General features: G+C 70.3%; 59 protein-coding genes (1 of these 59 only partly in view). 40 read left to right on the top strand and 19 right to left on the bottom strand.

Annotated elements, in window-relative coordinates:
* Positions 1-116: the 5' end (the start) of a hypothetical protein gene (locus ACLD7X_RS04245; RefSeq protein ID WP_411422238.1), read on the bottom strand. Its footprint begins 406 nt before the window's first position; 116 of the gene's 522 nt are visible here — the first part of the coding sequence; it begins with the start codon at positions 114-116; its stop codon lies beyond the left edge, outside the window.
* A gap of 123 nt (positions 117-239) precedes the next feature.
* Here ACLD7X_RS04245 and ACLD7X_RS04240 point away from each other — a divergent pair, with 123 nt between their 5' ends.
* Together ACLD7X_RS04240 and ACLD7X_RS04235 are read left to right on the top strand one after the other, a co-directional pair.
* Entirely contained in the window at positions 240-1,775 is a 1,536-nt protein-coding gene (locus ACLD7X_RS04240) for a peptide ligase PGM1-related protein (RefSeq protein WP_411422237.1), read from the top strand.
* A 70-nt stretch (positions 1,776-1,845) separates the two neighbouring features.
* Entirely contained in the window at positions 1,846-2,466 is a 621-nt protein-coding gene (locus ACLD7X_RS04235; protein ID WP_412006725.1) for a hypothetical protein, read from the top strand.
* 4 nt (positions 2,467-2,470) lie between these two features.
* Here ACLD7X_RS04235 and galE read toward each other — a convergent pair whose 3' ends face one another.
* Both galE and ACLD7X_RS04225 read right to left on the bottom strand, forming a co-directional pair.
* Positions 2,471-3,496, bottom strand: coding sequence for a UDP-glucose 4-epimerase GalE (gene galE / locus ACLD7X_RS04230; RefSeq protein WP_411422235.1), 1,026 nt, complete (start codon positions 3,494-3,496; stop codon positions 2,471-2,473).
* Complete coding sequence (locus tag ACLD7X_RS04225; RefSeq protein ID WP_411422234.1) at positions 3,493-3,792, bottom strand: DUF6165 family protein; 300 nt, start codon at positions 3,790-3,792, stop codon at positions 3,493-3,495. Before ACLD7X_RS04225 ends, galE begins: the two co-directional genes overlap by 4 nt.
* A 175-nt stretch (positions 3,793-3,967) precedes the next feature.
* On the opposite strand from ACLD7X_RS04225, the gene gmd reads away from it, so the two are divergent.
* The 4 genes from gmd (at position 3,968) to ACLD7X_RS04205 (ending at position 7,256) form a co-directional block, all read left to right on the top strand.
* Positions 3,968-5,107 carry a GDP-mannose 4,6-dehydratase gene (gmd, locus tag ACLD7X_RS04220; protein ID WP_411422232.1) on the top strand — a complete coding sequence of 380 codons (1,140 nt, stop codon included), beginning with the start codon at positions 3,968-3,970 and terminating at the stop codon, positions 5,105-5,107.
* 100 nt (positions 5,108-5,207) lie between these two features.
* Positions 5,208-5,513 carry a nucleotidyltransferase domain-containing protein gene (locus ACLD7X_RS04215; protein WP_412006726.1) on the top strand — a complete coding sequence of 102 codons (306 nt, stop codon included), beginning with the start codon at positions 5,208-5,210 and terminating at the stop codon, positions 5,511-5,513.
* Positions 5,510-6,535 carry a GDP-L-fucose synthase family protein gene (locus ACLD7X_RS04210; RefSeq protein WP_411422230.1) on the top strand — a complete coding sequence of 342 codons (1,026 nt, stop codon included), beginning with the start codon at positions 5,510-5,512 and terminating at the stop codon, positions 6,533-6,535. Before ACLD7X_RS04215 ends, ACLD7X_RS04210 begins: the two co-directional genes overlap by 4 nt.
* Before the next feature lie 316 nt (positions 6,536-6,851).
* Complete coding sequence (locus tag ACLD7X_RS04205) at positions 6,852-7,256, top strand: hypothetical protein (RefSeq protein WP_425625090.1); 405 nt, start codon at positions 6,852-6,854, stop codon at positions 7,254-7,256.
* 27 nt (positions 7,257-7,283) lie between these two features.
* Here ACLD7X_RS04205 and ACLD7X_RS04200 read toward each other — a convergent pair whose 3' ends face one another.
* The 3 genes from ACLD7X_RS04200 to ACLD7X_RS04190 form a co-directional block, all read right to left on the bottom strand.
* Positions 7,284-8,048, bottom strand: a complete 765-nt coding sequence (locus ACLD7X_RS04200; RefSeq protein WP_411422258.1) for a carbohydrate ABC transporter permease — start codon at positions 8,046-8,048, stop codon at positions 7,284-7,286.
* A gap of 90 nt (positions 8,049-8,138) precedes the next feature.
* Positions 8,139-9,782, bottom strand: coding sequence for a 2-isopropylmalate synthase (locus tag ACLD7X_RS04195; RefSeq protein ID WP_411422228.1), 1,644 nt, complete (start codon positions 9,780-9,782; stop codon positions 8,139-8,141).
* A 97-nt stretch (positions 9,783-9,879) separates the two neighbouring features.
* Positions 9,880-10,455 carry a LabA-like NYN domain-containing protein gene (locus tag ACLD7X_RS04190; RefSeq protein ID WP_411422227.1) on the bottom strand — a complete coding sequence of 192 codons (576 nt, stop codon included), beginning with the start codon at positions 10,453-10,455 and terminating at the stop codon, positions 9,880-9,882.
* A gap of 71 nt (positions 10,456-10,526) precedes the next feature.
* Between ACLD7X_RS04190 and ACLD7X_RS04185 the strand changes: the two genes are divergently transcribed.
* Positions 10,527-12,119: a glycoside hydrolase family 57 protein gene (locus tag ACLD7X_RS04185; protein ID WP_411422226.1), complete on the top strand. Its 1,593-nt coding sequence runs from the start codon at positions 10,527-10,529 to the stop codon at positions 12,117-12,119.
* Between the two features lie 67 nt (positions 12,120-12,186).
* Here ACLD7X_RS04185 and crtL read toward each other — a convergent pair whose 3' ends face one another.
* Both crtL and gyrA read right to left on the bottom strand, forming a co-directional pair.
* Positions 12,187-13,482: a lycopene beta cyclase gene (crtL, locus tag ACLD7X_RS04180; RefSeq protein WP_412006727.1), complete on the bottom strand. Its 1,296-nt coding sequence runs from the start codon at positions 13,480-13,482 to the stop codon at positions 12,187-12,189.
* 55 nt (positions 13,483-13,537) lie between these two features.
* Entirely contained in the window at positions 13,538-16,237 is a 2,700-nt protein-coding gene (gyrA, locus tag ACLD7X_RS04175; RefSeq protein WP_411422224.1) for a DNA gyrase subunit A, read from the bottom strand.
* A 69-nt stretch (positions 16,238-16,306) separates the two neighbouring features.
* On the opposite strand from gyrA, the gene ACLD7X_RS04170 reads away from it, so the two are divergent.
* The 7 genes from ACLD7X_RS04170 to rsmD all read left to right on the top strand — a co-directional run bounded on the left by ACLD7X_RS04170 (position 16,307) and on the right by rsmD (position 22,261).
* Entirely contained in the window at positions 16,307-17,461 is a 1,155-nt protein-coding gene (locus tag ACLD7X_RS04170) for a homocysteine biosynthesis protein (RefSeq protein ID WP_411422223.1), read from the top strand.
* A 63-nt stretch (positions 17,462-17,524) separates the two neighbouring features.
* Positions 17,525-18,196 carry a CAAD domain-containing protein gene (locus ACLD7X_RS04165; RefSeq protein WP_412006728.1) on the top strand — a complete coding sequence of 224 codons (672 nt, stop codon included), beginning with the start codon at positions 17,525-17,527 and terminating at the stop codon, positions 18,194-18,196.
* A gap of 44 nt (positions 18,197-18,240) precedes the next feature.
* Positions 18,241-19,404 carry a GuaB3 family IMP dehydrogenase-related protein gene (locus ACLD7X_RS04160; protein ID WP_411422221.1) on the top strand — a complete coding sequence of 388 codons (1,164 nt, stop codon included), beginning with the start codon at positions 18,241-18,243 and terminating at the stop codon, positions 19,402-19,404.
* A 180-nt stretch (positions 19,405-19,584) separates the two neighbouring features.
* Positions 19,585-19,908 carry a thioredoxin gene (gene trxA, locus ACLD7X_RS04155; RefSeq protein ID WP_006909712.1) on the top strand — a complete coding sequence of 108 codons (324 nt, stop codon included), beginning with the start codon at positions 19,585-19,587 and terminating at the stop codon, positions 19,906-19,908.
* 76 nt (positions 19,909-19,984) lie between these two features.
* Positions 19,985-21,031 carry an LOG family protein gene (locus tag ACLD7X_RS04150; protein ID WP_411422220.1) on the top strand — a complete coding sequence of 349 codons (1,047 nt, stop codon included), beginning with the start codon at positions 19,985-19,987 and terminating at the stop codon, positions 21,029-21,031.
* Positions 21,032-21,047: 16 nt separating this feature from the next.
* Positions 21,048-21,686, top strand: coding sequence for an imidazole glycerol phosphate synthase subunit HisH (hisH, locus tag ACLD7X_RS04145; RefSeq protein ID WP_411422219.1), 639 nt, complete (start codon positions 21,048-21,050; stop codon positions 21,684-21,686).
* Positions 21,683-22,261, top strand: a complete 579-nt coding sequence (gene rsmD / locus ACLD7X_RS04140) for a 16S rRNA (guanine(966)-N(2))-methyltransferase RsmD (RefSeq protein WP_411422218.1) — start codon at positions 21,683-21,685, stop codon at positions 22,259-22,261. Before hisH ends, rsmD begins: the two co-directional genes overlap by 4 nt.
* A gap of 5 nt (positions 22,262-22,266) precedes the next feature.
* On the opposite strand, the gene petG is transcribed toward rsmD, so the two are convergent.
* Complete coding sequence (gene petG, locus ACLD7X_RS04135; protein WP_411422257.1) at positions 22,267-22,380, bottom strand: cytochrome b6-f complex subunit V; 114 nt, start codon at positions 22,378-22,380, stop codon at positions 22,267-22,269.
* A 126-nt stretch (positions 22,381-22,506) separates the two neighbouring features.
* On the opposite strand from petG, the gene ACLD7X_RS04130 reads away from it, so the two are divergent.
* From ACLD7X_RS04130 to ACLD7X_RS04080, 11 genes are all read left to right on the top strand, one after another.
* The gene (locus ACLD7X_RS04130; RefSeq protein ID WP_411422217.1) at positions 22,507-22,896 is read left to right on the top strand and encodes a c-type cytochrome; all 390 of its coding nucleotides are present in this window, start codon (positions 22,507-22,509) and stop codon (positions 22,894-22,896) included.
* On the top strand, positions 22,893-23,654 hold the full coding sequence (locus ACLD7X_RS04125) for an RNA methyltransferase (protein ID WP_411422216.1): 762 nt from the start codon (positions 22,893-22,895) through the stop codon (positions 23,652-23,654). The genes ACLD7X_RS04130 and ACLD7X_RS04125 overlap by 4 nt, the downstream gene beginning before the upstream one ends.
* Positions 23,655-23,682: 28 nt before the next feature.
* A complete protein-coding gene (locus ACLD7X_RS04120; RefSeq protein WP_411422215.1) occupies positions 23,683-24,741 on the top strand; it encodes a serine hydrolase in 1,059 nt (352 codons plus the stop codon).
* On the top strand, positions 24,738-26,147 hold the full coding sequence (locus tag ACLD7X_RS04115; protein ID WP_411422214.1) for a DUF3370 domain-containing protein: 1,410 nt from the start codon (positions 24,738-24,740) through the stop codon (positions 26,145-26,147). Before ACLD7X_RS04120 ends, ACLD7X_RS04115 begins: the two co-directional genes overlap by 4 nt.
* Positions 26,144-27,232, top strand: a complete 1,089-nt coding sequence (gene bchI / locus ACLD7X_RS04110) for a magnesium chelatase ATPase subunit I (RefSeq protein ID WP_411422213.1) — start codon at positions 26,144-26,146, stop codon at positions 27,230-27,232. The genes ACLD7X_RS04115 and bchI overlap by 4 nt, the downstream gene beginning before the upstream one ends.
* Before the next feature lie 15 nt (positions 27,233-27,247).
* Positions 27,248-27,730 (top strand): crossover junction endodeoxyribonuclease RuvC, encoded by a 483-nt coding sequence (ruvC, locus tag ACLD7X_RS04105; protein ID WP_411422212.1) that lies wholly within the window; start codon positions 27,248-27,250, stop codon positions 27,728-27,730.
* A gap of 4 nt (positions 27,731-27,734) precedes the next feature.
* A complete protein-coding gene (locus ACLD7X_RS04100; RefSeq protein ID WP_411422211.1) occupies positions 27,735-28,367 on the top strand; it encodes a 5-formyltetrahydrofolate cyclo-ligase in 633 nt (210 codons plus the stop codon).
* A gap of 29 nt (positions 28,368-28,396) precedes the next feature.
* Positions 28,397-28,636: a hypothetical protein gene (locus ACLD7X_RS04095; protein ID WP_425625086.1), complete on the top strand. Its 240-nt coding sequence runs from the start codon at positions 28,397-28,399 to the stop codon at positions 28,634-28,636.
* Positions 28,637-28,712: 76 nt separating this feature from the next.
* Positions 28,713-29,219 carry a hypothetical protein gene (locus ACLD7X_RS04090; RefSeq protein ID WP_425625085.1) on the top strand — a complete coding sequence of 169 codons (507 nt, stop codon included), beginning with the start codon at positions 28,713-28,715 and terminating at the stop codon, positions 29,217-29,219.
* The gene (locus ACLD7X_RS04085; RefSeq protein ID WP_411422208.1) at positions 29,220-29,654 is read left to right on the top strand and encodes a SufE family protein; all 435 of its coding nucleotides are present in this window, start codon (positions 29,220-29,222) and stop codon (positions 29,652-29,654) included.
* 34 nt (positions 29,655-29,688) lie between these two features.
* Positions 29,689-31,020, top strand: a complete 1,332-nt coding sequence (locus ACLD7X_RS04080; protein WP_411422207.1) for a homoserine dehydrogenase — start codon at positions 29,689-29,691, stop codon at positions 31,018-31,020.
* Positions 31,021-31,134: 114 nt separating this feature from the next.
* On the opposite strand, the gene ACLD7X_RS04075 is transcribed toward ACLD7X_RS04080, so the two are convergent.
* Positions 31,135-31,311, bottom strand: a complete 177-nt coding sequence (locus ACLD7X_RS04075; RefSeq protein ID WP_411422206.1) for a hypothetical protein — start codon at positions 31,309-31,311, stop codon at positions 31,135-31,137.
* Here ACLD7X_RS04075 and ACLD7X_RS04070 point away from each other — a divergent pair.
* The 3 genes from ACLD7X_RS04070 to ACLD7X_RS04060 are packed head-to-tail and all read left to right on the top strand — an operon-like array spanning position 31,301 to position 34,225.
* Positions 31,301-31,519, top strand: coding sequence for a hypothetical protein (locus ACLD7X_RS04070; protein WP_411422205.1), 219 nt, complete (start codon positions 31,301-31,303; stop codon positions 31,517-31,519). The genes ACLD7X_RS04075 and ACLD7X_RS04070 overlap by 11 nt on opposite strands.
* A 28-nt stretch (positions 31,520-31,547) precedes the next feature.
* Positions 31,548-33,197, top strand: coding sequence for an ABC transporter substrate-binding protein (locus ACLD7X_RS04065; protein WP_411422204.1), 1,650 nt, complete (start codon positions 31,548-31,550; stop codon positions 33,195-33,197).
* Positions 33,194-34,225: an ABC transporter permease gene (locus ACLD7X_RS04060; protein WP_411422203.1), complete on the top strand. Its 1,032-nt coding sequence runs from the start codon at positions 33,194-33,196 to the stop codon at positions 34,223-34,225. The genes ACLD7X_RS04065 and ACLD7X_RS04060 overlap by 4 nt, the downstream gene beginning before the upstream one ends.
* Positions 34,226-34,239: 14 nt before the next feature.
* Here the strand turns inward: ACLD7X_RS04060 and ACLD7X_RS04055 are convergent, their stop codons facing one another.
* Positions 34,240-35,820 (bottom strand): alpha/beta hydrolase, encoded by a 1,581-nt coding sequence (locus ACLD7X_RS04055; protein WP_411422202.1) that lies wholly within the window; start codon positions 35,818-35,820, stop codon positions 34,240-34,242.
* 26 nt (positions 35,821-35,846) lie between these two features.
* On the opposite strand from ACLD7X_RS04055, the gene ACLD7X_RS04050 reads away from it, so the two are divergent.
* Positions 35,847-37,094 carry an MFS transporter gene (locus ACLD7X_RS04050; protein WP_411422201.1) on the top strand — a complete coding sequence of 416 codons (1,248 nt, stop codon included), beginning with the start codon at positions 35,847-35,849 and terminating at the stop codon, positions 37,092-37,094.
* On the opposite strand, the gene ACLD7X_RS04045 is transcribed toward ACLD7X_RS04050, so the two are convergent.
* Positions 37,069-37,254, bottom strand: a complete 186-nt coding sequence (locus ACLD7X_RS04045; RefSeq protein ID WP_412006731.1) for a hypothetical protein — start codon at positions 37,252-37,254, stop codon at positions 37,069-37,071. The genes ACLD7X_RS04050 and ACLD7X_RS04045 overlap by 26 nt on opposite strands.
* Before the next feature lie 272 nt (positions 37,255-37,526).
* Between ACLD7X_RS04045 and ACLD7X_RS04040 the strand changes: the two genes are divergently transcribed.
* The gene (locus ACLD7X_RS04040) at positions 37,527-40,001 is read left to right on the top strand and encodes a putative bifunctional diguanylate cyclase/phosphodiesterase (protein WP_411422199.1); all 2,475 of its coding nucleotides are present in this window, start codon (positions 37,527-37,529) and stop codon (positions 39,999-40,001) included.
* A gap of 94 nt (positions 40,002-40,095) precedes the next feature.
* On the opposite strand, the gene ychF is transcribed toward ACLD7X_RS04040, so the two are convergent.
* Positions 40,096-41,187 (bottom strand): redox-regulated ATPase YchF, encoded by a 1,092-nt coding sequence (ychF, locus tag ACLD7X_RS04035; RefSeq protein WP_411422198.1) that lies wholly within the window; start codon positions 41,185-41,187, stop codon positions 40,096-40,098.
* 134 nt (positions 41,188-41,321) lie between these two features.
* Between ychF and ACLD7X_RS04030 the strand changes: the two genes are divergently transcribed.
* Complete coding sequence (locus tag ACLD7X_RS04030) at positions 41,322-42,443, top strand: efflux RND transporter periplasmic adaptor subunit (RefSeq protein WP_412006732.1); 1,122 nt, start codon at positions 41,322-41,324, stop codon at positions 42,441-42,443.
* A 7-nt stretch (positions 42,444-42,450) separates the two neighbouring features.
* Here ACLD7X_RS04030 and wecB read toward each other — a convergent pair whose 3' ends face one another.
* Positions 42,451-43,569 (bottom strand): non-hydrolyzing UDP-N-acetylglucosamine 2-epimerase, encoded by a 1,119-nt coding sequence (wecB, locus tag ACLD7X_RS04025; RefSeq protein WP_411422195.1) that lies wholly within the window; start codon positions 43,567-43,569, stop codon positions 42,451-42,453.
* Between the two features lie 94 nt (positions 43,570-43,663).
* On the opposite strand from wecB, the gene ACLD7X_RS04020 reads away from it, so the two are divergent.
* A complete protein-coding gene (locus ACLD7X_RS04020; RefSeq protein WP_411422194.1) occupies positions 43,664-44,908 on the top strand; it encodes a type IV pilus twitching motility protein PilT in 1,245 nt (414 codons plus the stop codon).
* Between the two features lie 13 nt (positions 44,909-44,921).
* On the opposite strand, the gene ACLD7X_RS04015 is transcribed toward ACLD7X_RS04020, so the two are convergent.
* Positions 44,922-45,107, bottom strand: a complete 186-nt coding sequence (locus ACLD7X_RS04015) for a high light inducible protein (RefSeq protein ID WP_411422193.1) — start codon at positions 45,105-45,107, stop codon at positions 44,922-44,924.
* A gap of 35 nt (positions 45,108-45,142) precedes the next feature.
* Entirely contained in the window at positions 45,143-46,198 is a 1,056-nt protein-coding gene (gene tsaD, locus ACLD7X_RS04010; protein WP_411422192.1) for a tRNA (adenosine(37)-N6)-threonylcarbamoyltransferase complex transferase subunit TsaD, read from the bottom strand.
* Positions 46,199-46,306: 108 nt separating this feature from the next.
* Between tsaD and ACLD7X_RS04005 the strand changes: the two genes are divergently transcribed.
* Together ACLD7X_RS04005 and psaJ are read left to right on the top strand one after the other, a co-directional pair.
* Entirely contained in the window at positions 46,307-46,804 is a 498-nt protein-coding gene (locus ACLD7X_RS04005; protein ID WP_411422256.1) for a Photosystem I reaction center subunit III, read from the top strand.
* Between the two features lie 95 nt (positions 46,805-46,899).
* Positions 46,900-47,016 (top strand): photosystem I reaction center subunit IX, encoded by a 117-nt coding sequence (psaJ, locus tag ACLD7X_RS04000; RefSeq protein ID WP_411422191.1) that lies wholly within the window; start codon positions 46,900-46,902, stop codon positions 47,014-47,016.
* A gap of 167 nt (positions 47,017-47,183) precedes the next feature.
* Here psaJ and gmk read toward each other — a convergent pair whose 3' ends face one another.
* Positions 47,184-47,732, bottom strand: coding sequence for a guanylate kinase (gmk, locus tag ACLD7X_RS03995; RefSeq protein WP_411422190.1), 549 nt, complete (start codon positions 47,730-47,732; stop codon positions 47,184-47,186).
* Between the two features lie 60 nt (positions 47,733-47,792).
* Between gmk and ACLD7X_RS03990 the strand changes: the two genes are divergently transcribed.
* Positions 47,793-49,505 carry an Rqc2 family fibronectin-binding protein gene (locus ACLD7X_RS03990; protein WP_411422189.1) on the top strand — a complete coding sequence of 571 codons (1,713 nt, stop codon included), beginning with the start codon at positions 47,793-47,795 and terminating at the stop codon, positions 49,503-49,505.
* 35 nt (positions 49,506-49,540) lie between these two features.
* Entirely contained in the window at positions 49,541-50,320 is a 780-nt protein-coding gene (gene tatC / locus ACLD7X_RS03985; RefSeq protein WP_412006733.1) for a twin-arginine translocase subunit TatC, read from the top strand.
* 29 nt (positions 50,321-50,349) lie between these two features.
* Here tatC and ACLD7X_RS03980 read toward each other — a convergent pair whose 3' ends face one another.
* Complete coding sequence (locus ACLD7X_RS03980) at positions 50,350-50,691, bottom strand: DUF3067 family protein (protein WP_411422187.1); 342 nt, start codon at positions 50,689-50,691, stop codon at positions 50,350-50,352.
* Between the two features lie 168 nt (positions 50,692-50,859).
* On the opposite strand from ACLD7X_RS03980, the gene petC reads away from it, so the two are divergent.
* From petC to cobM, 4 genes are read left to right on the top strand one after another with little or no spacing between them, the layout of a single operon-like run.
* Positions 50,860-51,399: a cytochrome b6-f complex iron-sulfur subunit gene (petC, locus tag ACLD7X_RS03975; RefSeq protein ID WP_411422255.1), complete on the top strand. Its 540-nt coding sequence runs from the start codon at positions 50,860-50,862 to the stop codon at positions 51,397-51,399.
* A gap of 37 nt (positions 51,400-51,436) precedes the next feature.
* Positions 51,437-52,372, top strand: coding sequence for a cytochrome f (gene petA, locus ACLD7X_RS03970; protein WP_411422186.1), 936 nt, complete (start codon positions 51,437-51,439; stop codon positions 52,370-52,372).
* 54 nt (positions 52,373-52,426) lie between these two features.
* Complete coding sequence (gene lgt, locus ACLD7X_RS03965) at positions 52,427-53,284, top strand: prolipoprotein diacylglyceryl transferase (protein WP_411422185.1); 858 nt, start codon at positions 52,427-52,429, stop codon at positions 53,282-53,284.
* On the top strand, positions 53,281-54,066 hold the full coding sequence (gene cobM / locus ACLD7X_RS03960) for a precorrin-4 C(11)-methyltransferase (protein WP_411422184.1): 786 nt from the start codon (positions 53,281-53,283) through the stop codon (positions 54,064-54,066). The genes lgt and cobM overlap by 4 nt, the downstream gene beginning before the upstream one ends.
* On the opposite strand, the gene ACLD7X_RS03955 is transcribed toward cobM, so the two are convergent.
* On the bottom strand, positions 54,028-54,834 hold an 807-nt coding region (locus ACLD7X_RS03955; protein WP_411422183.1), incomplete at its 5' end, for a Rossmann-fold NAD(P)-binding domain-containing protein. The genes cobM and ACLD7X_RS03955 overlap by 39 nt on opposite strands.

The raw sequence follows: 54,834 nt of genomic DNA, 5'->3' as shown, positions 1-54,834 counted from the left end.
TTGCCACGGCGCAGATGGGCTTTGGCGCCCTCCTCGATGAAACCGGCCACCAGCACGGCCAGGCCGAGGCTGGCCAGACCCATCAGCAGCGAGGCGAGGGGACGGGGACGGTTCATGGGCCCACACCCTGCGACTGCTGGGACGCACGTTACCGGCGGTGGCAAGGCGGCGACTCGGCAGCAGGATGGGGCAGAGCGGCCCACCCGCCCCGACCGGCCCACCCGTCTCCAGGTCCAGCCGTGCCCCTCCCGCCCCTCCGCTTCCGGGAGCTGCAGCGTCAGCTGCAGCCCTCCTGGGGGCACACCACCGAAGGCCGGGGGCCGGACGTGGACGTGCTGATGGTGCCGTCGCTGTCGATGGACCAGAGCCAGATGGACCTGGTGACCGGGTCGCACCACTACGAGGAACGCCAGCTGTTCGCCCTGATCGGGCTGCGCCACCCCGGCGTGCGGATGCTCTACGCGAGCAGCAAACCCCTGGGCGAGCTGGTGGTGGATGCGGTGCTGGAGCTGCTGCCCGGGGTCCCGACCTCCCACGCCCGGCGGCGGCTGCACCTGTTCGACACCGACGACGCCTCGAACCGCCCGCTCACGGCCAAGCTGCTGGAGCGGCCCGCCCTGCTGGCCCGCATGGCCGAGCTGCTGCGGCCGGGCCGCAGCTTCATCAGCTGCTTCGTGGTGAGCGATCTGGAACGGCAGCTCTCCGAGCGGCTGCAGGTGCCGCTGCTGGGAACCCCACCGGATCTGCTGCACTGGGGCAGCAAGGCGGGCAGCCGTGCCCTGTTCGCCCGCTGCGGCGTGCCCCACCCGCCCGGCACGGAGGCGGTGCATGACCTCGAACGGCTGGCGGAGGCCACCGCCGAACTGTGGGAGGCCCATCCGGAGCTGCGCAGCTGCGTGGTGAAGCTGAACGAGGGCTTCAGCGGCGAGGGCAATGCGCGGCTGGCGCTGGAGCCGCTGCAGCTGGACCAGCTCTCGGGCCGGGAGCGGCGCCAGCGGTTGCGCACCGCCCTCGACACCCTGCCGATGCCCTCGCCGCGCTGGCGGGAGCTGCTCAGCCAGCAGGGCGCTCTGGTGGAGGCCTGGCTGGAGGGGGGCGCGGAGCTGCGCTCCCCGAGCGTGCAGGGCACGATCCATCCCGGGGCGGAGGGCCGGCCGGGGGGCGTGGAGGTGCTCTCCAGCCACGAGCAGGTGCTGGGCGGCCCGGGGGGGCAGACCTACCTGGGCTGCCGCTTCCCGGCGGCCGACCCCTACCGGCAGGAGCTGATGCGCCACGGGGCGCGGGTGGGCGAGGCGCTGGCCCAGGAGGGGGCACTGGAGCGCTACGCGGTGGACTTCATCGCGCGCCGCTTCGGGGAGCGCTGGGACCTGCAGGCGATCGAGATCAACCTGCGCCAGGGGGGCACCACCCATCCCTACATGGCCCTGAACGCGATCACCAGCGGCCGGCTGGAGCCCGGCGACGGGCTCTACCGCTCGCCCACGGGCACGCCGCTCTTCTACCGGGCCACCGACAACCTCTGCTCACCGCAGCTGCGGGGCCTGCTGCCGATCGACCTGATCGACATCGTGGCCGAGGCGGGGCTGCACTACGACCCGGCCCAGCTGCGCGGCAGCGTGTTCCACCTGCTCGGCTGCCTGTCGGAGTACGGCAAGCTGGGCATGACCTGCATCGGCCGCAGCGCGGCGGAGGCCGAGGCCGTGTACCGGGCCACCGAGCAGCGGCTGGTGCAGGCCGCCGCCCAGCGCGGCAGGCCCGGCATTGACAGCCCGTGACGGCAGGGGTTGGGTGGGTGCCCTCCCCCCTATCTTTCCCATCACCCGCGCGCCCCTCACGCCCTCGGCCATGGTGCCCCCCAACCCCCGATCCAGGCCCCCGGCAGCCGCCCTGGCGCTCGCCCTGCTCGCGGCGGGGGTGCTGCTGGGCAGCTGCCAGAACCGTGCGCAGCAGGCCGAGCGCCAGCGCCAGGAGCAGGCGCTGCAGGCGGCAGCAGCCCAGCGGCGGGCGCTCGATGCCCTGGTGGAGCGCTGCCGGGCAGGCCAGGCGGAGCTGGTGAAGGCGGCCGATGCGCTGGCCGCCACCGAAACCGCCCTGGCCAACCTGCAGCAGCGGCGCTACAGCGCCACCGCCAGACCCAAGGCGCCGGATCCGGCCGAGCTGCAGCGCTTCACGATCAGCGACCAGGAGCTGGAGCGCGAACGCCACCAGCAGGCCGTGCAGGCCTGGCAGCAGAAGGAGCAGCAGCGCCGGGCGCGCTGGCAGGCGGAGCAGCGGCAGGAGCGCCAGCGGCTCGTGGCACGCCGGGAGCAGCAGCGCCAGGCGCTGGTGAAGGCCAACCCGGCGGTGCTGGCTGCCGGCTCCGACGCCGCTCTGAACGCTGGCCTGAATGCCGGTCTGAACAGCGAGGCCCTGGCGGCCTACCGCAGCTGCGAGCGCGACAACCTGGCCAGCCTGAAGCGCCCCTGAGCGCTCAGCCCCAGCGGCGCTGGTGCCAGCCCCAGGCGTCGGCCAGCACCGTGGCCAGCTCGGAGCGCTGGGGTTTCCAGCCCAGCTCCGCCATCGCCTTGGCGGCGTCGGCCACCAGCTCGGCGGGATCGCCGGGGCGGCGCGGGGCCTCGATCACCCGCAGCTCGCGGCCGGTGTGGGCGCGGGCGGCGTCGATCACCTGCTGCACCGAGTAGCCGCTGCCGGTGCCGAGGTTGTAGATGTGCTGGCCGCCCCGCTCGAGCAGCCGCTCGAGGCCCAGCACGTGGGCGGCGGCCAGGTCACCCACGTGGATGTAGTCGCGGATGCAGGTGCCGTCGGGCGTGGGGTAGTCGCGGCCGAACACCTGGATCGCCTCGCGGCGGCCGGCTAGGGCCTCGAGCACCAGGGGGATCAGGTGGGTTTCGGGGTCGTGGTCCTCGCCGAGGTCGGCGGCGGGATCGGCACCGGCGGCGTTGAAGTAGCGGAAGATCACGCTGGGCTGGCCGTAGGCGGCGCCGAAGTCGGCCAGGAGCTGCTCCACCATCCACTTGCTGCGGCCGTAGGGATTGATCGGCGCCTGGGGACAGCGCTCGCTGATCGGGATCTGATCGGGCGCGGGGATGCCGTAAGTGGCGCAGGTGGAGCTGAACACCAGCGGGATGGGCCTGCCGCAGCGCTGGGCCTCGGCGTGCAACGCCTCCAGCAGAACCAGCGTGTCGCCCAGGTTGTTGCGGTAGTAGCGGGCCGGGTCGGTGACGCTCTCGCCCACGTAGGCATAGGCGGCGAAGTGCAGCACGGCCCGCACCGGCCCGGCCGGCAGCAGGGGATGGTCACCCTGCAGCAGGGCATCGAGCAGGGGGCGATCGCCCAGCTGCCCCACCAGCAGCGGCACCTGCAGCACCTGCTCGGCGATGGCCCGGTGGCCGTAGACGAGGTTGTCGAGCACCAGCACCGGCTGGCCCGCCTGCTGCAGGGCGCGCACGGTGTGGCTGCCGATGTAGCCGGCGCCGCCGGTCACCAGGATCGTCATGGCCGCAACGGAGGGTGGGTGGAGGTGGTGTAGCTCTTCTGCTCGATCAGAGCGCTGCCGCTCTGGAGGTTGATGGCGCGCTTGAGGGCGGAGCGGCGGTCGTTGAGGCGGTAGATGCGGCGGGCCAGCTCCACGAAGCCGGGGCCGAAGTCGCTCTGGCGCTCACAGGCGCGGATGGCCTCCTCGCAGTGCCACAGCTCGGCGTTCACCGCCTGCAGCTGTTCGCGCAGGGCCGGCTCGAAGCGGAGCTCGGCGGCCGTGAACGCCTGCTGCAGCAGGGCATGCTCCTGGGTCACCTGGGCCAGGGCCTCACCTTCGAAGTGCTGGCGCCCAGGCTACGAGCGGCGTGACCACAGCCAGCGGGCATCGCGGCGGACCTGGCGCACAGCGCGGTGGAGCTGGCGCACAGGTTTACTGCCCTCATTGTGGCGAGCGGGAGTAACTTCCAGCCTGGCCTGAGAGGAGACCCCCATGCCGCGCACGGCACTGATCACCGGGATTTCGGGGCAGGACGGCAGCTACCTGGCGGAGCTGCTGCTGGAGAAGGGGTATGTGGTGCACGGCATCAAGCGGCGGGCCAGCAGCTTCAACACGCAGCGGATCGACCATCTGTATCAGGACCCCCACGAGAGCGATCCTCGCCTGGTGCTGCATTACGGCGATCTGACCGACAGCACCAACCTGATCCGGATCGTGCAGCAGGTGCAGCCCGATGAGATCTACAACCTCGGCGCCCAGAGCCACGTGGCGGTGAGTTTCGAGAGCCCGGAATACACGGCCAACAGCGATGCCCTGGGCACGCTGCGGATCCTCGAGGCGGTGCGCATCCTGGGGCTGACGCAGAAGACCCGCATCTACCAGGCGAGCACCAGCGAGCTCTACGGCCTGGTGCAGGAAATTCCGCAGAAGGAGAGCACGCCGTTCTACCCTCGCAGCCCGTACGGGGTGGCCAAGCTCTACGCCTACTGGATCACGGTGAACTACCGCGAGGCCTACGGGATGTATGCCTGCAACGGGATCCTGTTCAACCACGAATCGCCGCGGCGGGGTGAAACGTTTGTGACGCGCAAGATCACCCGCGGCCTGGCGCGCATCAACGAGGGGCTCGATGAGTGCCTGTTCATGGGCAACCTCGATTCGCTGCGCGACTGGGGCCACGCCCGCGACTACGTGGAGATGCAGTGGCGGATGCTGCAGCAGGAGAGCCCGGAGGATTTCGTGATCGCCACGGGGCGGCAGGAGAGCGTGCGGCGCTTCATCGAGCTCACGGCGGCGGAACTGGGCTGGGGGCCGATCCAGTGGGAGGGCGAAGGGGTCAACGAGGTGGGCCGGCGCGACAGCGGTGAGGTGGTGGTGCGGATCGATCCGCGCTACTTCCGCCCGGCGGAGGTGGAGACGCTGCTGGGTGATCCCACCCGGGCACGCGAGCGGCTGGGCTGGACCCCCACCACCACGCTGGAGGAGCTGGTGGCGGAGATGGTGGCGGCGGACAAGGAGGAGGCGCGCAAGGAGGCGATCCTGCGGCTGAAGGGCTTCAAGGTGGTGGGCTCGATGGAGAACCCGCCCACCAACCCCCTGGCCGTGGAGAGGGCGCGGGGAACACGGGGCTGATGGCCGAAGACATCCGCTGGCAGCAGCGCATCGGCAACTACCGCAAGGCGCTGGAGCAGCTGCACAGGAGCCTGGAGCAACGCTTGCGGCAGGAACGCCCGTGATCGCCGGCCTCCCTGAGGCGGCCCAGATCCGGCTGCTGGATCTGGTGACAGCGCAACCACACGTGCAGGCCGTCTGGCTCTTCGGGTCCCGGGCGATGGGGCGGCACCAGCCGGGATCGGACGTGGACCTCTGCCTGGACGCACCCGCAATGACCCACAGCGATCGGCTGCGGCTGATGACCGCGGTGGATGATCTGCTTCTGCCCTGGCGCGTGGATCTGGTGCTGCAGCATGAGCTGCCCGCCGATCTGGCGGATCATGTGCAGCGCGTTGGTCACTGCCTCTGGAGACGTCATCCATGACCACCCCTTCCCTGCTGTATCCCTCCGACCGCATCTTCGTGGCGGGCCACCGCGGCATGGCCGGCGGCGCCATCGGCCGGGCGCTGCGGCGGGCCGGCTACGGCGAGACGGAGCGGGGCGGAGCGCTGCTCACCGCCAGCCGTCAGGAGCTGGATCTGCTCAATGGGGCGGCGGTGGCGCGCTGGTTCAGCGAGCAGCGGCCGGATGTGGTGGTGCTGGCGGCGGCGAAGGTGGGCGGCATCCAGGCGAACGCCACCTACCCGGCCGACTTCCTGCTCGACAACCTCAAGATCCAGAACCATGTGATCGAAACGGCCTGGCGATCCGGTGTGCGGCGGCTGCTGTTCCTGGGCAGCAGCTGCATCTACCCGAAGTTCGCCGACCAGCCGATCCGGGAGGAGGCCCTGCTCACCGGGGCGCTGGAGCCCACGAACGCGTGGTACGCGATCGCCAAGATCACCGGCATCAAGCTGGGCGAGGCGCTGCGGCTGCAGCACGGCTTCGATGCGATCAGCCTGATGCCCACCAATCTCTATGGGCCGGGCGACAACTACCACCCCACCAACAGCCACGTGCTGCCGGCGCTGATCCGCCGCTTCCACGAGGCGGCAGAGGCCGGCGCTCCGAGCGTGACCTGCTGGGGCACCGGCACGCCGCTGCGGGAATTCCTGCATGCCGACGATCTCGGCGAGGCCTGCGTGTTCGCCCTGGAGCACTGGGATCCGGCCGCCGCCGCCGCCCCCTGCGATGACGCGGGCGCACCGCTGGCGTTCCTGAATGTGGGCACGGGGGTGGATCTGAGCATCCGCGAGCTGGCGGAGGCGGTGGCGGCCGCCACGGGCTTCCGCGGCGAGATCCTCTGGGACACCACCAAGCCCGACGGCACCCCGAAGAAGCAGCTGGATGTGAGCCGGCTGGCGGCCCTGGGCTGGCGGGCCCGCATCCCCCTGGCCGAAGGCCTGCAGCAGGCGGTGGCCGCCTTCCGCAGCGAACTCGCCCGCGGCGCCGTGCGGGCGGCCTAGCCCAGGATCGCCGCCGCAGGACAGGGCATCCGCAGCGTTCAACCTGATTGACACGAGACAGTCACCAGAGCAGACGGCAGGGGAAGGCCCTGCCCCCCGGAAACGGCTCGGCGCTGCACTGCTGGGCGCTGCACTGCTGGGATGAACTGCTGCGATGAAGCCCTGGGCTCAGCCGCTGAGCCGAATCACTACAGCCTCTGGCGGGGCAAGGCATCGCCCCGGATGATCGGGCAGGATTGACGTCGCGGCCCATCACCAGCAGGAGCCCTTCTCGATGGCCCAGTCCCCCGGCGCTTCGGCGTCCAAATCCGGGTCCTTGCCCCAGCTTCCCGACTGGGTCAACTGGCTTCAGGCCGGCCTCAGCGCCCTGTTGGCCGTGCTGTTTCTCGTGCTGATCGGCAAGGCGCGCCAGCAGGGCAGCCAGATCCGCGAACTGCAGGACCGGCTTCAGGGGCTGGAGAACAGCCGGGCCCTGGAGCGCACCACCGGCCTGGAACAGCAGCTGCGCTCCACGGTGGAACGGCTGCAGGTGGTGGAGCGCAACTCCAGCCGCATCGACGTGCTCAGTGCCCAGAACGAGGCCCTCAAGGCCGAGATGCGTCGCTTGCAGCGCTCCACGTCCAGCAAGCCCCCTGAGCTCGCGCCGCTCAAGCCGGTGGTTCCCACCCCCCCGCCGGTGGCATCCCCCAATCCGGCGGCGGCTCCGGAGAACCAGCCCTGAGCCTGCAGCTTCCGCCCCTCACCCCCCTCAGCCCTTCACCGCATCGCCGGTGGCGCTCGGGAGGATGAACCGCTGCAGCGCGATGAACAGCAGCAGCACGGGCAGGATCGAGATCACCGAGCCGGCCGCCACGAGCCGCCAGTCGAGCGAGAAGCTGCTGGCGAGCTGCTGAAGGCCGAGCGGCAGGGTGTAGAGCTGCGGCTCATCGAGGATCACCAACGGCCAGAGGAAATCGCTCCAGGTGCCGATGAACACGAACATCGCCAGGGTGATCAGATCCGCCCGGGCGGCCGGAATCATCACGTTCCACCACTCCCCGAGCGGGGTGCAGCCATCGCTGCGCGCCGCCTCCTCCAGCTCCACCGGCACCCCCAGGAAGCTCTGACGCAGCAGAAAGATGCCGAAGGCTGTCGCGGCCTGGGGAATGATCAGGGCCCAGAGGGTGTTGCGCAGCCCGATCTGCACCATCAGCAGGTACAGCGGAATCATCACCACCTGGAAGGGGATCAGGATCGTGGCCACCACCAGCGCCAGCACCAGCCCACGACCGGCGAAGCGCAACCGCGCCAGCGGATAGGCCGCCAGGGAGCAGAACAGCAGGTTGGCCACCACCGCCAGCACGCTGACGATGGTGCTGTTGATCAGGTAGGTGCCGATCGGGTTGTCGGCGAACAGACGGCGGTACGCGTCCAGGCTGGGCTCAGCGGGCAGCAGGGCCGGCGGGCTGGTGAAGATGTCCTCCGCCGGTCCCTTCAGGGAGGTGCTGACCAGCCAGAGCAGCGGCACCAGCATGGCCAGGGCCACCAGCAGCAACAGCCCCAGCTGCAGCGAGGAGGCCAGCAGGGAACGGCGCGGTGCGGCAGGGTACGGGCTCACGGCGCGTCACACCCGGGGCCGGTCGGCCAGGGGCAGATCGCCCAGCTGGGGCAGGGGTGCCTTCTGGGGGTGAAGCGGCTGCTGATGGCTGCCGTTCAGCAGCCGGTTGAGGGCATTCACGAAGGCCTGGGCGGCGGCCACCACGATGTCCGTGTCGGCCGCATGGCCGGAGTAGAGCACCCCCTGGTGGCGCAACCGGATCGTCACCTCCCCCATGGCGTCGATGCCCTCGGTGACACTCTTCACCGAGAACTCCACCAGTTCGTTGGGGACCTGGGCGAGGCGGTTGAGGGCCTGACACACCGCATCCACCGGACCGGTGCCGATCGCCGCCTCGGTGATCTCGGCGCCGTCCGCTGTGATCAGGGTCACGGTGGCGGTGGGCTGCAGGCCGGTGCCGCAGCTCACCTGCACGCTCTTGAGGGTGAAGCGCCCCTCGTCGTACTGCTGCACCTGTTCACTCACGATCGCCTCGAGATCCCGGTCGGTGATCTCCCGCTTGCGGTCGGCCAGCTCCTTGAAGCGGGCGAAGGCGTCATCGAGGTCCTCCCGGGTGAGCTCGTAGCCGAGCTCCTCCAGCCGCGCCCGGAAGGCGCTGCGGCCGCTCAGCTTGCCCAGGGAGATGCGGTTGTCGGAGAGGCCGACGGTGCGCGCGTCGATGATCTCGTAGGTGAGGCGGTTCTTGAGCACCCCATCCTGGTGAATGCCGGATTCATGGGCGAAGGCGTTGGCGCCCACGATCGCCTTGTTGGGCTGCACCGCCATGCCGGTGAGGTTGCTCACCAGGCGGGAGGTCTTGGTGATCTCCTCGGTGCGCACGCCGGTGAGCGGCTCGGTGCTCTCGGGCGGCCGCCCCAGGAAGGGATTGAAGTAGCTGCGGCGCACGTGCAGCGCCATCACCAGCTCCTCGAGCGAGGCGTTGCCGGCCCGCTCGCCGATGCCGTTGATCGTGCACTCGAGCTGGCGGGCGCCGTTCTTGACGGCCTCGAGGAAGTTGGCCACGGCCAGGCCCAGGTCGTTGTGGCCGTGCACCGAAATCACGGCCTGGTCGATGTTGGGCACGTGGGCGTTGATCCCGGCGATCAGCTCGCCGAACTCCGCCGGGGTGGTGTAGCCCACCGTGTCGGGGATGTTGATCGTGGTGGCGCCGGCCTTGATCGCCGCCTCGATCACCTCATACATGAACTCCGGATCACTGCGACCGGCGTCCTCGCAGGAGAACTCCACGTCGTCCACCAGGGAGCGGGCGTAGTCGACCATGTCGCCGGTGATCGCCAGCACCTCGGCGCGGCTCTTGCGCAGCTTGTGCTCCAGGTGGATGTCGCTGGTGGCGATGAAGGTGTGGATCCGCCGGCGGACGGCCGGCGCCACGGCATCGGCACAGGCCTTGATGTCGCCGGCGGCGGCGCGGGCCAGGCCGCAGATCACCGGACCATCGGCATGGCCCACGCTCTCGGCGATGCGCTGCACGGCGTTGAAATCACCGGGGCTGGCGAACGGGAAGCCGGCCTCGATGATGTCCACCCCGAGGCGGGCCAGCTGCTGGGCGATGGCCAGCTTCTCCTCCAGGTTGAGGCTGGCGCCCGGCGACTGCTCGCCATCGCGCAGCGTGGTGTCGAAGATCAGGACACGGCCTGGGTCGCGGGCCATAACGGCGCCTCTATCCGTAGCGACTATGAGTTAATCCATTCTATGGCTTGGCCGCTCGGCCTTCCCCCGCGCCGGAGCGCTCCCAGCCTCCGGGCGATCAGACGGCCGCGGTGCGCACGAAGACGGGCTGCTGCAGCGACTCGGCCTTCTCCAGCAGCCCGCGCAGGCTGCTCAGATCCACGAAGCGATCCACCGCGTTGCGCAGTTCCCGCGCCACCATCCCCTCGGTGCTCATCAGCGTGATCCGCAGCCCCTGGGCCCGCAGCACCTCCACCAGCCGGTCCAGGTCCCGGCTGCCGCTCAGCAGCCAGACCTCGTCGGTGCGGGGGGCCACCGTCAGCAGGTCGACGGCGATCTCCACATCCAGGTTGGCCCGCACGAACTGGCGCTGCTCGGAATCCGCGGCAGCCGCCCCCAGCTCCCGCAGGGGGCGGGTCCGCACCGTGAAGCCCAGGCTGGTGAGGGCATCGCGGAAGGGCCGCTGGTCGGATGGATCCTTCAGCCCCGCGTACCAGAACGCTCCGGCCAGCTCCAGCCCGGGCTGGGAGCTCGCATGGGCCAGCAGACGGCGGGGATCGAAGAACCAGCCCAGCTTCTGCTGGGCATAGAACATGCTGTGCCCGTCCACGGCCACGACCAGCTGCAGGGGGCGATGGGCGGCACGGGTCTCCATGGCTTGAGCGTAGGGCGGTGAGCGGGGGGCTTCGGGGACTGCGCCTAAAGTGATCCGACTGCGGGAAGGCCATGGCCACCGGGGATCTGGCCCTCGTCCTGCACGCTCACCTTCCGTATGTCCGCTCCGGGGAGCCCGGCTCCCTGGAGGAAGACTGGTATTTCCAGGCCCTGCAGGAGTGTTACCTGCCCCTGCTGGCGGTGCTCGAGGCCGCCGCGCAGGATCGTCGCCAGCAGCCGCGCCTCACCCTGGGGCTCTCCCCCACCCTGCTGAGCCTGCTGGGGGACACCGAGCTCAACGCCCGCTTTCTCGCCTGGCTGGAACAGCGCCTGCAGCTGCTGGTGCAGGCGCCCGAATCCCACGCCGGGGCCGCCATGGCCCTCACCCGTCAGCTGGAGGGTGTCATCCGCCAGTGGGAGGCGTGCCGGGGCCTGCTGGTGCCCCGCTTCCGCCAGCTCGAGCAGCTGGGGGTGCTGGACCTGATCACCTGCGGCGCCACCCACGGCTACCTGCCCCTGCTGCGGCAGGTGCCGGAGGCGGTGCGGGCCCAGCTGCTGAACGCGGTGCGGGAGCACGAGCGCCAGCTCGGGGCGCGGCCCCTCGGGATCTGGTTGCCGGAGTGCGCCTACTACGAGGGGCTCGACCAGCAGCTCGCCGCCTGCGGCCTGCGCTACACGGTGCTGGACGGCCACGGCCTGCTGCACGCCCTGCCCCGCCCGCGCTACGGGGTGTTCGCCCCGATCTGCTCCCCCACCGGCGTGGCCTTCTTCGGTCGGGATGGCAACGCCACCCTGCCGGTCTGGAGCGCCCGGGAGGGCTACCCCGGTGACGGGGTCTACCGCGAATTCCATCGCGACCTGGGCTGGGATCTGCCTCAGGAGCGTCTGCAGGAGGTGGGGATCACCAGCCCCAGGCCCCTGGGTCTGAAGCTGCATCGCGTCACCGGCCAGGGCTGTCCCCTGGATCAGAAGCAGCCCTACGACCCGGAGGCCGCGGCCATGCGGGTGGAGGAGCATGCCCAGGCCTACCTGGAGGGCAGGCGGCAGGAACTGGCCGGCCTGAGCCATTCGATGGCCCAGCCGCCCCTGCTCGTCGCCCCCTTCGATGCCGAGCTGTTCGGCCACTGGTGGTTTGAGGGGCCCCAGTTCCTGGCGGCCCTGTTCCGCCAGGCGGAAGCGGCCGAGGTGCAGCTGGTCAGCCTGCGGGAGGTGCTCGCCCGGGACCGGACCCTGCAGGTCTGCCGCCCCTCGCCCAGCAGCTGGGGCCAGGGCGGCTACCACACCTACTGGTTGAACGACACCAACGCCTGGGTGGTGCCCCAGTGGCAGCGCGCCTCCCGGGCCATGGTCAGCCGGGTCAACCGCGGGGTTCGCACGGCCCTCCAACGCCAGCTGCTCACCCAGGCCGGACGGGAACTGCTGCTCGCCCAGAGCTCCGACTGGAGCTTCATCCTGCGGGCCGGCACCACCACCGACCTGGCCCGCCAGCGGATCGAACGCCACCTCGACCGCTTCTGGCGGCTCATGGATGCCATCGATCGCGGCACGGCCCTGCCCGAGGGCTGGCTGCAGGCCGTGCAGCGCGAGGATGGCCTCTTCCCCGCCCTGAACGCCGCCGACTGGGTCAGCCTCCCCAGCGCTGCCGACCTGAAGGCGTCCACCTGAGGTCGTTCAGCTGAGGTCGTTCACCAGCCTCGGCCTCACCGGCTTCAGGGGGTTCAGCGGCGCTGGCTCAGGGACGCCACAGCCGGGCGAGCATCCCCAGCTCCCGCCCCTGCATGCCCATCAGGCCCCAGCGCACCCCGGCGGGGGCCGTGGCGAACAGGCGCACCATCGCCGCCAGCAGGGCGGGCAGGGTGAGGGTGTTGGACAGGAAGCCGTACCACTGCTCGGCCGGCAGGGCAAAGAAACTCGCAAAGAAGGCCCGCAGCTGGGGTGCCTCGAAGCGCATCAGCTTCTCCAGGCCGAACTGGTAGAGGGCCTGCTTGCGCCGCAGCTCCAGGGGCCAGAGCGCGTGCCATCCGGCGGCCGCCAGCGCGGCCGGTGACGCGTGGGGATCGGCCAGGGCTGCCGCCACAGCCCGGGCCAGGCCGGGTGCCCGCCGCAGCAGGGAGCCCACCAGGTAGCCCGAGGCCGGATGGACCATGGACGCCGAGCCACCGAAGGCCAGCACGGGCTGATCCAGATCAGGCAGCGCCAGGTTCATCGGAAAGAGGCACCATTCCTCGTGCTCCACCGCCGTGATCGTGATGCCGCGGTGGGTCAGCCGTTGCGCGAGCCGTGCCTTGAGGGTCTCGAAGGGCAGGGGGGGCGCCAGCGCCAGCGAGGTCTCCTCCACAAAGAAGCAGCCCTCCCCCAGATCCATGGCATACAGAAAGGACGGGGGCTCCAGCCGCTGCTCAGGCGTCAGATGATCGCTGCGGTAATCCATCAGCACGAACTGCCGGGGGCCCACCGGCGGGTCACTGAAGCGACCCACCACGCCGTAGGCCGCCTGTCCGGCCACCGGCCCGCGGTCGGGGCGGCGGATGAACGCGGCCTCGTGGCCACTGGCATCGATCACCAGGCGCGCCTGCAGCACACGGCCATCGGCGCTGGTCACCGCGCAGCTGCCGCCGGGGCTGGCCGCCCCGGCCGGGCCGTCGAACCCGATCGCCGTCGCCCGCCCCCGCACCCAGGCGACCCCGGCGGCTTCGGCCTGGGCCAGCCAGTGGGCCTGCAGCCCGTGCTTGTCGAACAGGCCGTAGTCGCGGCCGTGGACCGTCGGCCGGTTGGCCGGCGCGGCGGGATCGGCATCGCCCGCACCGAAGTAGCTGACGGTGTCCTTCCAGCGGTGCTCCAGCAGATGCCCCAGACCGAGGGCGTCCACCTCATCGCCCCAGATGCCATAGGTGTTGGGCCAGGGAGCCGCGGGATCCCCCAGCGACAGCACGGTCACCGCCAGCCCTTCGGCGCCGAGCGCCGCCGTGATCGCCAGGGCGGCCGGGCCCGCCCCGATCACCAGCACGTCGCTCATCGATGCCGGCATGCAGGCCGGGCGGCGGGGTTCAGGGCCCGGCCCACCTCACCTCTGCTCCGCAGCATCAGGCGGACTCGGTGGATGCCGTGGGCGCCGATTCCGCCCCACTGAGTTCGTCGGCCTCCTCCTCCTCCGGTGGCGCCGGCGGAACCAGCACGACCTCCACCAGCCGATCCCCGGCATCGAGGCGCTGCAGGCGCACCCCGGTGGCCGCTCTGGATTGCTGGGGGATCGCATCCGCCTGGGTGCGCACGATGACGCCCTTCTCGCTCACGAGCAGCAGTTCCTCGCCCGCCCCCAGCACCTTGAGGCCCACGAGCACATCCCCCTCGCGGCGGAACTTGATCGCCCGCAGCCCCATGCCGGCCCGCTTCTGGAGACGGAACTGATCAACGGGCACCCGCTTGCCCAGACCGCTGGCACTGGCCACCAGCACCCAGGGCCCCTCGCTGGGGGTCACCTCCTCCCCGTCGCCGGCTTCGGTGCCCTCGCCTGCCTCGGCGCTGGCCTCCTCCTCCTCGAGGGCCGAGACCTCGGCCGCGAGCTGGCTGTTCGCCACCCGATCCGCCAGGTCGGCCGAGAGCACATCCATGCTCACGAGCTGATCCCCCGGGCGAAGGTTCATGGCGCGCACACCCCGGGCGGTGCGGCCCAGGGGGCGCAACTCCTCATCACTGAGGCGGAAGTGAATCGTCATCCCCTTGAGGGAGCCGATCAGCACACTGTCGCCAGGCTGGGCCAGGCGAACCCAGCGGAGATCGTCACCTTCCTCCAGGGAAATGGCGATCAGCCCGTTGGAGCGGATGTTGGCGAAGGCCGAGAGCCGGGTGCGCTTGATGTAGCCGCCGCTGGTGAGCATCACCAGCACCGCATCCTCGGTGAACGCAGTCACGGCCTGGAGCGAGGTGATCTGCTCCTCCCGGGGGATCGGCAGCAGCTGCACGATCGGCGTGCCCTTGGCGGCGCGGCTGCAGATCGGCACCCGGTAGGCCGGCACCGCATAGACCACGCCACGATCACTGAACAGCAACAGGTTGTCGTGGTCGTTGCAGCTGATGAACAGCCGCACGGCCTCCTCCCCCTGGCTGCGGGTGCCGGCCTTGCCCCGGGTGCCGCGGCTGGTGGCCTCGAACTCGCTCACGGGCATGCGCTTGAGATAGCCGGTTTCGGTGAGCAGCACGACGGATCGCTCGTTGGCGATCAGGTCGATGTCTTCCAGCCCGCCCTCGAGATCGAGGATCTCCGTGCGCCTCGGCGAGTCGTAGCGGGTCCGGATCGCCACCAGCTCCTCGGTGATGATCCCGAACACCCGCTCCCGCCGCGCCAGGATGTCCTTGTAATCGGTGATCTTGGCCAGCAGATCCTCGTGTTCCAGCCGGATCTTGTCGGCCTCCAGGGCCGTGAGCCGCCGCAACTGCATCTGCAGGATGGCGTCAGCCTGGATGTCGGTGAGGCCGAACTGGGCGATCAGTTCGGTGCGGGCGGTGGCGGTGTCGGCGGCGGCCCGGATCAGGGCGATGATCGCATCCAGACTCTCGAGCGCGATCAGCAGGCCGAGCAGGATGTGGTCGCGCTCCTCGGCCTTGCGCAGCAGATAGCGGGTGCGGCGCTCGATCGTCTCGACCCGGAAGTCGAGAAACACCTCCAGCATCTTGCGCAGGGTGAGCAGCACCGGCTCGCCCTTGACCAGGGCCAGCATGTAGGCGCTGAAGTTGTTCTGCAGGGGGGTGAGCTTGAACAGGTTGTTGAGAACGACCTGGGGATAGGCATCCCGCCTAAGCTCGATCACGATCCGCATGCCATCGCGGTCGGACTCATCCCGGATGTCGGCGATCCCCTCAAGCTTCTTGTCATTGACGAGCTCGGCGATCCGTTCGATCAGCGAGGCCTTGTTGGTCTGGAAGGGCAGTTCCGTGATGATCACCGCATCCCGGTCAGGCCGGCCCTTGGCCTCGATCGTCTCCACCGAGGCCACACCACGCATGGTGACCGAGCCGCGGCCGGTGCTGTAGGTCTCCCGGATGCCGCGGCGACCCAGGATCTGACCGCCGGTGGGGAAGTCCGGGCCGGGGATGATCGCCAGCAGGCGTTGATCATCCAGATCGGGATCTTCAATCAGGGCCAGCAGGCCATCGATCAGTTCGGTGAGGTTGTGGGGCGGGATGTTGGTCGCCATCCCGACGGCAATCCCCGTGGACCCGTTCAGCAGCAGCTGGGGGATGCGGGCGGGCATCACCGTGGGTTCCTGCTGGGATCCGTCGAAGTTGTCCGCGAAGTCGACCGTCTCGGCTTCGATGTCCTCCAGCAGGGCATCCGTGGTCAGCGCCTGGAGGCGCGACTCGGTGTAACGCATGGCGGCCGGCGGATCGCCATCGACCGATCCGAAGTTGCCATGCCCATCCACCAGGGGAAGGCGCATGTTGAAGTCCTGCGCCATGCGCACCAACGCGTCATAGACCGCGGTGTCACCGTGGGGGTGGTACTTACCGAGGACTTCACCCACGACGCGGGCGCACTTGCGGTAGGGGCGATCACTGGTGAGCCCCAGCTCATACATCGCATAGAGGATGCGGCGATGCACGGGCTTGAGTCCATCGCGGGCATCGGGCAGCGCCCGTCCCACGATCACGCTCATCGCATACTCCAGATAGGAGCGCGACATCTCGTTGCGAAGGTCGGTCTGGATGATCCGTGAATCGCCGTTCGAACCGGAATCACCGGCGCCGGAATCACCGGGATTGTTCGGTCCGGTGGGATCCGCCATGCAGGACAACCTTCAACCGGGTCATTCTATCGACAGCTCCGCACGCGGTTCCGATCCGCCGCCGCGCCGATGACGCCACCTCCCCGCAGCGAAGCCGGGCTGCGCCAACGCCAGGAGCGGGGTGAACTGCGGGTGCTCACGGCGGCCCACTACCGGGCCCTCGTGGCGCGGGAGGGCCTGGCCGCGGCCTATGCCGCCACCGATGTGGTGGTGGCGGCGGATGCGGGCTTCACGGACCAGGCCAGCCTGCAGCTCTCCCTGGGCCCCTGCGACCCACCGATCCGGCTGCGGACTGTGCAGCTGGGGGGGGTGAACGGGCTGGCCAGCGGCGGCAGCGGCGAGCTGGTGCTGCCGATCGGCGGCGCCGCGACCGAGCGGGAGGGGCCCAGCGGAGCCCGGCTGCTCGGTGCCCTCCTCGCCGGCAGGAGCGTGCCCCTGGCCGCCGGCGGGGAAGCCACCCCGCTGCATCCGCGGCGGGAGTTGCACACCGACCTCAGCCTGGAGCGCATCGCAGCGGGTCGTCTGCTGCTCCATCGCGCCATCGGCGAGAACGGGATCGTGGCGGTGAGCAGCGCGCCGGAGCTTTGCCACAGCCCGCTCGGCCCGCTGCTGGGCCCCTTCACCACGGCCCTCTACAGCTGCGGAGGCCCCGGCAGCATCGGCCTCACCATGCCCGGCCTGCACCTGCTCGGTCCAGGCTCGCCGGTGCTGGTGGGCGGAGCCATCGGCTGGGTGATCGGCAGCGGCAGCGGCCATCAACCCGAGCCCAGGCGACAGCCCAGCGGTCATGCCCGCACCCCCGGAGCCGTGGCGGCCGTGGCCGTGGACCTGCATGGCCTGGATGGTCGCTGGCTGCGGCCCTGTTTCTTCGAGGGGCATGGCCATGCCCTGCTCGTGGCGATCGCCGCCCCGGTGCCCCTGCTCGACCCCACGGTGGCCCGTCAGGCCGCCGCCGGCCCGGAGCAGCTGGAAGCGCCGGTGCTCGACCTGGCGATCCCGCGACGGGTCAAGCCGTCCCTGGGAACGGCCTCCTATGCCGATCTGCTGCACGGCGACCTGACGGTCGGCGGGCGTTCCCTGCGCTGTGCGCCGGCCCACAGCCCTCGCCTGGCGCAGGAGGTCGCCGAGGACCTGGTGCAGCGCCTGAGCTCCGGCACCTTCCCGTTGCGCCTGCCCGGCCTGCCGCTGGGTGGACGCCCCGCACTGGTTCCCCTCGATCCCTGAGGGTCCCGGGAATCACGCTTAAGCTCCCGGCCAGCCACCCCCCTGCCCCGGGTCCACTGCGCCATGGCCGACGACAACCTTGCCGCCGACAGCCGTCCCGAAGCCAGCCTTCCGGAGGAGAAGCCGCCCGTGGACGGCCGACCAGCGGACGGCCAGCCGAACCTGAGCGGCCAGGAGGAGGCCGCCCCCCAGGATCCCGTCGGCGCGTCCAGCGCGGAGCCGCAACCCGTCCAGCTGGCGTCCCCCGAGCGGGCGACCCCTGAGCCGGAGCCCTCCACGCCCGAGCCCACCGCCGCAGCCCCCGCCGCAGCCCCGGCCGCGGCCCCAGCCGAGCAGCCCCCCGCTGAGGTCCCCGGCGTGGCCGCCACGGTCACCGTTCCGCCGCGGGAAGGGGCGACGCCTCCGCCCGGCGACGGCGAAGGGGGCGAATGGGACCTCCTCACCGGCAAGGTGCGCGACTGGCTGGCCAGCGGCCGGCTGCAGGAGACCTGGCAGCAGGCCCGCACCCCCCTCACCGCCCTGCTGGCGGTCGTGGCGGTCGTGCTGGTCCTGCGCATCTACGCATCCCTGCTGGCCGCCCTCGACGGACTCCCCCTGGTGCCCCGGCTGCTGGAGCTGATCGGCATCATCTGGCTGCTGCGCCATGGCCTGCCCCGGCTGCTGCGCAGCAGCGAGCGCCAGCAGATCCTCGACGATCTGAACCGCCGCTGGCAGGCCTTCCTGGGCCGCGGTTGAGCGTCGCACCGGTTGATAGCTTGGCCCGAATACGTCTGTTTCCGGTGGACATCCAGCTCGGCCGCTCCCGCAACGTTCGTCGCGCCTACGGGATCGACGAGATTGCCCTGGTGCCCGGCGGCCGCACGGTTGACCCCTCCGTCACCGACAGCACCTGGAGCCTCGGCGGTGTGACCCGCGAGATCCCGATCATCGCCAGCGCCATGGACGGGGTGGTGGATGTCGGGATGTGCGTCGAGCTCACCCGGCAGGGCGCGCTCGGGGTGCTGAACCTCGAGGGTGTCCAGTGCCGCTACGACGATCCCAACCCGGTGCTGGATCGCATCGCCGCGGTCGGCAAGGAAGAGTTCGTGCCGCTGATGCAGGAGCTCTACAGCCAGCCGGTGCGGGAAGACCTGATCCGCAAGCGGATCGCCCAGATCAAGGAGCAGGGCGGCATTGCCGCGGTGAGCGCCACCCCGGTGGCGGCCATCCGGTTCGGGCGCGCGATCGCCGAAGCGGGTGCCGACCTCTTCTTCGTGCAGGCCACCGTGGTGAGCACGGAGCACATCGGGCCGGAAGGGCAGGAGACCCTGGACCTCGAGGCCCTCTGCCGGGATTTCGGCGTTCCCGTGGTGATCGGCAACTGCGTCACCTACGAGGTGGCCCTCAAGCTGATGCGGGCGGGTGCCGCCGGCGTGATGGTGGGCATCGGCCCGGGTGCCGCCTGCACCAGCCGGGGCGTCCTCGGCATCGGCATCCCCCAGGCCACCGCGGTGGCCGACTGCGCCGCCGCCCGGGATGACCATGCCCGCGAGAGCGGCACCTACGTGCCGGTGATCGCCGACGGTGGGATCGTCACCGGTGGCGACATCTGCAAATGCCTGGCCTGCGGCGCCGACGCCGTGATGATCGGCTCGCCGATCGCCAGGGCCGCCGAGGCCCCGGGCCGGGGCTTCCACTGGGGCATGGCCACCCCGAGTCCGGTGCTCCCCCGCGGCACCCGCATCAAGGTGGGCACCACCGGCAGCCTGGAGAAGATCCTGCGCGGCCCGGCCAGCCTCGACGACGGCACCCAGAACCTGCTCGGCTGCATCCGCACCTCGATGGGCACGCTGGGGGCCCGCAACCTCAGGGAGATGCAGCAGGTGGAGGTCATCGTGGCCCCCTCGCTGCTCACCGAGGGCAAGGTGTACCAGAAAGCCCAGCAACTGGGCATGGGCAAGTAAGTCCTACCAAGTAAGCCCTACATTGAAACCGTGGGGGCTTCACGGCTCACACACTCCTCACACCCTCCGGCCCGGCACGTCCGGGCCTTCTGTCTTTAACGCCCTGCAACGCTTGGCTGGTCTGCCGAGAGGAGGGCGGAGCACCCTTGCTAGATTGCCACAACCCCGATCACCACAAGGATGTCCAGCGCTGCCGCTGTCACCGACGCCTCCTTCGAGCAAGACGTGCTCAAGAGTGACGTGCCCGTGCTGGTTGATTTCTGGGCTCCCTGGTGCGGCCCCTGCCGGATGGTGGCCCCCATTGTGGACGAGATCGCCAAGGAGTTCGAAGGCCAGATCAAGGTCTTCAAGCTGAACACCGACGAAAATCCCAACGTCGCCAGCCAGTACGGCATCCGCAGCATCCCCACCCTGATGGTGTTCAAGGGCGGCCAGAAGGTCGACACGGTGGTCGGAGCCGTTCCCAAGACCACCCTCTCCGGCACCATCACCAAATACCTCTGAGCCTTCCATCGCCGAGCCCCTTCCCCTGAACGGCCGCCCAGCGGCCATCAGCCAGCCGTCCAGCCGGGGGGGCGGCGTGAGTCCGGTTCAGGCCCTCGCCGAGGTGCTCGTCGGTCACCCCCAACGGCGGGTGATCGACCGAGCCCTCGTCTCCCTGCTGGAGATCTGCCGCAGCGAGCAGGAACCCGAGGCCTGGCGCATCGTCAGTGGCACCCTCGCGGACATCAGCGAGGCCCTCGGGGTGTTTCGGCCCCGGCGGGACATCCGCAAGGTCACGGTGTTCGGCTCGGCCAGGACCGTCAGCACCGACCCCAGTTACCTTCTGGCCGAAGAACTGGCCCGGGAAGCCGTCGCCGCCGGCTTCGAGGTGATCACCGGCGCCGGTGCGGGCATCATGGAGGCCGCCAACCGGGGAGCCGGCTGCGAGAACAGCATCGGCCTGAACGTCGATCTCCCCTTCGAGCAGCATCCGAACCCGATTGTCAGCAGCTGCGAGGGGAGACTGCTGCACTTTCGCTACTTCTTCACCCGCAAGCTCTTCTTTCTGCGGGAAAGCGACGCGCTCGTGGTGCTGCCCGGCGGCTTCGGCACCCTCGATGAGCTCTACGAATCCCTCACCCTGATTCAGACCGGCCGCACCCCGCCCATGCCGCTGGTGCTGCTGGCCCCGGAGGGCGATCCCTTCTGGCTGGGCTGGGAGGAGAAGAGTCTCACCGTCATGCGGGAGCGGGGCCTCGTCTCCCCCGAGGACAGTTCCCTGCTGTTCCTCACCCACAGCGCCCGGGAGGCCATGGCCCAGATCCGCCGCTTCTACCGGGTCTTCCATGCCGCGGAACTGCAGAGCGATCGGGTCGAACTGATGCTCAACCTGCCGATCCCGCCCGAGGCCCTCGACCAGCTGAACCGGGAGTTTGACGATCTGGTTGACGAGGGGGCGATCCAGGCGGCCGAGACCAGTGATGAGAACGGCTTCCTGCGTCCCTGCCTGCGCTTTCACTTCGACAAGCGGCGGATGGGACGGCTCTACCAGCTGATCGACCGGCTCAACCGACTGGAGCTGCCGCACTGCGAAGCCCTGGAGTCGAGCGGCCAGCGCAGCGGCAGCTCCGCCACCGTGGTCTGACCCCACCCGCCAGGACATGAAGCGCATCGGCCTGATCGATTACGGCATGGGCAACCTGCACTCGGTGCAGCGGGCCTTCGAGCGGCTCCAGGCCACGGTGATCCCCGTCCATGACGCGGCGGCGATGGAGCCGTGCGAGGCCCTGGTGCTTCCCGGCGTGGGTGCCTTCGACCCCGCCATGGCGCGGCTGGAGAGCAGCGGCCTGGCCGACGCGACCCGCTCCTGGTGCGACGCCGGCCGGCCCCTGCTGGGGATCTGCCTGGGGCTGCAGCTGTTGTTCGAAGCGAGCGATGAGGGCGTGGCCAGGGGCCTGGGACTGCTCGCCGGCCGCGTCCGGGCCCTGCCGCGCACGCCGGGCCATCCCATTCCCCACATGGGCTGGGAGCCGCTGCTGCCCGCCACCCCGAGCCCCCTGCTGCCGGCGGGATCTCCCGAAGCCTGGGTCTATTTCGTCCATTCCTATGCGGCCGATCCCACCGATCCGGCCTGCACCACCGCCCGGGTGGACTTCGCGGGCCAGGCCATCACGGCAGCTGTCTGGCAGGGGGAGATCGGCGCCTGCCAGTTCCACCCCGAGAAGTCCGGAGCGGCCGGCCAGGCCCTGCTGCAGCGCTGGCTGCACTGGCTGGATCAGCGGCAGGAGCCCGGCGCGTGACCCTGCGGCTGAGTGGAGGCCGCCGACTGCAGAGTCCACCGGGTGAGCGGGCTCGCCCCACCGCCTCGCGGGTGCGGCTGGCGGTGATGAACCTCCTGGCGGACAGGCTTCCCGGCTGTCGCTGGCTGGACCTCTGCAGCGGCAGCGGGGTGATGGCCTGTGAGGCGTTGCAGCGGGGCGCCGGTCGGGTGGTGGCGATTGAACAGGATCGCCGCATCGCCGCCGTGGCCCGGGCCAACCTGGCGATGGTGGAGCGGGGGCTGGGCCAGCCGGGGCACGCCGAGCTCCACTGCGGCGAAGTGGTCCGCTGGTTGCGGCGGGGCTGCAGCGGGGAAGGGTTCGACATTGCCTACGCCGACCCGCCCTATGCCGCCGGGCTGTACGGAACGATCGCCGACGCCCTGCTGGCCGGTGGCTGGCTGAGGCCCGGTGGCCTGCTGCTGTGGGAGTGTGCCAGCAGGACCCCTCCCCCGGTGCCGGCGGGCTGGCAGGCCGTGGATCGCCGCCGTTACGGCAGCTCGAGCCTGGTCCTGCTCACGGCGGCCCCGTCGGGGACCAGCCCTGGGGAGGACTGAGCGCCTCAGGCGTCGAGCACGCTGCCGCGCCGATACTGGTTCCAGGCCGCCACGAACAGCCCCACCAGCGTGACGGGAATCAGACCGAGCACGATGCCGCAGAGCAGGGGTTCGATCATGGGAGGCGCCGGACGTCGATCAGGGCACAATTCTTCCATGCCCAGCGCCGCATCCGCAGCCCAGCCTCTCCCTCTGTGATCCTGGATCCTGGTCTCCTGTGAACCTTCCCCTGTGACCGCTGCCCTGTGAGCGCCGAGATGAACGGCCAGATCGCCCAGCCCGCCATCCCCCGAGGCCTGGTCGCCGCCCTGGTGCTGGCGGCCGCCGCGGCCTGCATCGTGGTGGTGATCCTGGTCCTGCCGGCCGCCCGGACTGATCCCTACACGCGCCGCACCCTGGAGCTCAGCGGTTCGGTGGAGCACGGGGCGCGTCTGTTCCGGCTCAACTGCGCCGGCTGCCACGGGATCGCGGCCCAGGGCCTGGTCGGGCCCGACCTGCACGGGGTGTCCCAGCGCAGGAACCAGCGCCAGCTGATCCAGCAGGTGGTGAGCGGCCGCACCCCTCCCATGCCCCGTTTCCAGCCGGAGCCCCAGGCGATGGCTGACCTGCTGGCCTACCTGAACGGCCTGGTGTGAGCGGCGCCCTGGTGGTGGTGCTGGTCGAGCCGGCCGGCCCGCTCAATGTCGGCAGCGTCGCCCGCCTCTGCGCCAACTTCGCGGTGCAGCAGCTGCGCCTGGTGGCCCCCCGCTGTGACCATCTGGGGGAGGAGGCCTGCCGGATGGCCGTGCACGGCCGGAACATGCTCGAAACGGCGCGCCTGTTTCCCGACCTGGCCGCGGCGCTGGCTGACTGCCAGAGGGTCGTGGCCACCAGCGGCCGCCGGGATGGCGAGCCCCTGCCGCTGCTGCCTGCCGATCAGGCGCTGGCCTGGCTGGCGGCGTCCCGGGAGGACAGCCCCGTGGCGCTGGTCTTCGGCCGGGAGGACCGGGGGCTGAGCAACGGCGAGCTGCTCCAGGCCGGCCGCCTGCTGGCCCTGCAGACCGCCGGGAGTTACCGCTCGCTGAACCTCTCCCATGCCGTGGCGGTGGTGCTCCACGCCTGGCATGGTCTGGGGCCGGTCGCTGGGGCAGGGCCCACGCCGGAGTCGCCTGAACCCAGCCGTCGCGGTCCGCTCGAGGCCCTGCTGGCCGATGCCGAGGCCCTGCTGCTGGAGGCGGGCTTCCTCTACCCCCACACCGCCGAGGCCCGGATGGCCAAGGTCCGCCGGCTGCTGCAGCGCGGCCAGGTCAGCGGCGAGGAGGTGGCGCTGTTGCGGGGCATGGTGCGCCAGCTCCGCTGGGCCAGCCGTCGGGGCGCCAACCCCGAAGGCGGCAGCGGCCCCGACCCCTCTTAGCGTCGGTGCGCCGACACCCCCACCTGCCTTGACCGCTGGCCGACCACCACAGACTCCCCGGGCCGGCTGGGGCCAGCCGCTGCGGCTCCTGCTCCGCCTCACCGTGATGGGGGTGGGGATGGGGGTCCTGGTGGGCACGGGGCTCAAGCTGCTGGCCCCGCAGCTGGCCAAGAGCACCCTCAATGCCCCCAGGCCGGATGGGGCGGCCTCCCTCCCGGCCAAGACCCTGGATCTGGGTCGATTCGAGCCCCGCAAGGAACTCCCGGCCCTCAGCCAGAGCTGGGCTCGCCTGGCCGCCGCCCAGAAGGACCTCAAGGTCAGCGGCTTCATGCTCGTGCTCGATGACGGGCGCTATGCCCAGCTGCAGCCCGATCTGCCCCTGCCGGCAGCGAGCTCCATCAAGACCCCGATCCTGCTCGCCGGCCTGGAAGACCTCGACTCCGCCAGGCTCCGCTGGAACGAGCCCCTGCCCCTCACCAAGGAGGTGGTGGGCGGCGGCGCCGGCTGGATGGCGAACAAACCGATCGGGACCCGGTTCCCCTTCTTCGAGGCCGCCACCGAGATGATCCGGGTCAGCGACAACAGCGCCACCAACCTGCTGATCAAACGCCTGGGGGGCAAGACCAAGCTCAATGCCCACTTCCAGACCCTGGGACTCCAGGCCACGGTGGTCAACAACTGGCTGCCGGACCTCGAAGGCACCAACACGACCAGCTCCCGGGATCTGGCCCGCTCCATCGCCCTGGTGGACACGGGCGAGAAACTGAGCCCCCGCGCCCGGGACCTGTTCCGGGAAATCATGGGCACCTCCCGCACCAACACCCTGATCCCCCTGGGGATGCTGCAGGGGCTGGGCAAGGACGCGGCCGATCCCGACAGCGAGCTGCTGAGTTACGGGATCACCGTCTACAACAAGACCGGTGACATCGGCATCGCCTATGCCGATGCCGCCCTGATCCAGCTGCCCAACGGCCAGCGGGCCGTGGCGGCCTTCATGGTCAAGGGTCCGTTCAACGACCCCCGCTCCACCGACCTCATCCGCGCCATGGCGGCCGAAGTCGCCAAAACCCTGGTAGGCCGCCCATGACCCCCCGCCTCAAGCCCCTGCTCGCCGCGACGGGATCGCTGCTGCTCCTGGCGCCGGCCTGGGGGCAGCCCGCCCCCTCCTCCCCCGCGCCCGTGCTGCGGTCCCAGACCGTGGCCCCCCTGCCGGGGGGACTCGACCGGCTGCTGGTCGTGAACGACAACAACCCGGAACTGATCACCGGGCCGGGGATCCTGCTCTCCACCTTCCCCGGCCAGGGACGGCCGGTGCCGGCCGCCCACCTGGACGTGCCGCTCAGCGGACGCTTCGACCTGTTCAGCCACCACGTCTACGCCGGCAAGCCGGAGACCCTCGACTCCACCCTCTGGCTGGCGGTGGTGGCGCAGCCGCGGGGGAACCAGCCGGTGACCCTCAAACTGCTCGGCGGGTCCACGGCGCTGTCCCAGTCCCTGGACCCGGCCATGGCCGGCGCACCCTTCCTGCCCCTGCCGCCCCTGCTGGCGGAGACCACCACGCCGGCCTACGCCGGCCCGGGCAGCCGGGTGGCCACCGAACTGCTGGCCAGGACGCCGAGCCGTGAGATCCCCCAGCAGTGGACGCTGCCGGCCGGCAGTGCCACCACCCTGCTGGTGCTGCCCCTGCCGGTGCGCGGTCTCGATCCCCTGCTCAACGGCCGCAACCTGCAACTGCGGCTGGTCAGCAGCGGGCCGGTCAGCCTGGCCACCCTCGCCGCCTTCGGAGCGGACGATGCGCCCCCGCCGCCCGACACCTGGCCCCGCCTGCTGGATGGGGACCTCAGCCCCAAGGAACACCAGCCGACCCCCCGCGGTGCCAGCGGCCGGATCATCTATTCCCGCGTCAGCGGGGTGCAGATCGGCAGCACCTGGAAGGGCACGATCACCGATCCGGGCAAGCCGTGGCTGAGCGCGGGCCGGGCACCGATCTCGTGGCCGATCGCCTCCCTGGAACGGGGCAGCCTCGGCACCGGCCAGGTGCAGACCGCCGAACTCCAGGCCTTCTACCCCGGCACCGCCTGGGCGGCCCACGGCAATTACGGCGTCGAGTACGACCTCACGATCCCGCTGCGGAACGACGGCCCGCAGCCGGTGGCTCTGCAGCTGGCCCTGGAATCCCCGCTCAAGACCGACCAGCAGGCCGGCGGCCTGCGCTTCAACGCCACCCCGGCCCGGGCCGTGATGTTCCGCGGCCCGATCGAGGTGAGCGGCCTGGACGGCCCCGCCGGCCGACCCAGCCGCCGCCGCCGCTTCCATCTGGTGCAGCGGGCCGGGGAGCCCGGTCCGGCCCTCGGCACGGTGACCCTGGCCCCGGGGGCCCAGCGCCAGCTGCGGGTGCGGCTGATCTACCCGGCCGATGCCACGCCACCCCAGGTGCTCAGCCTGTTGCCTGTGAAACAATCCCCACCGACCCCAGCCAGCAGCCAACCGTGACGCAAGCCCGCAAGCGCCGGGTCTTCCCCTTCACCGCCATCGTGGGTCAGGAGGAGATGAAACTGGCCCTGCTGCTGAACGTGATCGACCCCCGCATCGGCGGGGTGATGATCATGGGGGACAGGGGCACGGGCAAGAGCACCACGATCCGGGCCCTGGCCGATCTGCTGCCCGACATCGACGTCGTGGCCGGCGATCCCTACAACAGCTCTCCCGACGATCCCGATCTGCAGAGCGCCGAGGTGCGTCAGCGGCTGGAGCACGGCGAGCAGCTGCCCACCGAGAAGCGCCAGGTGCCGATGGTGGACCTCCCCCTGGGTGCCACCGAGGATCGCCTCTGCGGCACCATCGACATCGAGAAGGCCCTCAGCGAGGGGGTGCGGGCCTTCGAGCCAGGCCTGCTGGCCAAGGCCAATCGGGGCCTGCTCTACGTCGATGAGGTGAACCTGCTCGACGACCACCTAGTGGATGTGCTGCTCGACTCGGCCGCCTCCGGCTGGAACACCGTGGAACGGGAGGGTGTGAGCGTGCGCCACCCGGCGCGCTTCGTGCTGATCGGCTCCGGCAACCCCGAGGAGGGCGAACTCCGTCCCCAGCTGCTGGATCGCTTCGGCATGAGCGTGGAGGTGCGCACCGTGCGCGATCCGGAGCTGCGGGTGCAGGTGGTGGACCAGCGCACCGCCTTCGACAACGACCCCGACGGCTTCAACACCGCCGTGCAGGCGACCCAGGATGGCCTGCAGGCCCGGGTGGTGGAGGCCCAGAACCGCCTCGGCCAGGTGCAGATCGACGATGACCTCCGGCTGCGCATCTCCGCCATCTGCGGCGAGCTCGATGTCGATGGCCTGCGCGGCGACATCGTGACCAACCGGGCCGCCCGGGCCCTGGCGGCCTTCGAGGGACGCACCGAGGTCAGTGAAGACGACGTGGCCCGCGTGGCCGCCTGCTGCCTCCGCCACCGCCTGCGCAAGGACCCCCTCGAGCAGATCGACTCGGGCGACCGCGTCGTGAAGGTGTTCTGCAAGGTGTTCGATCGGGCCGACTCCGGCGACCGGAGCCAGTTCGAACTGGCCCTGGCCGCCTGAGGCCGCGGCGTACCCGTGCGCATCCTGGGCATCGATCCCGGTCTCGCCCGGGTCGGCTACGGGGTGATCGAGGCAGCCCCGCCTGGCCAGGCTGGGCTGCCGAGCCAGCGCCTGCTCGACTGCGGCATCCTCCGCACCGACGCCGGGCGGGGGGAGGGTGAGCGCATGGTGGAGATCGCCAGCGATCTGCGGGTGCTGGTGCGCACCTGGCGCCCCGATCTGGCGGTGGTGGAGAAGTTCTTCTTCTACCGCTCCAGCACCACGATCGCGGTGGTGCAGGCCCGCGGGGTGATCATCATGACCCTGGCCCGGTTCCGGATCCCGATCGTGGAGATCCCCCCCATGCAGATCAAGCAGGCCCTCACCGGCAACGGCCATGCCGACAAGCCCGAGGTGCTGGAGGCGGTGATGCGGGAACTGGAACTCGAAGTGCCCCCGCGCCCGGACGATGCCGCCGACGCCCTGGCAGCCGCCCTCACCGGCTGGTTCCAGCGCTGACGGCATGGGCAGGGAGGGGGGCCTGGACGCAGCCCGGAAGGCGGACCTGCGACGTCACTTCCGGGCCCGGCGCCGCCGGCTGCTCAGCCATGCGGAGGGCGCGGTGATCGCCCAGGTGCAACGGCTGCTGCCCGGCCTGCTGCGGGGTGAGGGTCGGCTGGGCATCTACTGGCCCCTCGAGGGGGAGATCGACCTACGGGAAACCCTGGCCGCGCCCGGCTTCGGGCCGGTCCGCCTCGCCCTGCCGGCCATCGACGATGGCCGGCTCCTGTACCGGCCCTGGCAGCCGGGCGAGCCCCTCGAGCGCGACGCCTGCGGCATCCCGGCGCCGCCCCCAGCCGCCGGCAACCTGGCGGCGAGTGCCCTGCAGCTGCTGCTGGTGCCCGCCCTGGCCATGGATGCGCAGGGTGTGCGGCTGGGCTACGGCGGCGGCTGGTACGACCGCCTGCGCGGCCAGCTCAGCTGGCGTCGGGTCCCCGCCCTGGCCGTGCTGCCGGCCGGCTGTCTCACGCCGCGGCTGCCGCGCGAAGCCTGGGACGTGCCGTTCGATGGCTGGATCAGCGAGCAGGGCCTGGGCCTGGTCGGCGCGGGTTCCTCTGGGGAGGCGGGCCGCGGCGCGCTCCGCGACGAACCTTGACAAACCCTGGTGCCGCCCCTGGCCAGGCCGTGGAATTTGCGAAGATCCCTGGAATGCTCCAGCGCTGGCCTGTGAACCTGTCCGTACCCGGCTCCCTGTCCAGCCCTGTCTCCAGCCCCAGCGCGGCCCCCTGCGCCGCCGATCGCGTGCTGGCGTCGGAACTGGCGGGCCGCGGCGACGTCCATGACGCGCTCTCGATGATGGTGAGCTCGATGGTGCGGATGGTGCAGGCCGGCAAGACGCGCGAAAGTCGCTGGAAGGATTCCTGAATCCGCTCCTCGGCCGCTCCCCGTCCCTAACCTGTCCCTGCAGCTCACCGTGCAGCCCACGGAATCCCAGCAGTCCATGGAATCCCAGCAGCCCATGGCCCGCACACTTGCGGGTGCGCTCACCTGCACCGCCCTGTCGGCGGCCGCCCTGATCCTTGGCGTGATCGGCACGGCTGCGCCGGTCCGCGCCCACGCCATCGAGAGCAGCCTCGATCGGGTCACCGCCCTCAACGATGAGCTCCTGCTCGAGAGCCGCTTCGGGAGTGGGGAACCCGCGGACGATGCCGTGGTGCGCCTGGTGCCTCCGGGGGGCGAGCCGATTGAGGTGGGGCGCACCGATGCCACGGGCAGGCTGCGCTTCCGCCTGCCGGCCGATGCCGGCTCCGCCTGGGAGGTGCAGGTTGACCGCGGTCCCGGCCACCGCGACTATCTGGAGCTCCCGGGCACCGAGCCCACGGCGAGCAGCCCGGTGCTCAGCCGGGCGGTGCAGGGCTCCCTCAGCAACCCAGCCGGCGTGACCGGCTGGCTGCTCGGCCTGAGCGGCACAGCCGCCGGCATGCTGGCGCTGCGACGTCGCCGCTAGATGGCCGATTCCACGCCTGGGCCCACCGGCAGTCCGGCCCTGGATCGCATCGTCGCCAGGCTGGCCAGCACCACGGACCCGAGGCGGCGCTACGAATACGTGCTCTGGCTGGCCAAGAAGCTCGAGCCTCTCCCGGAGGAGTTCCGCAACGACGCCTTCAAGGTGAAGGGCTGCGTCTCCCAGGTCTACGTCGTGGGCCAGCTCCGGGAGGGCAAGCTGCACTGGCTGGGGGACTCCGATGCCGCCATCACCAAGGGCCTGCTGGCCCTGCTGATCGAGGGGCTGGAAGGGCTCTCCCCCGAACAGGCCGCCACCATCGACCCCGGCTTCATCGCCGCGACCGGCCTGCAGGCCAGTCTCACCCCTTCGCGGGCCAACGGTTTCCTCAACATCCTGCGGCTGATGCAGGCCCAGGCGAAGGCCCTGGCCGCCTGATTTCTAGGATCCCCGCAGTGCGGGAATCCAGAGCATGACCATCGGCATCGGCTTGCTCGGGATGGGCACGGTGGGAGCCGGTGTGGCCGGCATCCTGACCACCCCCGCCGGGCGCCATCCGCTGGTGGCGGCCCTGCAGCTGCGACGCGTGGCCGTGCGGGACCTGACCCGCCCCCGGGCCGTCCCCCTGCCGGTGGAGATCCTCACCAGCGACCCGAATGCCGTGGTGGACGACCCGGACATCGACATCGTGGTGGAGGTGATGGGGGGCCTCGAACCCGCCCGCTCCCTGATCCTGCGGGCGATCGCCGCCGGCAAATCGGTGGTCACCGCGAACAAGGCGGTGATCGCCCGCTACGGCGAAGAGATCGGGGCGGCGGCGGCGGCCCGCGGCGTGTACGTGCTGATCGAGGCGGCCGTGGGCGGGGGGATCCCGATCATCGAACCCCTCAAGCAGTCGCTCGGCGGCAACCGCATCCAGCGGGTGAGCGGCATCATCAACGGCACCACCAACTACATCCTCAGCCGCATGGCGGCGGAAGGGGCCGACTACGCCGAGGTGCTGGCCGAGGCCCAGAAGCTCGGCTACGCCGAGGCCGATCCGGCGGCCGACGTGGAAGGTGGCGATGCCGCAGACAAGATCGCCATCCTGGCCGGGCTGGCCTACGGCGGCCCGGTGCCGCGGGAGGCCATTCCCACCGAGGGCATCGATCGGCTGGACGCCCGCGATGTGAGCTATGCGGCCCAGCTGGGCTTCGTGGTGAAGTTGCTGGCCGTCGCCCAGCTGGTGGACGCCCCGGCCGTCCCGGCGAAGCAGCCGCCCAGCGGCCTCCAGCTGCTGGATGTGCGGGTCCATCCCACCCTGCTGCCCAGGAGCCATCCACTGGCCGGCGTCAACGGGGTCAACAACGCCATCCTGGTGGAGGCGGACCCGGTGGGTGAGGTGATGTTCTTCGGACCCGGCGCCGGCGCCGGTCCCACCGCCTCGGCGGTGGTGGCCGACATCCTCAACATCGCCGGCATCCGACAGGCGACCGGGGGCCACCCCGGCGGCGGCGTCGATCCGCTGCTGGCCGCCGGCAGCTGGCGCCAGTGCGCCCTGGTGGATGGGGCCTGCACCACCCATCGCAACTACGTGCGCCTGCGCACCACCGATCAGGCCGGAGTGATCGGCAAGATCGGCACCTGCTTCGGTCAGGCGGGGGTCTCGATCCAGTCGATCGTGCAGTTCGAGGCGGACAGCGAAGCCGCCGAGATCGTGGTGATCACCCACGAAGTCCTCGAGGCCGACTTCCGCCGGGCCCTGAACGCCATCGCCGTCCTGCCGGAGGTGGCGTCGGTGGCGGCCTGCCTGCGTACGCTGTGATCGACGGGCCGATCCCGCCGCCGGGCTGATCGCGGTGATCAGCTCTGCCAATCACGCACCCCTGGCGCCGGGGCGGCTCCAGGGGGCAAAGTGGAGGAAGATCCGGAGATATCCTTAAGAAACCGCGTTTATCGCCGTCTTCGCATCCGGACCGCGTTCTGTAACGCAGCAAACATTTTTACCGCTGATCGGGCCGCACCATTCCGGCAGATCCTTCCCCATCAGCTCCACGCCCTTCTCCTCAACGTCAGCGACGCCGCCCCCTCCGCCAAACCGCACCATGACGGTCATCACCTGCAGCAGCACCAGCCCCACCAGCACCCCCAACCAGGGGGAGTGCGTTCACCTGGACTCGGATGAGCAGCTCTACCAGGTGATCGGCGTGGATGATCGCCACGACCGCTGCTGGCTGCGGCGCTGGCCCCTCGCCCGCCAGGGCTCCGAGGTCTTTGAAATTTCCCTGCAGCAGATCCGGCCCGCCAGACCCCACCGCTCTTGAATGGTCGCCGTCCGCTGAGCGACATCCCTTGCGCCGGGTTCTGCGCCTGACTCCTCCCCGGCGAGCCCCGGGTCGCCGCGCCCGGCTCCTGGCCGAAGCCACCAGGCTGGCCCTGGCGACCGGGCTGGTCCTGGCCACCGGGCTGGTCCTGACGGGATGCCTTCCCCGTCCGACGGCCGGCAACCGGCTGGTCGTCGCCAGCCGGAACCGCATCGACAGCGTCGATCCGGCCGGGGCCTACACCTTCGGGGCCATGCAGGTGCTCAGCGCCATCGGGGATCCCCTCTACGCCATCGCGCCCGACGGCAGCATCGAACCCCGGCTGGCAGTCGGCCTGCCCGAACTCAGTGGCGACGGCCTGACAGCCCGGGTGGAGCTGCGGCGGGGCGTGCGTTTTCACGACGGCACGCCCTTTGATGCGGCGGCCATGGTGTTCACGCTGGAGCGCTTCCTCGCCATCGGCAAGCTCAGCTACCTCCTGGGCGATCGGGTCAGCGGCGTGCGGGCCGTGGGCCCCCACACCCTCGAACTCCAGCTCAAGCGCCCCTTCGGTGCCCTGGCCGAGCTGCTCAGTGCCGTGAACCTCACGCCGCTCTCCCCCACCGCCTACCGCGACCATGGCCGCCGCCTGCTGAACGAGCGCTTCGTGGGCACCGGCCCCTACCGGCTCACCTTTTTCAGCGACCAGCAGCAACGGCTCGAGCCCTTCGCGGACTACTGGGGGCCGAAGCCCGCCAACGCCGGCATCGACCTGGTCTCGCTGAGCAACTCCACGGCCCTGTTCGGAGCCCTCACCAGTGGTGAGGTGGACGTGCTGCTCTCCACCAGCCTGGAGATCGACCAGCAGGCCGACCTGCGACGCCGCGCCCGCCAGGGACTGCTGCGGGAGGGCAGTGGGCCCGCCCTGGAGATCAGCTACCTCACCCTGCTGACCGACCAGCCGCCCCTCGACGACCCGAAGCTGCGCCAGGCCGTGGCCTACAGCCTCGATCGCCGCACCATCAGTGAACGGGTGACCCTGGGTCTGCGCCCCCCCCTGCGGGACCTGGTGCCTCCCAGCCTGCCGGGGGCCGAACCCACCGCCTGGGTCAGCTACGACCCCGAGCGGGCCCGGAGCCTCTACCGGGAGGCCGGCTACTGCCAGGGCAAGACATTGGCACTGCCGCTCACCTTCCGCTCGAACATCCCCAGCGATCGCCTCTTCGCCCTCACCTGGCAGGCCCAGCTGCGGGAAGATCTCGGCGACTGCGTGGAGCTCGAGGTGAGCGGGATGGAGTCCACCACCGCCTACCGCCAGCTCGGCGAGGGGGCCTTCACCCTGATCCTGCTCGACTGGATGGGGGACTTCCCCGACGCCGACAGTTACCTCGTGCCCCTGCTCGCCTGCGACAGGGAGGAGGGCGACCGCTGCCTGGAAGGGGCCAGCGCCGCCAGCGGCAGCTTCTGGGCCAGCCCCGGTCTGCAGGCAGAGCTGCAGCGCGGTGCCGCCAGCCGGGGGGAGGAGCGGCGGGCCGTGCTGCAGCGGATCCAACGTCTCACCGCCGCCGCCAACCCCTACGTGCCGGTGTGGCTGGTGGCGCCCCGCGCCTGGTCGCAGCGCCAGGTGAGCCAGCCCCGCTTTGACGGCTCCGGGCGCGCGGTGCTGCAGGAGCTGCGGCGGGAGCCGACACGGCCATGAGCCGGCGCAACGCCCTGCTCCAGTACCTGGCCGCCCGCCTGGCGCTGGCCCCGGTGATGCTCTGGCTGATCGCCACCCTGGTGTTCCTGCTGCTGCGCCTGGCCCCTGGGGATCCGATCGACGCCCTGCTCGGCACCCGGGCTCCCGAGGCCGCCCGCGCGGCCCTGCGCAGCCGCCTCGGCCTGGACCAGCCCCTCTGGCACCAGTACGGCCAGTTCCTGATCGACCTGCTGCGCGGCGATCTGGGAACCTCCCTCACCAACCAGGAACCGGTCACCGGAATCATCCGCCAGACCCTGCCCGCCAGCCTCGAGCTCGGCAGCGTCGCCCTGCTGCTGGCCGCCGTCGTGGGTCTGGCCGTGGGCTTCTCGGGCATCGCCCGCCCGGAGGGGAAGCTGGATCTGGCGGGACGCCTCTACGGCATCGGCACCTACGCCCTGCCCCCCTTCTGGGCCGCGATGGTGGTGCAGCTGATCTTCGCGGTCTGGCTCGGCTGGCTGCCCGTTGGCGGGCGGTTCCCCCCCACCCTCCTGCCCCCGGAGGGCAGCGGGTTCTATCTGCTCGACAGTCTGCGCAGCGGCCTGGCCACCGGGCAGTGGAAGCTCCTGGCCGGCACCCTGCGCCATCTCGTGCTGCCGGCCGGGACCCTGGGTCTGCTGCTCAGCGGCATCTTCGCCAACGCCCTGCGGCTGAACCTACGCCGCGCCCTGAGCAGCGACTACGTGGAGGCGGCCCGCAGCCGCGGCCTGGGCGAAGCCCGGGTGGTGCTGCGCCACGCCCTGCCCAACGCCCTGCTGCCGGTGCTCACCATCACGGGGATCACCGTGGCCTCCCTGATCGGCGGTGCCCTGCTGATCGAGGTCACCTACTCCTGGCCGGGCATCGCCTTCCGGCTGCAGGAGGCCATCAGCCAGCGGGACTACCCGCTCGTGCAGGGGATCGTGGTGGTGGTGGCCGCCCTGGTGGTGCTGGTCACGGTGACCGTGGACCTGCTGGTGGCCCTGCTCGATCCCCGCATCCGCTTCTGAGGCCCCGACCGGGCTCAGGGGAGCGTGGAGAACCACCGCTGGGCCTGGGTCCGGTCCAGCACGTAGGCGGTGACACCGTTGTGGACCCGGCGCTGCGGCGAGAGCAGGGTCGGATGCTGCCAACCCTCCAGGAACTCGATGGTGACGGTGAGCAGCAGTTCCTGGACCCGCTGCGGTTCGACCCCCACCAGCTGGTCCCCGAGGTGGAACAGCGCATCCCCGTCACCATCGATCCGCACGGGGGAGAAGTGGCTCCCCCCCTCCACCAGCACCAGGCGGCTGCGCGGATGGCGATTGCCGACGAACAGGGCCAGCTGCTCGGTGACCGGGGGGGTGACGAGATCCAGACTGCCGCCCACCAGCAGCACCGGCAGTTCGAGGTCGGCCAGACCGCGACTGGGCCACAGCAGGCTGCCGAAACCGTTGAAGCTGATCACCCCCCGCAGGGGGATGGCATCCGGGAGCGCGGAGCCGCTCACCGGGAAGGTCGCCCGGGCACCGTCGCCCATCACGTCCGGCAGCTGGCACTGCAGCAGGCGGGAGAGGTTGGTCAGCGGCAGGGACGAGAGGGCCTGGTCGCAGCGCTCGGAAAGCCCCCGCTCCGGAACCATGCCCGCGGCCATGAGCGCGGCCAGGCCGCCGAGGGAGTGGCCGATCAGCACCATCCCCTGCTCCCCGGCCGGCTCGGGGCCCAGGGGCGGGAGCTGCCCATCCCGCCGTGCCGCCAGCACGGCCTGCAGATCCGCCAGCCGGGCGGGCAGGGATTCGGCACCGGGGGGCGGACCCTCCCCTGCCAGGGAGGCCTTGACGGCCCGTTCATCGCTGCCGGGGTGCTCGATCACCACCACGGGCCAGCCGCGCTCGGCCAGGGCCGCACCCAACCAGCTGAGCTGGGTGGTGCTGCCGCCGAGGCCCGGCATCAGCAGCAGCCAGGGCCCCGCCTTGGCACGGCGGGCCGGCCAGATCTCCAGGGGGAGGGGGGAGGGGCGATGGGCCACCGCCAGCTGGACCCGCAGGGGGACCCCCACCCGCTGGCGGCCCAGCACAAGCGTGCGGGATTGGCGGCGTGGCAACGGCAGACGCCGCAGCTGGGCGATGGCCTCGTCCTGGAGCTTCAGTTGCTGGCGCCACTGGCCGGCCAGATCCAGCAGACCATCGATCCGCAGGTTGAGGCGCCTGGGCGGGAGGGCCTGCAGCAGATCGAGGGTGGTGATGGTGTCCTGGCGTTCCAGCAGCTGCCGCAGGGTGGCCATCAGCAGCACGGCCGTGTTGTCCCCCTCCGGTGTGGTGAGCAGGCCGCCCACCTCCCGCAGCATCTGCTCCCCGGTCCAGCTGTTGAGCAGCTGCACGCCGAAGCTCCGATCCCGCAGCAGCGGGGCCCGCAGCAGGCGGACCAATCCGACCCGCGCCTGGGGCTCCAGCAGGTTGAGCCAGAGGGCGAGGGGGGTGGAGCCCCGGCTTGCCGCGCCGGTCCAGGCTTCCAGTTCGTCGAGGTCGAGGGGGAGTTCCAGCCCGTCGAGCCCCACGACCAGCTCCTGGGCCGCCCGTCCGGGCGACGGCAACAGCGGGGGGAGCAGCACCAGCAGACTGGCCACGACCCCGAAAAGGCGGCAAGCGCGTTGTGGCAACAGCCGATCCGGCGAGGAGGGAGAAGCCCGGACTGGCGGGCTGGTGGTTCCAGTTTCCCGCGCCGCTGCGCGAAGTGGCCCTCGTGCGGCTGGTGGGCTCGATCGGAGCCGGTGGAGTCCTCTACCTGACGCCGATGGTCTTTCACCAGGAAGCCTTCAGCGCGGCGAGCGTGACCCAGGGGCTCGCCCTGGCGGCCCTGGCCGGCACCGTGGGACGGTTCCTGAGCGGCTGGCTGCTGGATCGGGGGCTCAACTGCTCGGTGCCGGTGCTGCTGGCGGCGCTCGCCGCCCTCGTCGCCGACAGCCACCTGTTCGCCGCCCGGACGTTCGGCAGCTACCTGCAGGGGCAGCTGCTGCTCGGGATCGCCATGGGGCTGTACTGGCCGGCGATCGAGCTGGCCGTACCCCTGAGCTGCCGCCAGGGGCCAGCGCCGATTCCCTCAGCCCGGGGGTATGCCCTGGTGCGCAGCGCCGATGCGGCGGGAATCGCGGCCGGGGCGCTGCTGGGCGCCCTGCTGGCCGCCGCGGATCGCCTCCGGGGCATCTACCTGGTCGACATGCTGTGCCTGAGCGCCATGGTGCTGCTGCTGCTGCTCCGCCCGCTTCCTGCGCCATTGCGGGCGGAAGGGAGGACAGCCTCGGTGGCCTGGGGCACCTGGCTGCCCCCCCTGCTGCCGGTGCTGGCCGTTGCCCTGCTGGCCACCGCCCTGCCGGCGCTGATGCAGAGCGCGCTCCCCCTGGACCTCGTGCGGGGAGGAATGGAGCGCCAGGCCCTGCCGGAAAGTGTGGGGGCCCTGCTGATCGGCCTGCAGCTGGGGCTGCTGGTGGTGATCCAGTGGCCGGTCGGCCAGGCCCTGGCCAGGCGTCCGGTGGGGCTGGGGTTGGGGATCAGCCTGGGTTGCTTCGCGATCGGCACCGCCCTGCTCGGTCTCTCCGCCCTGAGCCCCCATGGGCTGGGCCTGGTGGTGCTCGCCCAGTTCCCCCTGGCCCTGGGCGAGGCCGCCTTCCTGCCGATCGCCACCGAAGCCGTGATCGAACTCACGCCCCTGGACCATCAGGGGTTGGCCATGGCCCTGTTCTCCCAGTGTTTTGCCATCAGTGCCTTCAGCGCACCGCTGCTGGCCGGCCTGGCCCTCGATCGTTACGGCCATGGGCTGGGGATCTGGTTGACGATGACCGCCCTCTGCCTGGGGGGTCAGCTCCTGGTCAGGCAGATCAGGCCGAGGCCGGAGGCTGCTTGAGGGCCCAGGCCTCGTGGGGCAGAGGCTCGGTGCCGTATTCCCAGTCGTCGTAGTCCGGGTCGTTGCGGATCTTCTGGTGCAGCTCCTTCTGGACGTCGAAGTTGTGAGGGTGATCGGCTGACGGACCGGGGGCCGCAGAGGCGTCGGGGTGCTGGCTCATGGTGTCCACCGCATCTGGAGGCATTCTCGCCGATCTGGTTCACCGATCGGGTCATGCCCGCCGCGGTGCAGCCGACCGACCGTGTGTGATCCCTGGCAGCACGCCCCTCCTGCCCCAGCCGCTCTGGCACCGGCGGGACGGGCGGGGCACACTGAGCCGACAGCCTTCACAAACCGAAGCCTTCCGATCCCAGGCGCGATGCCAGAGCCCGACGCCCTGCAGAGCTCCATCCCCATGGCCTTGAGGGCTCCTGCATCGGTGGGGCAGGCCGGATGAGAACCCCCGGCCTGCTGCGGTCCTGGATCAAGGAGGAACGACGAAGATCCAGGACCGCCCAGCGCCGGAAGATTCCCAGTGGCGTGCTGATGCTGGGCATCACCCTGGCGACCGTGGCAGGGCTCCGCTTCCTCCAGGAACGTCACCGCCACAGCGAGGAAGACGAGGCGATCCTCTCCCTCGTCGATCTCTCGCTCCACTCGCTGCGGACCTCGGCGGCAACGTTGACGGGCTGGAAACCCCTCGGAGCGGCGCTGAGCGGTGGGGGAACCGAGAGCGTGGTCGAGCAACTGCGCACATCCGGTGGGATGCATCCCCGCGATGAGCTGCTCCTGTTCTCCCCTTCCCAGGAGCTGCGGCTGGCGGTACGGCCGGGGGACACCGCCCCCGCCCCCCGACCGGAGAGCCTGCGCTGCGTTCAGGAGCGACTCAAAGCCAGCCGGAACCCTGGGGTCGTCCCGATCGCCTGTGCCGTCGGCGACCGGCGGATCCAGCTGGGGGTGCTGGCCCCCGTCAGCCCCAACCGGTCCGCTGGTGATGGCCCCGGCACCCTGGCGATCCTGCGCCCCATCCATGGGGGGGCACGCAGCGGCGATGGGGAGAGCGGCCTGCGTCAGGCCCTGGCCAGCCGACTGCGCTGGCAGGCAACGCCCCAGCCCGGAGCGATCACCCTGCCCCTCCTGGAGGCGGCACGGACCGTGGCACCGACCATCTCCGCTCCAGATGGCAGGGTCCTGGCCCTGGTGGAGCCCCCTCTGCCCAGGCTCGATCAGCGCTCACTGCTGCCGGATCTCGCCATCGGCAGCCTGATCCTGGCGGCCATCCTCGGCGCGCGGGCCATTCCCATGCTGGAACATCGGCGCCGCCGCTTGCTCCATTACCGGGCCGAGCGCATGGCCAGCCACCGGATCCGCCGCACCAGCCGCAAGCTGGACCTCCTGCTCGAGAAGCTCGGCCACTCCGACAACCCGTCCCGAAGCCAGCCGGTCGAAGACGAGGTGATGGCCAGGCTGTTCGGCAGCTCGGGGGTATCGATCGAAGGCCCACCGCCGCGGAGCCGCCACCTCTCCGCCCAGGTGGAGCACAAGATGACCCAGGTCGCCGCCCGCTACGAGCGTTTCCTGAGCACGGCCCGGGCCCTGGCGTTGTTCGACTCGCTGACCGACCTGCCGAACAGACGCTACTTCTTTGAACGGCTGGAGATCGAATCCCAACAATCCCGACGCAGGAACACGTCGTTCGTGATCATGTTCATTGACGTGGACAAATTCAAGATGATCAACGATACCTACGGCCACCATGTAGGCGACGCAGCCCTGATGGCCGTGGCGGATCGCATGCGCGAGATCTCCCGAAAGGAAGACTTCATTGCCCGCTATGGCGGCGATGAATTCGCGATGATCATGGACCTCTCCGCCATCGAAGACAAAAGCGAGGCAAATCTCAAAGCCCAGGCCTACCAGTTCGCGAGTCGGCTCACGGAGACCCTCAACGAGCCCATGAACATCGCCGGAATGATGCTGCCGATCAGCCTCAGCATCGGCATCACCCTGGTGGACAGCCAGGAAGCAGACCCCGCCGCGGCCATTCAGCGCTCGGACGCTGCAATGTATCAGGCCAAGAAACAGATTGAAAGCCGGATCTCAGTCTTCGATATATCAACGAACCCACATGAACTTGACAGCTACAAGCTATTCGCAGATCTCCAGACTGCCCTCAGCAGGCATGATCTTCGCATTCTCTACCAGCCCATCGTTGAAGTCGGCAAGGGCCTCCATGCCGTGGAAGCCCTCGTCCGCTGGACCCATCCCGAACTCGGCGAGATTCCCCCGGATGTATTGCTCGACATTGCCGACCGTTACAGGTTGACCCTCCCCCTGGGCCTCGAGTTGATCGTGCTCGCCGCCCGGGGCTATGCCTCGATTCGGGCCAGCCTGGGTGGGGAGCCCCGCCTGGCTCTGAACATCAGCGGCAGGCTTCTGAGCCACCCCGACATGGGACAAACGATTCTGAATCTGCTGAACTCCCAGCTGGTTCAACCCGAGCGAGTCACCCTGGAAATCACCGAACAGTCCGTGATGGAAATGGGTCACACAACCGAACAGAACCTTGAGTTTCTTCGGGCCTCAGGCATGCAACTCTCCCTTGATGATTTCGGCACCGGCCACTCCTCTCTCATGCGCCTGATCACCCTGCAACCCAGCGAACTGAAGATTGACAAAGCCTTCGTGGGCTCGCTTCAGACGGACCCCAACGCCATGCGGGTTGTCACGCTGGTGGCCGGCCTCGCCCGGCGCATGAACCTGGGAGTCGTGGCGGAGGGTGTGGAAACCCGGGAGATCTCCCAGCTGCTCCTGGGCCTCGGCATCACCAATCAGCAGGGCTATTACTTTTCCAAAGCCCGCACCTCTGGCGACCTGATCGCGGGAGGCCAGCGGGCCTTCCAGCGCCTGATCCGGCCAGAGGGCTGACCCGGCCAGACAGCTGATCCGACCCTCGACAGCTGGTGGACCGGACGGTGAACGACGACACCCAGGCCGTGAACGACTACACCGACTACACCGACTACACGTTGAACAGAAACTCCATCACATCGCCCTCCGCCACCACATACTCCTTGCCCTCGCTGCGCAGCCAGCCCCTGTTGCGGGCCTCCACCAGAGATCCTGCCTCCAGCAACTGGGCGTAGGCGATGGTCTGGGCGCGGATGAAGCCCCGTTCGAAGTCGGTGTGGATCACCCCGGCGGCCTGGGGCGCGGTCATGCCGGACCGGATGGTCCAGGCGCGCGTCTCCTTCTCGCCGGTGGTGAAGTAGGTGCGCAGACCCAGCAGGGAGTAGGTGGCGCGGATCAGGCTCTGCAGCCCCCCCTCGCTGACCCCCAGTCCCTCCAGGAATTCAGCCCGATCCTCCTCCGGAAGTTCGATCAGCTCGGCCTCGACCTGGGCTGAGATCCGCACCGTCTCCGCCCCCTCCCGGGTCGCCAGGGCCTGCACGGCCGCCACGAAGGCATTGCCGCTGGCCAGGTCGTCCTCACTGACGTTGGTGGCGTAGATGATCGGTTTGGCCGTGAGCAGCCCCAGGGGTTTGACCAGAACGGCCTCCTCCTCAGACAGGGCCACGGTGCGGGCGGCACCGCCGGCTTCGAGCACCGCCTCAATCCGCTCCAGCACGGCATCCTCCAGCTGGGCCTCCTTGCTGGTGCGCACCTGCTTCTTGAGGCGCTCACGCCGCTTCTCCACCTGGGCCAGATCCGCCAGGGCCAGTTCGAGGTTGATCACCTCGGCATCCCGCACCGGATCCACGCTTCCGGCCACGTGGATCACGTCGTCGTCATCGAAGCAGCGCACGACGTGCACGATCGCGTCCACTTCCCGGATGTTCGCCAGGAACTTGTTGCCCAGTCCCTCCCCCTGACTGGCCCCCTTCACCAGCCCGGCAATGTCCACGAACTCGACCCGGGTCGGGATGATCTCCTTGCTGCGGCTCAGGGCGGCCAGCTGCTCCAGACGGGGATCGGGCACGGACACCACGCCCGAATTCGGCTCGATCGTGCAGAAGGGATAGTTGGCGGCCTCCGCCTGGGCATTGGCCACCAGGGCGTTGAACAGGGTCGACTTGCCCACGTTGGGCAGTCCGACGATTCCGGCTTTGAGCATCGGAGGAATCTACGGGCCGCAGCCCACGGCCCCCAGCGGCGAAACTGGGTGCAGCACAGGCCAGGCCGATTCCTACTCTCACCCCTCACCGGCCGACCCCACCGGCGGCGGCGGCCACGCCATCGCCAGCCGTGGTGGCGGCAACGACCCCACGGCCGCTCTGGCGTGGCAGGCGTCGCCTCTGGGCGGGCGCCGCCGCCGCCCTGCTGCTGGTCGCTGGGTTGCTGCTCTGGCAACGGCAGCGGTCGACCACCAGCGCCAACCTGCAGCCCTACACGGTGCTGGCGAAATCCGGAGAACTCCCCGGGGTGGTGAGCGCCTCGGGGGAACTGGAGGCCGAGCAGCGCGTCAATGTCAGCCCCAAGCGCCAGGGGATTCTGGAGGAGCTCTTCGTCGAGGAAGGCGATCAGGTGCAGACCGGTCAGGCCCTCGCCCGCATGGACAGTGGCGATCTGGCTGACCGCATCGACGAACTCAGGGCCCAGCTGCGCTCGGCCGAAGCGGAGCTGGTGCGCAGCCGCAGTGAGCTGGAGCGCAATGAGGGTCTGTACCGCCAGAACGCCATCAGCCTGAGCGACTACAACGCCGTGCGCAGCACCTTCCTGGTCGATCAGGCCGCCGTGGAGGCCGCCCGCCAGCGCCTGGCAGCCCGCCGGGTGGAGCAGGCTGAGCTGATCGTGCGCGCCCCCTTCGCCGGGGTGATCAGCCAGCGCTATGCCGATCCGGGCTCCTTCGTGACCCCCACCACCACCGCGTCCGCCACCGCAGGGGCGACCAGCTCCTCGATCGTGGAGCTGGCCCAGGGCCTTGAAGTGGTGGCCAAGGTGCCGGAGAACGACATCGGTCGGATCCGGCTCGGCCAGCCCGCCACCGTCCGCGTGGACGCTTTCCCCGACCGACGCTTCGCGGCCCGGGTGAAGCGGATCACGCCCCGGGCCGTGAAGCTGAACAACGTCACCTCCTTCGATGTGGTTCTGGAATTCCTCGAGCGCCAGCCGGATCTGCGCATCGGCATGACCGCCGACGTGGGGTTCCAGACCGGTCAGGTCCGCGCCGAGACCCTGGTGCCCACCGTCGCCATCGTCACCGAGGACGGCCGACCGGGCGTGCTGCTGGTGGGCAAGGACCGCCAGCCCACCTTCCAGCCCGTGGAACTGGGCATCAGCAGCGGCAAGGACACCCAGATCATCTCCGGTCTCGAGCCGGGCAGCCGGGTGTTCATCGACCTGCCGCCCTGGTCGAAGAAGAAGCGCTGAGCCGGGATCAGGCGCGCTGGGACCTGAGGAATTCCCGGGCCGCCTGCACGATCCGCCCGCTGGCCTGTCCATCGCCGAAGGGATTGTGGGCCCGCGCCATCGCCTCGTAGGCGGACGCATCGGTGAGCAGGGTGGACGCCTCGGCCACGATCTCGGCGGTGTCGGTGCCGATCAGCCTGGCCGTTCCCGCCTCCACCGCCTCGGGTCGTTCAGTGGTGCGGCGGAGCACCAGCACGGGCTTGCCGAGGGCCGGGGCTTCCTCCTGGAGCCCGCCGGAATCGGTGAGCACCAGGGTGCAGCCCCCCATGGCCGCCACCAGCTGGTCGTAGTCGAGGGGCTCGGTGAGGAAGGCACGCGGATGGGCGCCGAGCAGGGCCTGCAACGGCTCCCGCACGGTGGGATTGCGGTGCAGGGGAAGCACCAGGGCCGTATCCGGAAAGCGCTCCAGCAGCTCGAGAAAGGCACGGCCGATGGCGGTGAGGCGATCCCCCCAGTTCTCGCGGCGGTGCACGGTGGCGAGGATCACCCGTTGCCGCTGCCAGTCGAGGCCGGGCATGGCCAAGGTGGGAGCCTGCTTCGCCATCTGCAGCAGGGCATCGATCACCGTGTTGCCCGTGGTGAGGATCCGCCCCATCACCCCGGAGGCGCGGCAGTTCGCCGCCGACTGCTCGGTGGGAGCGAAGTGCAGCAGCGCCAGCTGGGAGATCAGGCGGCGGTTCGCCTCTTCCGGAAACGGGTCGAAGAGGTTGTCGGTGCGCAGGCCCGCCTCCACGTGCCCCACGGGGATCTGCTCATAGAAGGCGGCCAGGGCCGAGGCGAAGGCCGTGGTCGTGTCGCCCTGAACCAGGACGAGATCGGGACGGTGGCGCGCGAACTCCTCCTTCAGGCCCTGGAGCGCCGCACAGGTGATGTGGGTGAGGGTCTGTTGCGGGGCCATCAGGGCCAGGTCGTGGTCGGCCGTCAGGCCGAAGAGTTCCATCACCTGGGTGACCATCTCCCGGTGCTGGCCGGTGAGCACCACACGCGTGCTGAAGTCCTCCGCCTGCTGGAAGGCCAGGATCACCGGTGCGAGCTTGATCGCTTCCGGCCTGGTGCCCAGCACGATGCTGATGAGGGGCTTGGTCAACACGACCCTGCGAACCGGCGGATCCTAGGAAGCGCACCGGGAGCTGACAGATGGGGCCAGAGCCGCGAAACTTGTGCCGAATTGGGTGCAGTGCATGACGACGTCGCCGTTTCCCCCGTCGCCGTTTCCGCCCTCACCCCCCCCTGCCGGCGAGGCGCCGCCCCCGCCGCTGCCGAGCCCGGCCCCCCCGGCACCCTCCGGGCTCGAGCCCCTCCCGGGTCCACCCCCGGAGAGCAACGCAACCCCTGCGCAGCCGGGCTCCGAGTCCTTCGGGCCGATGCCCCCGAGCCTCGAGGGCCTTGTGCGGCTGGCGAACGAGCGGACCTATTCCGATGTGCACGTGGGGGTGGGTGAGGAACCCCGCTACCGCGCCCGGGGCGACATGCTCCGCACCGGCTGGCCGGTGACCGACCAGGCCACCTTCAACGGCTGGATGCAGGAAATGCTCAGTCCGGCGGAGATCGACCGGTTCCTGCGCGACAAGGAATACGACGGGTCCCACGCCTTCCCCTTCGTGCGGGTGCGGATCAACCTGATGGACTCCCTCCGGGGACCCGCGATGGTGCTTCGCCTGATCCCCCAGAAGATCGCCACCCTCGAGGAACTGAATCTGCCCCCGGTGCTCAGTGAGCTCTGCGCTCGCCCCAAGGGCCTGGTGCTGGTGACCGGCCCCACCGGCTCCGGCAAGAGCACCACCCTGGCCGCGATGGTGGACTGGATCAACACCCACATGCGCCGCCACATCCTCACGATCGAGGACCCGGTGGAATTCGTGCACGAGAGCCGCCTCTCCCTGATCCGGCACCGGGAAGTGGGGCACCACACCAAGGTCTTCCACAACGCCCTGCGGGCCTCCCTGCGGGAGGATCCCGACGTGATCCTGATCGGGGAGATCCGTGACCGGGAAACGCTCTCCACCGCCATCGAGGCCTCCCAGACCGGCCACCTCGTGTTCGGCACCCTGCACACCAACTCCGCGATCAAGACGGTGGAGCGGGTGCTGGGCATGTACCCCCCCAGCGAGCAGGACAGTGTGCGCCGTTCCGTCTCGGAAGCGCTGCTGGGGGTGATCTCCCAGGGTCTGCTCAAGACCACCGACGGCAAGCGTGTCGCGTACCACGACATCCTGATCAACACCGACGCCTGCAAGGACTACATCCAGCGCGCCGAGCTGGACGAGATCGAGGAGATCATGGAACGCAGCCGTTTCGATGGCATGCAGACCTCCAACCAGGCGCTTCTCGCCCTGGTGGAGGCCGGGACGGTGACCGGCGAGGACGCCCTGGCCCAGAGCCTCAAGCCCAACGAACTGGCCCAGGCACTGCGGGGACGGACCTGATCCCCCCTGGGCCTCAGTGGATGGCCAGCCGGGCCAGCAGCAGCACCGCCAGACCGACGGAGAGCCCGAGCATGGCCAGCCGGCCATTCCAGATCTCGGCCTGGGGGGTGAAGCCCCGACGCCAGGCGTTCAGCTCGGTTCGGCTCACGGGCTGGCTGGCTGGCTCCTGGCCCGGGGACTCCGGTTCGGCTGGGGCCATGGGGGTGCCAGCGGGGATAGGTCCAGCCTAGGGGCTTAAAAGCACGGCTCGGTTTCGTAAAGCCGGCCGGCCTGCTCGAGGGGCCATCGGGCGGCCACCCCAAGCCCTGCCGGACTGCGGGCCCCCATGGCCAGACGCTGGCAGGCGGCCACGCCGACCATCGCGGCGTTGTCGGTGCAGTAGGCCAGGGGGGCCAGCCGCCACACCAGGCCATCGCGGCCGCAGCGCTCCGCCAGCAGCCCCCGCAGTCGGGCGTTCGCGGCCACCCCACCGACGAGCACCAGCGTGCCGAGGCCTTCGTCCAGGGCACAGCGACAGCTGCGCTCCACGAGCACCTCCGCCACCACCTGCTCGAAGCTCGCCGCCAGATCCGCGACCGGCAAGGGATCACCGCTCTGCTGCAGCGCCCGCACCTGCCGCAGCATCGCCGTCTTCAGACCGCTGAAGCTGAAGTCGTAGGGATGGAAGCCGCCCTCGGGACGCGAAACACGCCCCTTCGGCAGGGAGAAGCGTCGGGGGTCGCCGGATCGGGCGGCGGCCTGGATCGCCGGCCCGCCGGGATAGCCCAGCTCCAGCAGCCGGGCGACCTTGTCGAAGGCCTCGCCCGCCGCGTCGTCATGGCTGCGGCCGAGGCGGATGTACTGCCCGGGACCATCGACCCGCACCAGTTCGGTGTGGCCGCCGCTGACCAGCAGAACCAGAAACGGCCCCGGAGGCAGGGGCTCCCCCAGCTGCACCGAACAGAGGTGACCCTCCAGGTGATGGACGCCCAGAAAGGGCCGCCCATGCAGACGGGCCAGGGTCCGTCCCGTGACCGAAGCGACCAACAGCGCCCCCAGCAGACCGGGGGCGACGGTGGCGGCGAAGGCATCCAGCTCGGCGAGGGGCAGGCCGGCCTCGGCACTCACCCGGGCCACCAGCTGGGGCAGCGCCTCGACATGGCGGCGGGAGGCGATTTCCGGCACCACCCCACCCCAGCGGGCATGCTCCTCGACCTGGGAGGCCACGGCGCTGGCCAGCACGGTGTGATCCCGCACAATCGCTGCTGCGGACTCGTCACAACTTGTTTCGAGCGCCAGAACCGTGGGCATGGCGTCAGGCGAGGTCCCCTACTGTCCGCGAGTGACATCCTGCCCCGCGGCCCAGCCCTGCAGCAGGTCTCCGCAAGGCAAATTCCCAGGCATCTACCCAGGCATCCCATGCGCCGTCTTCTCCCCCGCCTGTGTGCGGTTCTGCTCTCCGCCTTCCTGCTGTTCGGCCTCGCTCCGGTGGCCCGGGCTGAGGCGTCGGTGGCGGGTCTGACCCCCTGCGCCGAGAGCCCCCGCTTCCAGCAGCGCGCCGCCGGTGCCACGACCGATCAGGCCAAGGCCCGCTTCGCCATGTACAGCCAGGCCCTCTGCGGGACCGATGGCCTGCCCCACCTGATCGTGGACGGCCGCTGGAGCCACGCCGGTGACTTCATCATTCCCGGCATCGCCTTCCTCTACATCGCCGGTTGCATCGGCTGGGCCGGGCGCGGCTACCTGATGGCGATCCGCGGCAGCAAGGACGCCACCATGAAGGAGATCCAGATCGACGTGCCGCTCGCTTTCAAGAGCACCCTGGCCGCAGCGTCCTGGCCCCTGGCCGCCTTCGCCGAATTCAGCGGCAAGAAGCTCACCGAGTCCGACAGCAAGATCACCGTCTCCCCCCGCTGATCAGCCCTTCCCTGGATTCAGGCCTTCTTTGCAAGCCCCAGCTTCGGGCTTTCACGTCCAACCTCTGCCTTCCACCCTGATTCACGCTTGATCCCATGAAGAAATTCCTGACCACGGCTCCCGTGTTCTCGGCCATCTGGTTCACCCTCACCGCCGGAATCCTGATCGAGTTCAACCGCTTCTTCCCCGATCTGCTCTTCCACCCCCTCTGATCCACCGCTCCGACGTCCTGAGGCGGCCTGAGCGCCGTCTTTGCGCCGCCTCAGCGCGGTCCCAGCGCGGTCCCAGCGCGGCAGACAAGTCCGCACCAGCCCTTGTCGGCGGGTCGCCCAGGCCCCCTCCCGGGGGCTTTTTCTGTGCCTGTCCCTGGGTTGGGGCCTCAGCCCAGGTCCATGCACGCTTCCAGTTCCCGTAGGGCTACCTCCAGGTCGTCGTTGACGAGGGTGGCGTCAAATTCCTCCGCCGCGGCGAGTTCGACCCTCGCCCGTTCCAGCCGCCGCTGGATCGCCGCGTCACTGTCGGTGCCCCGCCCCCGGATGCGCCGTTCCAGTTCGCCCAGCGAGGGCGGCCGGATGAACAGCTGAAATGCCGCCGGAAAGCTGCGACGCACCTGACGGGCCCCCTCCAGCTCGATCTCGAGCAACACCGGGCGCCCCTGCGCCAGGCAGTCCTCCACCGGCTGACGGGGCGTGCCGTAGAGGTTCCCCGCGAACTCCGCCCATTCGAGGAAGCCGCCGGCCGCCACCGTCTGCTCGAAGGCCTCGCGGCTGAGAAAGAAATAGTTCTGCCCCTCCAGCTCGCCGGCCCGGGGCTCCCGGGTGGTCGCGGACACCGACAACCAGATCTCGGGGTGCCGTGCCAGCAGCTGGGCCACCAGTGTCCCCTTCCCAACCCCGCTGGGACCGGTGATCACGGTGAGACGGCTCATCGGGGCGGAGAAGGCTGGGCTGCAGAGTAGAAGCCACCGACGACCGGCTTCGCCGCCGCCATGACAAGCCTTCAGCCGCTGGATGTGACCAGCCTCAAGGCGGTGCTGTCGGAGTGGCGCCCGCTGCTGCTGCCCAGCCGGATGGAGAAGGCCCAGCAGGCCGGTCCCTGCTCCGTCCAGCTGGGTCTGCGCCATCTCCAGGGCATGCAGTGGATCGAACTGAGCTGGCAGGCCGAGGCGGCGCGCCTGCACGCCATCCCAGCCCCACCGCGGCAGGGTGATGGGAGCACCCTGGCCCAGCAGCTGCAGCATGGCCTCGGTGGCCTGGCCCTGGTGAGCCTCGAGCAGCCCGGCTGGGAGCGGGTGGTGGAGCTTGGCTTCGCTCGTCGTCCCGGTGAGCTCCCCCAGCGCTGGCTGGTGGTGGAACTGATGGGACGGCACAGCAACCTGCTGCTGCTGGAGCCGGGCCCCAGGGATGGCCGCCAGGTCGTCGCCCTGGGCCGGCAGGTCAGACCCAGCCAGTCGCGGCTGCGGCCGATCGGCACGGGCGACCCCTACCAGCCCCCGCCACCGCTGCCGGGCGACCCTCCCCGCCGGGAGGAACCCTTCGAGAGCTGGCGCCGACGGGTGGCTCTGCTGCCCCTTCCCCTCGAGCGCGCGCTGCGGGAGGCCTACCAGGGCATCAGCCCAGCCCTGGCCCGGGAGCTGGCCCCCGAGAGTTGGCTGCGCGCCCCGGTCACGGACCTCTCGGCCGCGCAGTGGCAGGAGCTCTGGAGCCGCTGGCAGGGCTGGCTCGAAGCGGTGGCCGAGGAACGCTTCGCCTGGCAAGCCCGGAACGGGGGCTACTGCTGCTGGCTGGCTGACGGGCGGGCCGCTGGCCCCGGGAGCCCGCCGCCCCGGCCCGACCGCGGGGCGGCGATGCCCCTGAACACCGCCCTGGCCACCTACTACGGCGACCACCTCGCCAGCCAGACCCTGCAACGGCAGCGGCAGCAGCTCCGCCACCAGCTCGAGCTGCTGCGGGAGCGCGAATCCCGGCAGGCCGAGCAGCAACAGGCGCTGCTGGATGCGGTTCCGGAGAGCGTCTCCCTGCAGCAGCGCGCCGATGGCTTGCTCAGCCAGCCCCAGCCCGGCCGCGCCTGCATCGATGAGGCCCAGAAGCTCTACAGGCTGGCGCGGAAACGCCGCCGCTCGGTGGAGGCCATCACCCCCCGGCTGGAGCGTCACCGCCTGCGACTGGCCTGGATCGACTCCTCACTCACCTTCCTCGAGCAGGCCGACAGCCTGGAGGAGGTCACCGCCCTGCGCCAGGAGGTCACCGACCAGATGGGCCAGGGGAGCCCGGCCAGCCGCCGGCAGCGCCGCGCCAGCGGCACGGAGCCGCGAGGCCAGCCCCAGCCCCTGGAACTGCGCAGCCCGGGGGGCCTGGGGCTGCAGGTGGGCCGCAACCATCGGCAGAACGACTGGATCGCCTTCCGGCAGGCCCGCCGCGGCGATCTCTGGTTCCACGCCCAGGAGTTGCCCGGCAGCCATGTGGTGCTGCGCTGTGCGGAGGCGGCCGCGGATGAAGCCGATCTGCAGGCCGCCGCCGATCTCGCCGCCCACTTCAGCCGCGGCCGCGGCAATCGCCGCGTGCCCGTGGTGATGGTGCCCGCCGAGCAGCTGCAGCGGATTCCCGGTGGCGCCCCGGGCACGGTGCGCCACCGCGGCGGTGAACTGTTCTGGGGGGAGCCGGAGCGGGCTCTTAGCCTGCTCGCAGCACGGCAGCCATGAGCGACAGCGCCTCCGAACAATCTGCGCCTGGACCGGTGGCGCCCCCCCCACCGATCCGCATCGGCGGGGGAGGTGGGGAGCGCAACGACTTCCCCGGGGAGGTCGAGATGAGCCTGATGGAGCATCTGGAGGAACTGCGGCGCCGGGTGCTGCGCAGCCTCCTGGCCCTGCTGCTGGGGGCGGCGGTCTGCCTGGCAGGCGTCAAACCGCTGGTGAAGCTGCTGGAAATGCCGGCCGACGGGATCCGCTTCCTGCAGCTCGCGCCTGGCGAATTCCTGTTCGTCTCGCTCAAGGTCGCCGGCTATGCCGGCCTGATCCTGGCCCTGCCCTACATCCTCTACGAGGGGCTCTCCTTCGTGCTCCCCGGCCTCACCCGGCGCGAGCGGGCCCTGGTGGCCCCGGCCGTGGCGGGATCGGCCCTCCTCTTTGCCGCCGGGCTGGCCTTCGCCTGGTGGGCCCTGGTGCCCGCGGCGCTGCGGTTTCTGGTGAGCTATGGGGCCGACGTCGTCGAGCCCAGCTGGTCGATCGAGCGCTACCTCGACTTCGTGCTGCTGCTGATGGTGGCCACCGCCCTGGCCTTCCAGCTGCCGGTGCTGCAGCTGCTGCTGGGAGCCCTGGGCCTGGTGCGCGCCCGCCGGATGCTGGCCGCCTGGCGCTGGGTGGTGGTCCTCGCCGCCCTGGGGGGAGCGGTGCTGACCCCCTCGACCGACCCGGTCACCATGTTGCTGCTCACCGGTGCCATCTCCGGCCTGTATCTGGTGGGGGTCGGGCTGGTGGCCTTCACCGAGCAGCTGCGCCCCTCCGGCGCCGACTGATCCGCCAGCTCCGGAGGGCCACCCCAGCCCTAGAGCAGGAATTCGCTGGCCCGCTCCGGCGGCAGCTCCAGGGCCAGCCCCATCGCGCGGCCGAGACGGGGCCGCTCGGCCGTGGTGCTCAGCCAGTGGCGCACCTGTCCCGCCACGCCCAGGCCATTGAGCAGACCGGCCAGCTCCTCGAGCTTGGCCCCATAGGCCTCCGGCGTGAGGGGAAAGGACTGCTGCTCCAGATAGGCCCACATGACCTGCAGGTAGAACCGCCCGCGCCGCTGCACCAGCTGCAGGTCGTAGCTCGCCTGCCAGCGGGCCCGCAGCAGGGTGATCAGCTCCTCGGAGGTGAGGGGAGCCTGGGGATCCACCGCCGGGTCCATGGGCCGCGTCTGCTGCGGGAATACCAGCAGAAACTGGCACAGCGGCGCTCCGCAACGGGTTGTTGCAGTGCCTGCCGCACCCGCCGGCCCGGAAGCGGGCGGGACAGGGCAGGCCTTAATGTGGCCGCCACGTTGCTGTGGCCTTCCAAGCCGCCCCGTATGACCCAGATGCCAGCGAGCGCCTCAAGCGGTGATGTGCCCGGAATGGGTCGTCGGCAGTTCATGAACCTGCTGACCTTCGGGTCGGTCACCGGCGTGGCCCTGGGGGCTCTCTATCCGGTGGTCAACTACTTCATCCCGCCCAAGGCCGCCGGCAGCGGTGGCGGGACCGCCGCCAAGGACGAGCTGGGCAACGCCGTGACCGCCAGCGGCTGGCTGAGCAGCCACAAGGAGGGCGACCGCAGCCTGGTGCAGGGCCTCAAGGGCGACCCCACCTACCTGATCGTCGAGGGTGCCGATGCCATCGGCAGCTACGGGATCAACGCCATCTGCACCCACCTCGGCTGCGTGGTGCCCTGGAACAGCGGCCAGAACAAGTTCATGTGCCCCTGCCACGGCTCCCAGTACGACGCCACCGGCAAGGTCGTGCGAGGGCCGGCCCCCCTCTCCCTGGCGCTGGCCCACGTCTCCGTCGAGAACGACAACGTGTTCCTGAGCCAGTGGACGGAAACCGATTTCCGCAACGGCGACAAGCCCTGGTGGGTCTGATCCGCTTTCCCCCTCTGCCCCTGTCGCCCTTCCTGTGATGCGCCGCTCCCTCTCCCGTCTGCTGGGCTCCCTTCTGGGCCTCACCGTTCTGATCGGTGCCGCCAGCCCCAGCTGGGCCTATCCCTTCTGGGCCCAGCAGAACTACGCCAATCCGCGCGAAGCCACCGGCAAGATCGTCTGCGCCAACTGCCACCTGGCCAAGAAGGCCACCCGGGTGGAAGTGCCCCAGGCCGTCTTCCCCGACACGGTGTTCAAAGCCGTGGTGGAGATTCCCTATGACACCGGCGTCCAGCAGGTCTCCGGCGACGGCAGTGCCACCGGTCTGAATGTGGGTGCCGTGGTGATGCTCCCCGATGGCTTCACCCTCGCCCCCCAGGAGCGGCTCAGCGATGAGCTCAAGGAGGAGACCGCCGGCATCTACTACACCCAGTATTCCGACGACCAGCCCAACATTCTTCTGGTCGGCCCCCTGCCCGGCGATCAGCACCAGGAGATCGTCTTCCCCGTGCTCTCCCCGGACCCGGCCCAGGACAGCAGCATCCACTTCGGCAAGTACCAGCTGCACGTGGGCGGCAACCGGGGCCGCGGCCAGGTCTACCCGACCGGTGAAAAGACCAACAACACCCTCTACACCGCCTCCGTGGCCGGCACCGTGGCCGCCATCACCCCCGGCGACGGCGGTGCCACCGTGGTGGCGATCACCGGAACCGACGGGGTCACGGTCGAGGAGACCATTCCGGCAGGGCCCAGCATCATCGCCTCGGTCGGCGATGCCGTCGCCGCCGGCACGCCTCTGACCAACGACCCCAATGTGGGGGGCTTCGGCCAGATGGATGCCGAGGTGGTGCTCCAGAATCCGGTGCGGATCTACGGCCTGCTCGCCTTCTTCGCGGCCATCGCTGTGGCCCAGATCATGCTGGTGCTCAAGAAGCGTCAGGTGGAGAAGGTGCAGGCGGCCGAAGGCATCGTCTGATCTGACTGATCCGACTGATCCAGCTGATCCGACCTCGTTCGCGACCGGGACCCGTTGAGCCTCTCCTTCGCCTTCACCTCTCCGGGGCCCCTGGTCTTCCAGCTGGGCCCCTTGGCGTTGCGCTGGTACGGCCTGCTGATCGCCCTGGCCGTGCTGGCCGGTCTCACCCTCGCCACCCGGCTGGGCAGGCAGCGCGGCATCGAACCAGCCCTCATCGCCGACCTGCTGCCCCTGCTGGTGCTCGGCGCCGTGATCGGTGCGCGGGCCTACTACGTGGCCCTCGAATGGCATCAGTACGCGGCCAACCCGGCTGAGGCCCTGGCCATCTGGCGGGGGGGCATCGCCATCCACGGCGCCCTGATCGGCGGCACCCTCACCACGATCCTCTACTGCCGCTGGCGCCGTCAGGCGTTCTGGCCCCTGCTGGACGTGCTGATGCCCGCGGTGGCCCTGGGCCAGGCCATCGGGCGCTGGGGCAACTTCTTCAATTCCGAGGCGTTCGGCCTACCCACCCAGCTCCCCTGGAAGCTGCGGATACCCCTGGAGAACCGTCCGGCGGAATTCATCGAACAGATGTATTTCCACCCCACCTTCCTGTACGAATCCCTCTGGAACGTGGGGGTCTGCGCCCTGCTGCTGGTGCTGTTCCGCCTCGGCCAGCGGGGCCGCCTCAGCCTCCCCGCCGGCAGCCTCAGCTGTGTGTACCTGATGGCCTACAGCACGGGTCGGGTCTGGATCGAGGGCCTGCGGATCGATCCCCTCTGCCTCTTCTCCCAGCCGCCGTTCTGCGCAGGCGGTCTGCGGATGGCCCAGGTGGTCAGTCTGCTGCTGATCGCCCTGGGCGCCCTCGGACTCTGGTGGCTCTATGGCCGCCGGGGTAGCCTCCCGGACCCCAGCGGACTGAGCCGTTGAACGGATCCAACCGGCCGGACGCCCAACCCACCGTCTGGATCGTCGGGGCCGGTCCCGGTGCCCCGGATCTCCTCACCCTGCGGGCGATGCGGCTGATCGAGCAGGCCGAGGTGCTCGTCTGGACCGACTCCCTGGTCAATCCCCAGATCGCGGCCCTGGCCCCAGCCGGCTGCGAGCGCATCCGCACCAGCACCCTCACCCTCGAGGAGGTGATGGCCATGGTGGTGGAACGGGCCCTGGCCGGCCGCAGGGTGGTGCGCCTCCACGATGGCGATCCCTGTCTCTACGGCGCCCTGGCGGAGCAGATCTGCCGGCTGGCCGACGCTGGCCTGGCCGTGGAGGTGGTGCCGGGTCTGAGTGCCTACCAGGCGGCGGCCTCGGCGCTGCAGCAGGAACTGACGATTCCGGGTCTGGTGCAGACCATCGTGCTGGGACGCGCCGGCGGACGCACGGGCGTGCCCGAGAGCGAGTCCCTGGCGCGGCTCGCCGCGCTGCGCGCCTCCCTCTGCCTCTACCTGAGTGCCCGCCACGTGGAGGAGGTGCAGGCCGAACTCCTGCGCCATTACCCCCCCGACACCCCCGTGGCGATCGGCTACCGCGTCAGCTGGCCGGACCAGTGGCTCCAGGTGGTCCCCCTCACGGCCATGGCCGAGGTCAGCCGGGAACGGGCCCTGATCCGCACCACCCTCTATGTCGTGAGTCCTGCCCTGGCGGCCAGCCGGGAGGCCCGCTCCAGGCTCTACTCAGCCAGCCACAACCACCTGTTCAGGGGCGGCGTCTGAGCTCGGCAGAGCATCGCCGTAGAGCTCCCGCTCGAACCGGGCCCGATCGAAGCGGCAACCCAGACGCTGGACGATGGCCTCGAGATCACGGGCCGCATTGCCCAGGCAGCAGGTCCCTCCAGGCGATGGCGTCACGTTGAACACCAGGCCGGGGCGGGCGGGGATGCTGGCCTCCCCCAGCAGCAACCGCCGCTGCTGCTTGTCGATCAGCTGGGGGCGGACCCCGCCGTAGCCCTCGGCGAAACGCAGATCCTCGAGGCGCATGGAGGGCACGATCTTGCGGGCATCCGCCAGGAAGAGCCGCCGCCGCAGCCAGGGCACCTCGAACAGGAGGTTCTTGATGATGTAGTCGCGGATGTCGGCGACCCGCAGCAGCTGCCACAGCACCGCCAGCACCGCCCAGTCAAGCCGCAGCACCCGCAGGAACTCCCAGAAGGAGGCCGGCCGGTAACGCTCCAGCAGGGGCAGCAGCAGGGCCGTGGGGCCGAAGCGCGTCTTGCCCGGCGCCCGCACATCCGGATCGCCATGGATGGCCGCGAAGGGCAGCTTGTCGTTCTGAACGGTGTAGACCTTCCCCCTGAGCAGATCCGGCGTGAAGTAGAAGCTGCCGGCCACCGGCAGGCAGGCGTACTGGAGGCCAAAGCCCATGGACTGGGCCATCAGCAGGCTGTGGGCGCCGGCGTTCACCACCACATGGCGGGCCCGGATCTCGCCGGCGGGCAGGGCCGATGCAGCGCTGCAGCCGGCCGTCGGCGCCACCGCAACCCG

This window comes from Aphanothece microscopica RSMan92 (assembly GCF_046613545.2).
In the GTDB taxonomy this organism is placed as follows: domain Bacteria; phylum Cyanobacteriota; class Cyanobacteriia; order PCC-6307; family Cyanobiaceae; genus NIES-981.
The sequence above is the reverse complement of the archived record's forward strand: the minus strand, read 5'-3'. Positions and strand labels throughout refer to the sequence as shown.

Bases quoted from the DNA above. Each gene is read 5' to 3' on its own strand.
- ACLD7X_RS04235 (WP_412006725.1), top strand. From the start codon at position 1,846: ATGGTGCCCCCCAACCCCCGATCCAGGCCCCCGGCAGCCGCCCTGGCG.
- galE (WP_411422235.1), bottom strand. From the start codon at position 3,496: ATGACGATCCTGGTGACCGGCGGCGCCGGCTACATCGGCAGCCACACC.
- gmd (WP_411422232.1), top strand. From the start codon at position 3,968: ATGCCGCGCACGGCACTGATCACCGGGATTTCGGGGCAGGACGGCAGC.
- ACLD7X_RS04210 (WP_411422230.1), top strand. From the start codon at position 5,510: ATGACCACCCCTTCCCTGCTGTATCCCTCCGACCGCATCTTCGTGGCG.
- ACLD7X_RS04200 (WP_411422258.1), bottom strand. From the start codon at position 8,048: ATGCTGGTGCCGCTGCTCTGGCTGGTCAGCACCTCCCTGAAGGGACCG.
- ACLD7X_RS04195 (WP_411422228.1), bottom strand. From the start codon at position 9,782: ATGGCCCGCGACCCAGGCCGTGTCCTGATCTTCGACACCACGCTGCGC.
- ACLD7X_RS04190 (WP_411422227.1), bottom strand. From the start codon at position 10,455: ATGGAGACCCGTGCCGCCCATCGCCCCCTGCAGCTGGTCGTGGCCGTG.
- ACLD7X_RS04185 (WP_411422226.1), top strand. From the start codon at position 10,527: ATGGCCACCGGGGATCTGGCCCTCGTCCTGCACGCTCACCTTCCGTAT.
- crtL (WP_412006727.1), bottom strand. From the start codon at position 13,482: ATGCCGGCATCGATGAGCGACGTGCTGGTGATCGGGGCGGGCCCGGCC.
- gyrA (WP_411422224.1), bottom strand. From the start codon at position 16,237: ATGGCGGATCCCACCGGACCGAACAATCCCGGTGATTCCGGCGCCGGT.
- ACLD7X_RS04170 (WP_411422223.1), top strand. From the start codon at position 16,307: ATGACGCCACCTCCCCGCAGCGAAGCCGGGCTGCGCCAACGCCAGGAG.
- ACLD7X_RS04165 (WP_412006728.1), top strand. From the start codon at position 17,525: ATGGCCGACGACAACCTTGCCGCCGACAGCCGTCCCGAAGCCAGCCTT.
- trxA (WP_006909712.1), top strand. From the start codon at position 19,585: ATGTCCAGCGCTGCCGCTGTCACCGACGCCTCCTTCGAGCAAGACGTG.
- hisH (WP_411422219.1), top strand. From the start codon at position 21,048: ATGAAGCGCATCGGCCTGATCGATTACGGCATGGGCAACCTGCACTCG.
- petG (WP_411422257.1), bottom strand. From the start codon at position 22,380: ATGATCGAACCCCTGCTCTGCGGCATCGTGCTCGGTCTGATTCCCGTC.
- ACLD7X_RS04115 (WP_411422214.1), top strand. From the start codon at position 24,738: ATGACCCCCCGCCTCAAGCCCCTGCTCGCCGCGACGGGATCGCTGCTG.
- ACLD7X_RS04100 (WP_411422211.1), top strand. From the start codon at position 27,735: ATGGGCAGGGAGGGGGGCCTGGACGCAGCCCGGAAGGCGGACCTGCGA.
- ACLD7X_RS04090 (WP_425625085.1), top strand. From the start codon at position 28,713: ATGGAATCCCAGCAGCCCATGGCCCGCACACTTGCGGGTGCGCTCACC.
- ACLD7X_RS04085 (WP_411422208.1), top strand. From the start codon at position 29,220: ATGGCCGATTCCACGCCTGGGCCCACCGGCAGTCCGGCCCTGGATCGC.
- ACLD7X_RS04080 (WP_411422207.1), top strand. From the start codon at position 29,689: ATGACCATCGGCATCGGCTTGCTCGGGATGGGCACGGTGGGAGCCGGT.
- ACLD7X_RS04070 (WP_411422205.1), top strand. From the start codon at position 31,301: ATGACGGTCATCACCTGCAGCAGCACCAGCCCCACCAGCACCCCCAAC.
- ACLD7X_RS04075 (WP_411422206.1), bottom strand. From the start codon at position 31,311: ATGACCGTCATGGTGCGGTTTGGCGGAGGGGGCGGCGTCGCTGACGTT.
- ACLD7X_RS04060 (WP_411422203.1), top strand. From the start codon at position 33,194: ATGAGCCGGCGCAACGCCCTGCTCCAGTACCTGGCCGCCCGCCTGGCG.
- ACLD7X_RS04045 (WP_412006731.1), bottom strand. From the start codon at position 37,254: ATGAGCCAGCACCCCGACGCCTCTGCGGCCCCCGGTCCGTCAGCCGAT.
- ACLD7X_RS04040 (WP_411422199.1), top strand. From the start codon at position 37,527: ATGAGAACCCCCGGCCTGCTGCGGTCCTGGATCAAGGAGGAACGACGA.
- ychF (WP_411422198.1), bottom strand. From the start codon at position 41,187: ATGCTCAAAGCCGGAATCGTCGGACTGCCCAACGTGGGCAAGTCGACC.
- ACLD7X_RS04020 (WP_411422194.1), top strand. From the start codon at position 43,664: ATGACGACGTCGCCGTTTCCCCCGTCGCCGTTTCCGCCCTCACCCCCC.
- ACLD7X_RS04015 (WP_411422193.1), bottom strand. From the start codon at position 45,107: ATGGCCCCAGCCGAACCGGAGTCCCCGGGCCAGGAGCCAGCCAGCCAG.
- tsaD (WP_411422192.1), bottom strand. From the start codon at position 46,198: ATGCCCACGGTTCTGGCGCTCGAAACAAGTTGTGACGAGTCCGCAGCA.
- ACLD7X_RS04005 (WP_411422256.1), top strand. From the start codon at position 46,307: ATGCGCCGTCTTCTCCCCCGCCTGTGTGCGGTTCTGCTCTCCGCCTTC.
- psaJ (WP_411422191.1), top strand. From the start codon at position 46,900: ATGAAGAAATTCCTGACCACGGCTCCCGTGTTCTCGGCCATCTGGTTC.
- gmk (WP_411422190.1), bottom strand. From the start codon at position 47,732: ATGAGCCGTCTCACCGTGATCACCGGTCCCAGCGGGGTTGGGAAGGGG.
- ACLD7X_RS03990 (WP_411422189.1), top strand. From the start codon at position 47,793: ATGACAAGCCTTCAGCCGCTGGATGTGACCAGCCTCAAGGCGGTGCTG.
- ACLD7X_RS03980 (WP_411422187.1), bottom strand. From the start codon at position 50,691: ATGGACCCGGCGGTGGATCCCCAGGCTCCCCTCACCTCCGAGGAGCTG.
- petC (WP_411422255.1), top strand. From the start codon at position 50,860: ATGCCAGCGAGCGCCTCAAGCGGTGATGTGCCCGGAATGGGTCGTCGG.
- petA (WP_411422186.1), top strand. From the start codon at position 51,437: ATGCGCCGCTCCCTCTCCCGTCTGCTGGGCTCCCTTCTGGGCCTCACC.